The sequence below is a fragment of the Pseudomonas sp. H1_A03 genome (assembly GCF_054685145.1).
Genome location: NZ_CP162829.1, coordinates 574,705 through 630,059, shown reverse-complemented (window position 1 = coordinate 630,059; position 55,355 = coordinate 574,705). Strand labels below are relative to the sequence as shown.

59 protein-coding genes, 5 tRNA genes and 2 rRNA genes (2 of these 66 only partly in view) are annotated in these 55,355 nt (G+C 56.2%); 59 read left to right on the top strand and 7 right to left on the bottom strand.

Features of this window, described 5'->3' with window-relative positions; translation table 11 throughout:
* From AB4O35_RS03000 to bfr, 52 genes are all read left to right on the top strand, one after another.
* Window positions 1-21: transfer RNA gene (locus AB4O35_RS03000), tRNA-Ala, on the top strand (it extends 55 nt beyond the left edge of the window).
* A gap of 249 nt (window positions 22-270) precedes the next feature.
* Window positions 271-3,162, top strand: a 23S ribosomal RNA gene (locus AB4O35_RS02995).
* A gap of 156 nt (window positions 3,163-3,318) precedes the next feature.
* A 5S ribosomal RNA gene (rrf, locus tag AB4O35_RS02990) occupies window positions 3,319-3,434 on the top strand.
* A 167-nt stretch (window positions 3,435-3,601) separates the two neighbouring features.
* Complete coding sequence (birA, locus tag AB4O35_RS02985) at window positions 3,602-4,561, top strand: bifunctional biotin--[acetyl-CoA-carboxylase] ligase/biotin operon repressor BirA (RefSeq protein ID WP_065872591.1); 960 nt, start codon at window positions 3,602-3,604, stop codon at window positions 4,559-4,561.
* A complete protein-coding gene (locus tag AB4O35_RS02980; RefSeq protein WP_065872590.1) occupies window positions 4,551-5,300 on the top strand; it encodes a pantothenate kinase in 750 nt (249 codons plus the stop codon). Before birA ends, AB4O35_RS02980 begins: the two co-directional genes overlap by 11 nt.
* 7 nt (window positions 5,301-5,307) lie before the next feature.
* Window positions 5,308-5,754, top strand: coding sequence for a hypothetical protein (locus tag AB4O35_RS02975; RefSeq protein ID WP_065872589.1), 447 nt, complete (start codon window positions 5,308-5,310; stop codon window positions 5,752-5,754).
* Between the two features lie 142 nt (window positions 5,755-5,896).
* Window positions 5,897-5,981, top strand: a tRNA-Tyr gene (locus tag AB4O35_RS02970).
* A 24-nt stretch (window positions 5,982-6,005) separates the two neighbouring features.
* Window positions 6,006-6,079: transfer RNA gene (locus tag AB4O35_RS02965), tRNA-Gly, on the top strand.
* 26 nt (window positions 6,080-6,105) lie between these two features.
* A tRNA-Thr gene (locus AB4O35_RS02960) sits at window positions 6,106-6,181 on the top strand.
* 159 nt (window positions 6,182-6,340) lie between these two features.
* Window positions 6,341-6,416 (top strand) — tRNA-Trp (locus tag AB4O35_RS02955).
* Between the two features lie 45 nt (window positions 6,417-6,461).
* The gene (gene secE, locus AB4O35_RS02950) at window positions 6,462-6,830 is read left to right on the top strand and encodes a preprotein translocase subunit SecE (RefSeq protein ID WP_003194658.1); all 369 of its coding nucleotides are present in this window, start codon (window positions 6,462-6,464) and stop codon (window positions 6,828-6,830) included.
* Window positions 6,831-6,839: 9 nt separating this feature from the next.
* A complete protein-coding gene (gene nusG / locus AB4O35_RS02945) occupies window positions 6,840-7,373 on the top strand; it encodes a transcription termination/antitermination protein NusG (RefSeq protein ID WP_003176436.1) in 534 nt (177 codons plus the stop codon).
* Window positions 7,374-7,489: 116 nt separating this feature from the next.
* Window positions 7,490-7,921, top strand: a complete 432-nt coding sequence (gene rplK / locus AB4O35_RS02940; protein ID WP_003210097.1) for a 50S ribosomal protein L11 — start codon at window positions 7,490-7,492, stop codon at window positions 7,919-7,921.
* The gene (gene rplA, locus AB4O35_RS02935) at window positions 7,921-8,616 is read left to right on the top strand and encodes a 50S ribosomal protein L1 (RefSeq protein ID WP_003232403.1); all 696 of its coding nucleotides are present in this window, start codon (window positions 7,921-7,923) and stop codon (window positions 8,614-8,616) included. Before rplK ends, rplA begins: the two co-directional genes overlap by 1 nt.
* 199 nt (window positions 8,617-8,815) lie before the next feature.
* The gene (gene rplJ, locus AB4O35_RS02930; protein ID WP_003210095.1) at window positions 8,816-9,316 is read left to right on the top strand and encodes a 50S ribosomal protein L10; all 501 of its coding nucleotides are present in this window, start codon (window positions 8,816-8,818) and stop codon (window positions 9,314-9,316) included.
* A gap of 78 nt (window positions 9,317-9,394) precedes the next feature.
* The gene (rplL, locus tag AB4O35_RS02925; protein ID WP_003176432.1) at window positions 9,395-9,760 is read left to right on the top strand and encodes a 50S ribosomal protein L7/L12; all 366 of its coding nucleotides are present in this window, start codon (window positions 9,395-9,397) and stop codon (window positions 9,758-9,760) included.
* Between the two features lie 219 nt (window positions 9,761-9,979).
* On the top strand, window positions 9,980-14,053 hold the full coding sequence (gene rpoB, locus AB4O35_RS02920) for a DNA-directed RNA polymerase subunit beta (protein ID WP_065872588.1): 4,074 nt from the start codon (window positions 9,980-9,982) through the stop codon (window positions 14,051-14,053).
* A 64-nt stretch (window positions 14,054-14,117) separates the two neighbouring features.
* The gene (gene rpoC / locus AB4O35_RS02915; RefSeq protein WP_049711295.1) at window positions 14,118-18,317 is read left to right on the top strand and encodes a DNA-directed RNA polymerase subunit beta'; all 4,200 of its coding nucleotides are present in this window, start codon (window positions 14,118-14,120) and stop codon (window positions 18,315-18,317) included.
* A 217-nt stretch (window positions 18,318-18,534) separates the two neighbouring features.
* Window positions 18,535-18,906, top strand: coding sequence for a 30S ribosomal protein S12 (gene rpsL, locus AB4O35_RS02910; RefSeq protein ID WP_002555494.1), 372 nt, complete (start codon window positions 18,535-18,537; stop codon window positions 18,904-18,906).
* Window positions 18,907-19,024: 118 nt separating this feature from the next.
* Window positions 19,025-19,495, top strand: coding sequence for a 30S ribosomal protein S7 (gene rpsG / locus AB4O35_RS02905; protein WP_002555493.1), 471 nt, complete (start codon window positions 19,025-19,027; stop codon window positions 19,493-19,495).
* Window positions 19,496-19,525: 30 nt separating this feature from the next.
* Complete coding sequence (gene fusA / locus AB4O35_RS02900; RefSeq protein WP_015886136.1) at window positions 19,526-21,631, top strand: elongation factor G; 2,106 nt, start codon at window positions 19,526-19,528, stop codon at window positions 21,629-21,631.
* A gap of 30 nt (window positions 21,632-21,661) precedes the next feature.
* Entirely contained in the window at window positions 21,662-22,855 is a 1,194-nt protein-coding gene (gene tuf / locus AB4O35_RS02895) for an elongation factor Tu (RefSeq protein WP_003176426.1), read from the top strand.
* 159 nt (window positions 22,856-23,014) lie between these two features.
* Complete coding sequence (rpsJ, locus tag AB4O35_RS02890) at window positions 23,015-23,326, top strand: 30S ribosomal protein S10 (protein WP_003186070.1); 312 nt, start codon at window positions 23,015-23,017, stop codon at window positions 23,324-23,326.
* A gap of 81 nt (window positions 23,327-23,407) precedes the next feature.
* Window positions 23,408-24,043, top strand: coding sequence for a 50S ribosomal protein L3 (rplC, locus tag AB4O35_RS02885; RefSeq protein ID WP_003194649.1), 636 nt, complete (start codon window positions 23,408-23,410; stop codon window positions 24,041-24,043).
* A 12-nt stretch (window positions 24,044-24,055) separates the two neighbouring features.
* The gene (gene rplD, locus AB4O35_RS02880) at window positions 24,056-24,658 is read left to right on the top strand and encodes a 50S ribosomal protein L4 (protein ID WP_049711296.1); all 603 of its coding nucleotides are present in this window, start codon (window positions 24,056-24,058) and stop codon (window positions 24,656-24,658) included.
* Window positions 24,655-24,954, top strand: coding sequence for a 50S ribosomal protein L23 (rplW, locus tag AB4O35_RS02875; RefSeq protein ID WP_002555488.1), 300 nt, complete (start codon window positions 24,655-24,657; stop codon window positions 24,952-24,954). The genes rplD and rplW overlap by 4 nt, the downstream gene beginning before the upstream one ends.
* Window positions 24,955-24,968: 14 nt before the next feature.
* Window positions 24,969-25,793 carry a 50S ribosomal protein L2 gene (gene rplB, locus AB4O35_RS02870; RefSeq protein WP_003176423.1) on the top strand — a complete coding sequence of 275 codons (825 nt, stop codon included), beginning with the start codon at window positions 24,969-24,971 and terminating at the stop codon, window positions 25,791-25,793.
* Window positions 25,794-25,809: 16 nt separating this feature from the next.
* Complete coding sequence (rpsS, locus tag AB4O35_RS02865) at window positions 25,810-26,085, top strand: 30S ribosomal protein S19 (RefSeq protein WP_003232420.1); 276 nt, start codon at window positions 25,810-25,812, stop codon at window positions 26,083-26,085.
* Window positions 26,086-26,096: 11 nt separating this feature from the next.
* Window positions 26,097-26,429, top strand: coding sequence for a 50S ribosomal protein L22 (gene rplV, locus AB4O35_RS02860; RefSeq protein WP_003103908.1), 333 nt, complete (start codon window positions 26,097-26,099; stop codon window positions 26,427-26,429).
* Window positions 26,430-26,442: 13 nt separating this feature from the next.
* Window positions 26,443-27,129 carry a 30S ribosomal protein S3 gene (gene rpsC, locus AB4O35_RS02855; protein WP_003176422.1) on the top strand — a complete coding sequence of 229 codons (687 nt, stop codon included), beginning with the start codon at window positions 26,443-26,445 and terminating at the stop codon, window positions 27,127-27,129.
* A gap of 12 nt (window positions 27,130-27,141) precedes the next feature.
* Entirely contained in the window at window positions 27,142-27,555 is a 414-nt protein-coding gene (rplP, locus tag AB4O35_RS02850) for a 50S ribosomal protein L16 (protein WP_003232424.1), read from the top strand.
* Window positions 27,555-27,746, top strand: a complete 192-nt coding sequence (gene rpmC / locus AB4O35_RS02845) for a 50S ribosomal protein L29 (RefSeq protein ID WP_002555481.1) — start codon at window positions 27,555-27,557, stop codon at window positions 27,744-27,746. The genes rplP and rpmC overlap by 1 nt, the downstream gene beginning before the upstream one ends.
* Window positions 27,747-27,748: 2 nt before the next feature.
* Window positions 27,749-28,015 (top strand): 30S ribosomal protein S17, encoded by a 267-nt coding sequence (rpsQ, locus tag AB4O35_RS02840; protein ID WP_003176419.1) that lies wholly within the window; start codon window positions 27,749-27,751, stop codon window positions 28,013-28,015.
* Between the two features lie 23 nt (window positions 28,016-28,038).
* Window positions 28,039-28,407: a 50S ribosomal protein L14 gene (gene rplN / locus AB4O35_RS02835; protein ID WP_002555479.1), complete on the top strand. Its 369-nt coding sequence runs from the start codon at window positions 28,039-28,041 to the stop codon at window positions 28,405-28,407.
* 11 nt (window positions 28,408-28,418) lie between these two features.
* Complete coding sequence (rplX, locus tag AB4O35_RS02830; RefSeq protein WP_003176416.1) at window positions 28,419-28,733, top strand: 50S ribosomal protein L24; 315 nt, start codon at window positions 28,419-28,421, stop codon at window positions 28,731-28,733.
* A gap of 20 nt (window positions 28,734-28,753) precedes the next feature.
* Complete coding sequence (gene rplE, locus AB4O35_RS02825) at window positions 28,754-29,293, top strand: 50S ribosomal protein L5 (RefSeq protein ID WP_003176415.1); 540 nt, start codon at window positions 28,754-28,756, stop codon at window positions 29,291-29,293.
* A 13-nt stretch (window positions 29,294-29,306) separates the two neighbouring features.
* Window positions 29,307-29,612, top strand: a complete 306-nt coding sequence (gene rpsN, locus AB4O35_RS02820) for a 30S ribosomal protein S14 (protein ID WP_003176414.1) — start codon at window positions 29,307-29,309, stop codon at window positions 29,610-29,612.
* A 208-nt stretch (window positions 29,613-29,820) separates the two neighbouring features.
* A complete protein-coding gene (rpsH, locus tag AB4O35_RS02815) occupies window positions 29,821-30,213 on the top strand; it encodes a 30S ribosomal protein S8 (RefSeq protein ID WP_010566853.1) in 393 nt (130 codons plus the stop codon).
* Window positions 30,214-30,225: 12 nt separating this feature from the next.
* Entirely contained in the window at window positions 30,226-30,759 is a 534-nt protein-coding gene (gene rplF, locus AB4O35_RS02810) for a 50S ribosomal protein L6 (protein ID WP_003176412.1), read from the top strand.
* 10 nt (window positions 30,760-30,769) lie between these two features.
* Window positions 30,770-31,120, top strand: coding sequence for a 50S ribosomal protein L18 (rplR, locus tag AB4O35_RS02805; protein WP_003176410.1), 351 nt, complete (start codon window positions 30,770-30,772; stop codon window positions 31,118-31,120).
* A gap of 3 nt (window positions 31,121-31,123) precedes the next feature.
* Entirely contained in the window at window positions 31,124-31,624 is a 501-nt protein-coding gene (rpsE, locus tag AB4O35_RS02800) for a 30S ribosomal protein S5 (RefSeq protein WP_003176409.1), read from the top strand.
* A gap of 2 nt (window positions 31,625-31,626) precedes the next feature.
* Window positions 31,627-31,803: a 50S ribosomal protein L30 gene (rpmD, locus tag AB4O35_RS02795; RefSeq protein WP_003176408.1), complete on the top strand. Its 177-nt coding sequence runs from the start codon at window positions 31,627-31,629 to the stop codon at window positions 31,801-31,803.
* 3 nt (window positions 31,804-31,806) lie between these two features.
* Window positions 31,807-32,244, top strand: a complete 438-nt coding sequence (gene rplO, locus AB4O35_RS02790) for a 50S ribosomal protein L15 (protein WP_065872587.1) — start codon at window positions 31,807-31,809, stop codon at window positions 32,242-32,244.
* Window positions 32,245-33,573, top strand: a complete 1,329-nt coding sequence (secY, locus tag AB4O35_RS02785; protein WP_003176406.1) for a preprotein translocase subunit SecY — start codon at window positions 32,245-32,247, stop codon at window positions 33,571-33,573.
* Window positions 33,574-33,601: 28 nt separating this feature from the next.
* Complete coding sequence (rpmJ, locus tag AB4O35_RS02780) at window positions 33,602-33,718, top strand: 50S ribosomal protein L36 (protein WP_002555468.1); 117 nt, start codon at window positions 33,602-33,604, stop codon at window positions 33,716-33,718.
* Between the two features lie 129 nt (window positions 33,719-33,847).
* Window positions 33,848-34,204 carry a 30S ribosomal protein S13 gene (rpsM, locus tag AB4O35_RS02775; protein ID WP_003210063.1) on the top strand — a complete coding sequence of 119 codons (357 nt, stop codon included), beginning with the start codon at window positions 33,848-33,850 and terminating at the stop codon, window positions 34,202-34,204.
* A 30-nt stretch (window positions 34,205-34,234) separates the two neighbouring features.
* Entirely contained in the window at window positions 34,235-34,624 is a 390-nt protein-coding gene (rpsK, locus tag AB4O35_RS02770; protein WP_002555466.1) for a 30S ribosomal protein S11, read from the top strand.
* An 18-nt stretch (window positions 34,625-34,642) separates the two neighbouring features.
* Entirely contained in the window at window positions 34,643-35,263 is a 621-nt protein-coding gene (rpsD, locus tag AB4O35_RS02765; protein WP_003210056.1) for a 30S ribosomal protein S4, read from the top strand.
* A gap of 22 nt (window positions 35,264-35,285) precedes the next feature.
* Window positions 35,286-36,287, top strand: a complete 1,002-nt coding sequence (locus AB4O35_RS02760) for a DNA-directed RNA polymerase subunit alpha (protein ID WP_003176403.1) — start codon at window positions 35,286-35,288, stop codon at window positions 36,285-36,287.
* 41 nt (window positions 36,288-36,328) lie between these two features.
* Window positions 36,329-36,715 carry a 50S ribosomal protein L17 gene (rplQ, locus tag AB4O35_RS02755; protein WP_017135967.1) on the top strand — a complete coding sequence of 129 codons (387 nt, stop codon included), beginning with the start codon at window positions 36,329-36,331 and terminating at the stop codon, window positions 36,713-36,715.
* Between the two features lie 235 nt (window positions 36,716-36,950).
* Window positions 36,951-38,399, top strand: a complete 1,449-nt coding sequence (locus AB4O35_RS02750) for a catalase (RefSeq protein ID WP_065872586.1) — start codon at window positions 36,951-36,953, stop codon at window positions 38,397-38,399.
* 155 nt (window positions 38,400-38,554) lie between these two features.
* Window positions 38,555-39,019 (top strand): bacterioferritin, encoded by a 465-nt coding sequence (gene bfr, locus AB4O35_RS02745; RefSeq protein WP_015886133.1) that lies wholly within the window; start codon window positions 38,555-38,557, stop codon window positions 39,017-39,019.
* A gap of 66 nt (window positions 39,020-39,085) precedes the next feature.
* Here the strand turns inward: bfr and uvrA are convergent, their stop codons facing one another.
* A complete protein-coding gene (uvrA, locus tag AB4O35_RS02740) occupies window positions 39,086-41,920 on the bottom strand; it encodes an excinuclease ABC subunit UvrA (RefSeq protein ID WP_065879558.1) in 2,835 nt (944 codons plus the stop codon).
* 178 nt (window positions 41,921-42,098) lie between these two features.
* Between uvrA and AB4O35_RS02735 the strand changes: the two genes are divergently transcribed.
* Both AB4O35_RS02735 and AB4O35_RS02730 read left to right on the top strand, forming a co-directional pair.
* On the top strand, window positions 42,099-43,493 hold the full coding sequence (locus AB4O35_RS02735; RefSeq protein WP_065879557.1) for an MFS transporter: 1,395 nt from the start codon (window positions 42,099-42,101) through the stop codon (window positions 43,491-43,493).
* Window positions 43,494-43,502: 9 nt separating this feature from the next.
* Window positions 43,503-44,030: a single-stranded DNA-binding protein gene (locus AB4O35_RS02730; RefSeq protein ID WP_010467282.1), complete on the top strand. Its 528-nt coding sequence runs from the start codon at window positions 43,503-43,505 to the stop codon at window positions 44,028-44,030.
* A 148-nt stretch (window positions 44,031-44,178) separates the two neighbouring features.
* Here AB4O35_RS02730 and AB4O35_RS02725 read toward each other — a convergent pair whose 3' ends face one another.
* Complete coding sequence (locus AB4O35_RS02725) at window positions 44,179-45,087, bottom strand: LysR family transcriptional regulator (RefSeq protein WP_065879556.1); 909 nt, start codon at window positions 45,085-45,087, stop codon at window positions 44,179-44,181.
* A gap of 100 nt (window positions 45,088-45,187) precedes the next feature.
* Here AB4O35_RS02725 and tam point away from each other — a divergent pair, with 100 nt between their 5' ends.
* Window positions 45,188-45,949: a trans-aconitate 2-methyltransferase gene (tam, locus tag AB4O35_RS02720; RefSeq protein ID WP_065872592.1), complete on the top strand. Its 762-nt coding sequence runs from the start codon at window positions 45,188-45,190 to the stop codon at window positions 45,947-45,949.
* A gap of 21 nt (window positions 45,950-45,970) precedes the next feature.
* Here tam and AB4O35_RS02715 read toward each other — a convergent pair whose 3' ends face one another.
* On the bottom strand, window positions 45,971-46,534 hold the full coding sequence (locus tag AB4O35_RS02715) for a cysteine hydrolase family protein (RefSeq protein WP_065879555.1): 564 nt from the start codon (window positions 46,532-46,534) through the stop codon (window positions 45,971-45,973).
* Window positions 46,535-46,630: 96 nt separating this feature from the next.
* On the opposite strand from AB4O35_RS02715, the gene AB4O35_RS02710 reads away from it, so the two are divergent.
* From AB4O35_RS02710 to AB4O35_RS02700, 3 genes are all read left to right on the top strand, one after another.
* Window positions 46,631-47,590, top strand: coding sequence for a GlxA family transcriptional regulator (locus AB4O35_RS02710; RefSeq protein WP_065879554.1), 960 nt, complete (start codon window positions 46,631-46,633; stop codon window positions 47,588-47,590).
* 171 nt (window positions 47,591-47,761) lie between these two features.
* Complete coding sequence (locus AB4O35_RS02705; protein ID WP_065879553.1) at window positions 47,762-48,871, top strand: DUF3182 family protein; 1,110 nt, start codon at window positions 47,762-47,764, stop codon at window positions 48,869-48,871.
* Complete coding sequence (locus AB4O35_RS02700) at window positions 48,861-49,616, top strand: alpha/beta hydrolase family protein (RefSeq protein WP_065872581.1); 756 nt, start codon at window positions 48,861-48,863, stop codon at window positions 49,614-49,616. The genes AB4O35_RS02705 and AB4O35_RS02700 overlap by 11 nt, the downstream gene beginning before the upstream one ends.
* A 127-nt stretch (window positions 49,617-49,743) precedes the next feature.
* Here the strand turns inward: AB4O35_RS02700 and AB4O35_RS02695 are convergent, their stop codons facing one another.
* The 4 genes from AB4O35_RS02695 to AB4O35_RS02680 are packed head-to-tail and all read right to left on the bottom strand — an operon-like array spanning window position 49,744 to window position 53,648.
* Window positions 49,744-50,700, bottom strand: a complete 957-nt coding sequence (locus AB4O35_RS02695; RefSeq protein ID WP_065879552.1) for a lysylphosphatidylglycerol synthase domain-containing protein — start codon at window positions 50,698-50,700, stop codon at window positions 49,744-49,746.
* Entirely contained in the window at window positions 50,690-51,952 is a 1,263-nt protein-coding gene (clsB, locus tag AB4O35_RS02690) for a cardiolipin synthase ClsB (RefSeq protein ID WP_065879551.1), read from the bottom strand. The genes AB4O35_RS02695 and clsB overlap by 11 nt, the downstream gene beginning before the upstream one ends.
* Window positions 51,949-52,725 carry an endonuclease/exonuclease/phosphatase family protein gene (locus AB4O35_RS02685; RefSeq protein ID WP_065872578.1) on the bottom strand — a complete coding sequence of 259 codons (777 nt, stop codon included), beginning with the start codon at window positions 52,723-52,725 and terminating at the stop codon, window positions 51,949-51,951. Before AB4O35_RS02685 ends, clsB begins: the two co-directional genes overlap by 4 nt.
* Window positions 52,722-53,648 (bottom strand): DUF72 domain-containing protein, encoded by a 927-nt coding sequence (locus AB4O35_RS02680; RefSeq protein WP_065872577.1) that lies wholly within the window; start codon window positions 53,646-53,648, stop codon window positions 52,722-52,724. The genes AB4O35_RS02685 and AB4O35_RS02680 overlap by 4 nt, the downstream gene beginning before the upstream one ends.
* A 177-nt stretch (window positions 53,649-53,825) precedes the next feature.
* On the opposite strand from AB4O35_RS02680, the gene AB4O35_RS02675 reads away from it, so the two are divergent.
* On the top strand, window positions 53,826-55,355 hold the 5' portion of the coding sequence (locus AB4O35_RS02675; protein ID WP_460149515.1) for a mechanosensitive ion channel family protein. It continues 576 nt past the right edge of the window; the window shows 1,530 of its 2,106 coding nt (coding positions 1-1,530); its start codon is at window positions 53,826-53,828; the stop codon falls past the right edge of the window.

The following is a 55,355-nucleotide window of genomic DNA, read 5'->3' as shown; positions in this document are numbered from 1 at the left end:
CGATCCCGTTTGGCTCCACCACTACTGCTTCTACGTTATGAAAGCTTAGAAATGAGCATTCCATCGTTATGATGGTGAATGTTGATTTCTAGTCTTTGATTAGATCGTTCTTTAAAAATTTGGGTATGTGATAGAAAGATAGACTGAGCGTTACTTTCACTGGTAACGGATCAGGCTAAGGTAAAATTTGTGAGTTACTCAGTTTTGAGTATTATCGAATTTTCGGCGAATGTTGTCTTCACAGTATAACCAGATTGCTTGGGGTTATATGGTCAAGTGAAGAAGCGCATACGGTGGATGCCTTGGCAGTCAGAGGCGATGAAAGACGTGGTAGCCTGCGAAAAGCTTCGGGGAGTCGGCAAACAGACTTTGATCCGGAGATGTCTGAATGGGGGAACCCAGCCATCATAAGATGGTTACCTTACACTGAATACATAGGTGTATGGAGCGAACCAGGGGAACTGAAACATCTAAGTACCCTGAGGAAAAGAAATCAACCGAGATTCCCTTAGTAGTGGCGAGCGAACGGGGACTAGCCCTTAAGTGGCTTTGAGATTAGCGGAACGCTCTGGAAAGTGCGGCCATAGTGGGTGATAGCCCTGTACGCGAAAATCTCTTAGTCATGAAATCGAGTAGGACGGAGCACGAGAAACTTTGTCTGAATATGGGGGGACCATCCTCCAAGGCTAAATACTACTGACTGACCGATAGTGAACTAGTACCGTGAGGGAAAGGCGAAAAGAACCCCGGAGAGGGGAGTGAAATAGATCCTGAAACCGTATGCGTACAAGCAGTGGGAGCCCACTTTGTTGGGTGACTGCGTACCTTTTGTATAATGGGTCAGCGACTTATTTTCAGTGGCGAGCTTAACCGAATAGGGGAGGCGTAGCGAAAGCGAGTCTTAATAGGGCGTCTAGTCGCTGGGAATAGACCCGAAACCGGGCGATCTATCCATGGGCAGGTTGAAGGTTGGGTAACACTAACTGGAGGACCGAACCGACTACCGTTGAAAAGTTAGCGGATGACCTGTGGATCGGAGTGAAAGGCTAATCAAGCTCGGAGATAGCTGGTTCTCCTCGAAAGCTATTTAGGTAGCGCCTCATGTATCACTGTAGGGGGTAGAGCACTGTTTCGGCTAGGGGGTCATCCCGACTTACCAAACCGATGCAAACTCCGAATACCTACAAGTGCCGAGCATGGGAGACACACGGCGGGTGCTAACGTCCGTCGTGAAAAGGGAAACAACCCAGACCGTCAGCTAAGGTCCCAAAGTTATGGTTAAGTGGGAAACGATGTGGGAAGGCTTAGACAGCTAGGAGGTTGGCTTAGAAGCAGCCACCCTTTAAAGAAAGCGTAATAGCTCACTAGTCGAGTCGGCCTGCGCGGAAGATGTAACGGGGCTCAAACCATACACCGAAGCTACGGGTATCACGTAAGTGATGCGGTAGAGGAGCGTTCTGTAAGCCTGTGAAGGTGAGTTGAGAAGCTTGCTGGAGGTATCAGAAGTGCGAATGCTGACATGAGTAACGACAATGGGTGTGAAAAACACCCACGCCGAAAGACCAAGGTTTCCTGCGCAACGTTAATCGACGCAGGGTTAGTCGGTCCCTAAGGCGAGGCTGAAAAGCGTAGTCGATGGAAAACAGGTTAATATTCCTGTACTTCTGGTTATTGCGATGGAGGGACGGAGAAGGCTAGGCCAGCTTGGCGTTGGTTGTCCAAGTTTAAGGTGGTAGGCTGAGATCTTAGGTAAATCCGGGATCTTAAGGCCGAGAGCTGATGACGAGTTAACTTTTAGTTAACGAAGTGGTTGATGCCATGCTTCCAAGAAAAGCTTCTAAGCTTCAGGTAACCAGGAACCGTACCCCAAACCGACACAGGTGGTTGGGTAGAGAATACCAAGGCGCTTGAGAGAACTCGGGTGAAGGAACTAGGCAAAATGGCACCGTAACTTCGGGAGAAGGTGCGCCGGTGAGGGTGAAGGACTTGCTCCGTAAGCTCATGCCGGTCGAAGATACCAGGCCGCTGCGACTGTTTATTAAAAACACAGCACTCTGCAAACACGAAAGTGGACGTATAGGGTGTGACGCCTGCCCGGTGCCGGAAGGTTAATTGATGGGGTTAGCTAACGCGAAGCTCTTGATCGAAGCCCCGGTAAACGGCGGCCGTAACTATAACGGTCCTAAGGTAGCGAAATTCCTTGTCGGGTAAGTTCCGACCTGCACGAATGGCGTAACGATGGCGGCGCTGTCTCCACCCGAGACTCAGTGAAATTGAAATCGCTGTGAAGATGCAGTGTATCCGCGGCTAGACGGAAAGACCCCGTGAACCTTTACTATAGCTTTGCACTGGACTTTGAATTTGCTTGTGTAGGATAGGTGGGAGGCTTTGAAGCGTGGACGCCAGTCTGCGTGGAGCCAACCTTGAAATACCACCCTGGCAACTTTGAGGTTCTAACTCAGGTCCGTTATCCGGATCGAGGACAGTGTATGGTGGGTAGTTTGACTGGGGCGGTCTCCTCCTAAAGAGTAACGGAGGAGTACGAAGGTGCGCTCAGACCGGTCGGAAATCGGTCGTAGAGTATAAAGGCAAAAGCGCGCTTGACTGCGAGACAGACACGTCGAGCAGGTACGAAAGTAGGTCTTAGTGATCCGGTGGTTCTGTATGGAAGGGCCATCGCTCAACGGATAAAAGGTACTCCGGGGATAACAGGCTGATACCGCCCAAGAGTTCATATCGACGGCGGTGTTTGGCACCTCGATGTCGGCTCATCACATCCTGGGGCTGAAGCCGGTCCCAAGGGTATGGCTGTTCGCCATTTAAAGTGGTACGCGAGCTGGGTTTAGAACGTCGTGAGACAGTTCGGTCCCTATCTGCCGTGGACGTTTGAGATTTGAGAGGGGCTGCTCCTAGTACGAGAGGACCGGAGTGGACGAACCTCTGGTGTTCCGGTTGTCACGCCAGTGGCATTGCCGGGTAGCTATGTTCGGAATAGATAACCGCTGAAAGCATCTAAGCGGGAAACTAGCCTCAAGATGAGATCTCACTGGGACCTTGAGTCCCCTGAAGGGCCGTCGAAGACTACGACGTTGATAGGTTGGGTGTGTAAGCGCTGTGAGGCGTTGAGCTAACCAATACTAATTGCCCGTGAGGCTTGACCATATAACACCCAAGCAATTTGACTACTCTAACGAGCATCAGATTGCGGTGTGTGAAGACGATAGAACCGAAAGTTCGATCTCACGAAAACACCGAAAGCTGTCACATACCCAATTTGCTGAAGCGAGGCCATCTGGTCACGACTCAGTACCCGAATTTCTTGACGACCATAGAGCATTGGAACCACCTGATCCCATCCCGAACTCAGTAGTGAAACGATGCATCGCCGATGGTAGTGTGGGGTTTCCCCATGTGAGAGTAGGTCATCGTCAAGATTAAATTCCAGAACCCCTGTTTGCTAACGCGAACAGGGGTTTTGTTTTGGGCGGGTGAAAAGTGCAAAGAGCTCATCTCGGCGGCCTTCAGTGCTAACGCTCGGCCTTTCTATGCAATGACCGTGCGCATGGCTATCATGCGTGCCTCATTGTGAGGCGATACCTGCATGCTGACGTTGTTAAAGCTTCTGAAAGATGGCCGATTCCACTCCGGAGAAGCACTTGGCGCTGCCCTGGGCGTTAGTCGCAGTGCGGTCTGGAAGCAGCTCCAGCACCTCGAGGCTGAATTGAATCTGCCCATCCATAAGGTTCGTGGTAAGGGGTATCAATTGGCGTCGCCCCTGGTTTTCTTGAGTGCTGAGGACATTGCGCGGAATGCGCCTTCCTTGACGTGGCCCGTACATATCTCTGACTCCCTTGATTCCACGAATGCCGAAGCCTTGCGTCTTGTTGATGCTGGATGCGCGGCTCCGTTCTTGGTGCTTGCGGAGCAGCAGACGGCGGGAAGAGGCAGAAGGGGGCGAAAGTGGGTCAGCCCGTTTGCACAGAATGTGTATTACAGCCTCGTATTGCGCATCGAGGCTGGTTTGCGGCAGTTGGAGGGCCTAAGCCTGGTGGTGGGCCTGGCGGTCATGCAGGCCTTGCGCGAGTCAGGTGTGCAGGGGGCGGCACTGAAGTGGCCAAATGATGTCTTGGTAGGGCAGAAGAAGATTGCCGGGATTTTGCTGGAGTTGGTAGGAGACCCTGCTGATATCTGTCACGTTGTTCTCGGAATAGGTATAAACGTGAATATGCAGAGAGCTGACGAGGTCGATCAGCTATGGACTTCGGTGCAGCTCGAGACGGGCTCTCCTATCGATCGCAACGCTCTGGCGGCGCGATTGGGCCAGCAGTTGCAAAACTACCTTGATCGACACAGGGCACACGGTTTTGTCGCGCTTCAAGAAGAGTGGGAGCAAAATCACGCATGGCAGGGGCGGTCAGTATCCCTCATTGCCGGCGTTAACCAGGTTGACGGGATTGTATTGGGTGTAGATCGTCAGGGAGCATTGCGCCTGAGCGTTGATGGTGTTGAGAAAATATACAGTGGTGGTGAGTTAAGCCTGAGGCTGCGTGATGATTCTTGAGCTCGACTGTGGGAATAGCTTTATTAAATGGCGAGTGCTTGATTCGGATAGGGCGAGTACCTCGGCGGAGGGTGTTGTGGGTTCGGATCTGGCATTGATTGAAAGCCTGCTCGCGCTTCCTGGATTATTGCTGACACGCTGCCGATTGGTGAGCGTTCGTGCCTTGGAAGAAACAAGCAAACTAGTCGCGGCTCTGTATGAGACTTTCGGCGTTGCTGTTTCCTGCGCTGCTCCCGCACGAGAAATGGCCGGAGTGCGTAACGGCTACGAAGATTTCGAGCGTCTGGGTCTTGATCGCTGGTTAGCGATGCTTGGTGGATTCAAGCTGGCGCGCGGCGCTTGCCTGGTGCTCGATTTTGGCACCGCGGCAACAGCAGATTTTATTACGGCGGATGGTGAGCATCTGGGCGGCTTTATATGTCCCGGCATGCCTCTAATGCGCAGTCAGTTGCGGACTCACACGCGCAAGATTCGTTACGACGACGCGGCTGCTGAAAGGGCGCTGGAGTATCTCTCGCCAGGTCGTACGACTGTGGAGGCGGTAGAGCGCGGCTGTACGTTGATGTTGAGAGGGTTTGTCCTGACTCAGTTGGAACTGGCGCGAAGCTACTGGGGTGATGACTTCACTGTGTTCCTGACCGGCGGGGATGCTGATCTGGTATCGGATGCGGTGCCACAGGCCCGGCTCGTTCCTGATCTGGTTTTTGTCGGTTTGGCGATGGCGTGCCCTTTGTCCTGAGGTGATTATGCGTTGGCTGTTTTTGCTTTTACTTGTTCTCAACGCCTTCTACTACGTTTGGCATCAGCAAGAAGCACCGTTGCGCGCTAAAGATGTCACTCCTCTAAGTCTCTACAAGGGGGCGCAGCAGGATATTCGGCTATTGAGTGAATCCTCTGACACCGTAATGCGCAGGGAGCGAGCAAGAGCGCCTGAGGCACAAAATACGTGCCTGTACATCGGCGGATTTGCGGATCAACGCCAGGCGCAACTCGTTGAGCAGCGCCTCACAAGCCTGGATATAAAGGTCAAGGTCCAATTGCTGAATACTGCTGATGCTTCCGGCTACTGGCTCCGCGTTGCCCCTGAAAGCCGACGCCTGGCTGACGACCTGCCCTTTGAAAACCTTGCCAAGGAATTCAATGAGTTAAAACATAAAATAATGTTGTGCGAAGGCGTTGCAACTCTCGAATAGTTTGCATAGAATGGCGCCCGCTTCGCAGTGAAGACCTTTTAGGTCAGCAGTGCGAAGCGAAGGTCAACGCAGCTAACCTCATATTTTTAATGAGAAAATGCTTGACAGAAGGTCGGCGTGATGTAGAATGCCGGCTCGCTTAGGAGGGGTTCCCGAGCGGCCAAAGGGATCAGACTGTAAATCTGACGTCTACGACTTCGAAGGTTCGAATCCTTCCCCCTCCACCATTTTTAGCGTGAGCTGCAAGCTCCGCGGGTATAGTTTAGTGGTAGAACCTCAGCCTTCCAAGCTGATGATGCGGGTTCGATTCCCGCTACCCGCTCCAAGTTTGCAGGTTGTGCACGGTGTTTTGCTCTTGTAGCTCAGTTGGTAGAGCACACCCTTGGTAAGGGTGAGGTCAGCGGTTCAAATCCGCTCAAGAGCTCCATATAACAAGGCAGATATGAAAATATCTGCCTTTGTTTTAACAGTTAATCTCGGCTTGATGGTGTTGTGCCTGGTGTTGCCAGGTGATTTCAAGTCTCTAGAGGTTGGTTGTTGTAAAGTCTTTTTCAGGCCTGCATAATGGTCGGCCTGATTTTGTTTTAGGTCAGTAGCTCAATTGGCAGAGCGACGGTCTCCAAAACCGTAGGTTGGGGGTTCGATTCCCTCCTGACCTGCCAGATTCACGTGGTGTATCTGGCTTTCTTTTCACAGGATCTTCATAGATGACTCCTAAGGCTGAAGCTCAAAGCTCTCGTTTCGATCTGGTCAAGTGGCTCGCCGTAGTCGCCTTGGTGGTCGTAGGCGTTGTTGGCAATCAGTACTATTCTGCTTCGCCGATCCTGTACCGTGTGCTCGCTTTGCTTGCCCTTGCTGCTGTAGCTGCCTTTGTAGGCCTGCAGACTGCCAAAGGCAAGTCTTTCGCGGTCCTGGTAAAGGAAGCTCGCACCGAAATACGTAAAGTCGTTTGGCCGACTCGCCAAGAAACCACGCAGACTACGTTGATTGTTGTGGCTGTTGTTCTGGTTATGGCGTTGCTGTTGTGGGGGCTTGATTCCCTGCTCGGCTGGCTTGTTTCCTTGATTGTTGGCTAAGGGTGTCCCGTGGCTAAGCGTTGGTACGTTGTGCATGCTTACTCGGGTTACGAGAAGCATGTTATGCGCTCTTTGCTAGAGCGCGTAAAGCTGGCAGGCATGGAAGATGGCTTCGGCGAAATTCTGGTTCCCACTGAAGAAGTGGTTGAAATGCGGAATGGTCAGAAGCGCAAAAGCGAACGCAAGTTCTTCCCTGGCTACGTGCTGGTACAGATGGACATGAATGAAGGTACTTGGCACTTGGTCAAGGACACTCCTCGTGTCATGGGTTTCATCGGCGGTACCGCTGATAAGCCTGCTCCTATCACCGATAAAGAAGCAGAAGCAATTCTGCGTCGTGTTGCTGATGGTAGCGACAAGCCTAAGCCGAAGACGCTTTTCGAGCCGGGTGAGGTTGTTCGTGTCACAGATGGTCCGTTTGCTGATTTCAACGGTACTGTCGAAGAAGTTAACTACGAAAAGAGCCGGATCCAAGTGGCAGTGCTTATTTTCGGTCGTTCTACTCCGGTAGAGCTGGAGTTCAGCCAGGTCGAGAAGGTCTAGCTGAGCAAGCATCCCAACCCCACAGCCTAGGCTGTGGGGTTTTGTCGTCACTGGGATAAACGCGCAAGTAACCGGGGAGCCTTTAGAGGCGTTCGAACCCGTAATTGGAGTGCCTCATGGCCAAGAAGATTACCGCTTACATCAAGCTGCAAGTGAAGGCCGCTCAGGCCAACCCTAGCCCACCCGTCGGTCCAGCTCTGGGTCAGCACGGCGTGAACATCATGGAATTCTGCAAGGCCTTCAACGCCCGTACTCAGGGTATTGAGCCAGGTCTGCCGACTCCAGTGATCATCACTGTATACAGCGACCGTAGCTTCACTTTCGAAACCAAGTCGACCCCGGCTTCGGTTTTGTTGAAGAAAGCTGCTGGTCTGACTAGCGGTTCCGCTCGTCCGAACACCGTTAAGGTTGGCACCGTGACTCGTGCTCAGCTGGAAGAAATCGCGAAAACCAAAAACGCGGATCTGACTGCAGCTGATATGGATGCAGCCGTGCGTACCATCGCCGGTTCTGCTCGTAGCATGGGCCTTAACGTGGAGGGTGTGTAATGGCTAAGCTGACCAAGCGCCAAAAGGCTATCGCCGGCAAAATCGAAGCAGGCAAGGCCTACAACTTTGTAGACGCTGCTGCCCTGCTGACCGAGCTGTCGACTGTCAAGTTCAGCGAGTCCGTTGACGTTGCTGTAAACCTGGGTGTTGACCCACGTAAATCCGACCAGGTCGTTCGTAGCGCAACTGTGCTGCCACACGGTACTGGCAAGACTGTACGTGTAGCTGTCTTCACCCAAGGCCCGGCAGCTGAAGCTGCTCTGGCCGCCGGCGCCGATCGCGTTGGCATGGACGACCTCGCTGCCGAAATGAAAGGCGGCGACCTGAACTATGACGTAGTTATTGCTTCCCCGGATGCAATGCGCGTTGTAGGTCAGTTGGGTCAGATCCTGGGTCCACGTGGCCTGATGCCTAACCCGAAAGTCGGCACCGTAACCCCAGACGTAGCTACCGCGGTTAAAAACGCCAAGGCTGGTCAGGTTCGTTATCGCACCGACAAAAACGGCATCATTCACACCTCCGTTGGCAAAGTCGGCTTCGATGCCGTCAAGCTGAAGGAAAACGTTGAAGCCCTGATCGCTGATCTGAAGCGTATCAAGCCAGCTTCCTCGAAAGGTATCTACGTCAAGCGCGTTACCCTGAGCACCACTATGGGCCCAGGTCTGGTCATCGACCAAGGCTCGTTGGACGTATAAGACACAGGTTGGCGCGAGCGATTGCGCCAATTGAAAAAATTGGGGTCCCTGCCTGGCGGGGGCTATCCAAGACCGTAGGCGACGCAAGTCTTAAACCACAAGCCTACGCAGATGGTGCTCCCGGTTCCTTACCGAATCAGACACCAAAACGACATCCGGCTCCGGCCAGATGAAACGGTAACAAGCAGGAGTTAAACCCGTGGCAATTAATCTCGAAGACAAGAAGGCCATCGTCGCTGAAGTCAACGAGGCTGCCAAAGCTGCTCTGTCCGCTGTCGTGGCTGATGCCCGTGGTGTGACAGTAAGCGCTATGACCGGACTCCGTAAAGAGGCTCGTGAAGCTGGCGTATACGTACGTGTTGTACGTAACACCCTGCTCAAGCGCGCTGTTGCTGACACTGAATACAGTGTTCTCAACGACGTGTTCACAGGCCCGACCCTGATTGCTTTCTCCAAGGAACATCCTGGCGCTGCTGCCCGTTTGTTCAAAGAGTTCGCCAAGGGTCAGGACAAGTTCGAGATCAAGGCAGCTGCGTTCGAGGGCAAGTTCCTCGCAGCTAACCAAATCGACGTACTGGCAACACTGCCGACCCGTAACGAAGCTATTTCTCAGCTGATGAGCGTGATTCAAGGCGCTACCAGCAAGTTGGCTCGTACTCTGGCCGCAGTTCGCGAGCAAAAAGAAGCTGCCGCAGCCTAAGGCTGAGCAAATTCTCTCGCGTATTTTTGTTTATTTCGATGGCCGCGTAGGCCGTCCCCCAATTCAGGAAATACAGCAATGTCTATCTCCCAAGACGATATCCTCAACGCCGTAGCTGAAATGTCGGTTCTGCAGGTTGTTGAGCTGATCAAAGCTTTCGAAGAAAAATTCGGCGTTTCCGCTGCCGCTGCTTCCGCTGGCCCAGCTGTTGCTGCTGTTGCTGCTGAAGAGCAAACCGAATTCAACGTTATGCTGCTGGAAGCTGGCGAGAAGAAAGTAAACGTGATCAAGGCAGTACGTGAACTGACCGGTCTGGGCCTGAAAGAAGCCAAGGCTGTAGTTGACGGCGCTCCTGCCCAGGTTCTGGAAGCAGTGTCGAAAGACGCCGCTGACAAAGCCAAAGCTACTCTGGAAGAAGCAGGCGCTAAAGTCGAGCTGAAGTAAGCATCGACCTTGCGTCTCCAGCCCACGCGTCAAGCTGAAGGCTGATGGCTGGTGGCTCTTGCCACCGGCCTTTTTCCGTTCTTGGCTGTCGACTCGGTCGCCGCCATTAACGCGCTGTAGCCACCCGATGCGGTGGTGCAAACCATGGGGTTTGCAAGATTTTCTGGCTGCTCCCGTCGGGAGGGCCAAACAAGCAGGTGACCAAGCTGGGGAACGCTGATGGCTTACTCATATACTGAGAAAAAACGTATCCGCAAGGACTTTAGCAAGTTGCCGGACGTCATGGATGTCCCGTACCTTCTGGCTATCCAGCTGGATTCGTATCGTGAATTCTTGCAGGCGGGAGCGACCAAAGATCAGTTCCGCGACGTGGGCCTGCATGCGGCCTTCAAATCCGTTTTCCCGATCATCAGCTACTCCGGCAATGCTGCGCTGGAGTACGTCGGTTATCGCCTGGGCGAACCGGCATTTGATGTCAAAGAATGCGTGTTGCGCGGTGTTACGTACGCCGTACCTTTGCGGGTAAAAGTCCGCCTGATCATTTTCGACAAAGAATCGTCGAACAAAGCGATCAAGGACATCAAAGAGCAAGAAGTCTACATGGGCGAAATCCCACTGATGACTGAAAACGGTACCTTCGTTATCAACGGTACCGAGCGTGTAATCGTTTCCCAACTGCACCGTTCCCCGGGCGTGTTCTTTGACCACGACCGCGGCAAGACGCACAGCTCCGGTAAGCTCCTGTACTCCGCGCGGATCATTCCGTACCGTGGTTCGTGGTTGGACTTCGAGTTCGACCCGAAAGACTGCGTGTTTGTGCGTATCGACCGTCGTCGTAAGCTGCCGGCTTCGGTACTGCTGCGCGCGCTTGGCTATACCACTGAGCAAGTGCTGGACGCCTTCTACACCACCAACGTATTCAGCCTGAAGGATGAAACCCTCAAGCTGGAGCTGATCGCATCGCGTCTGCGTGGTGAAATTGCCGTTCTGGACATCCAGGATGAAAAGGGCAAGGTCATTGTTGAAGCCGGCCGCCGTATTACCGCGCGCCACATCAACCAGATCGAAAAAGCCGGTCTCAAAGAGTTGGAAGTGCCGCTGGACTACGTCCTGGGCCGCACTACCGCCAAGGTCATCGTTCACCCGGCGACAGGCGAAATCCTGGCTGAGTGCAACACCGAGCTGAACACCGAGATCCTGGCCAAAATCGCCAAGGCTCAGGTCGTTCGCATCGAGACCCTGTACACCAACGACATCGACTGCGGTCCGTTCATCTCCGACACCCTGAAGATCGACTCCACCAGCAACCAATTGGAAGCGTTGGTCGAGATCTATCGCATGATGCGTCCTGGCGAGCCGCCAACCAAAGACGCTGCCGAGACCCTGTTCAACAACCTGTTCTTCAGCCCTGAGCGCTATGACCTGTCTGCGGTCGGCCGGATGAAGTTCAACCGTCGTATCGGTCGTACCGAGATCGAAGGTTCGGGCGTGTTGTGCAAAGAAGACATCGTTGCGGTCCTGAAGACTCTGGTCGACATCCGTAACGGCAAAGGCATCGTCGATGACATCGACCACCTGGGTAACCGTCGTGTTCGCTGCGTAGGCGAAATGGCCGAGAACCAGTTCCGCGTTGGCCTGGTGCGTGTTGAGCGTGCGGTCAAAGAGCGTCTGTCGATGGCCGAAAGCGAAGGCTTGATGCCGCAAGACCTGATCAACGCCAAGCCAGTGGCTGCGGCGGTGAAAGAGTTCTTCGGTTCCAGCCAGCTCTCGCAGTTTATGGACCAGAACAACCCGCTTTCCGAGATCACCCACAAGCGCCGTGTCTCTGCACTGGGCCCGGGCGGTCTGACCCGTGAGCGTGCTGGCTTTGAAGTTCGTGACGTACACCCGACGCACTACGGTCGTGTTTGCCCGATCGAAACGCCGGAAGGTCCGAACATCGGTCTGATCAACTCCCTGGCTGCCTATGCGCGCACCAACCAGTACGGCTTCCTTGAGAGCCCGTACCGCGTGGTGAAAGACGCACTGGTCACCGACGAGATCGTGTTCCTGTCCGCCATCGAAGAAGCTGATCACGTGATCGCTCAGGCTTCGGCCACGATGAACGACAAGAAAATGCTGATCGACGAACTGGTCGCTGTTCGTCACTTGAACGAGTTCACCGTCAAGGCGCCGGAAGACGTCACCTTGATGGACGTATCGCCGAAGCAGGTAGTTTCGGTTGCCGCGTCGCTGATCCCGTTCCTGGAACACGATGACGCCAACCGTGCGTTGATGGGTTCCAACATGCAGCGTCAAGCTGTACCCACCCTGCGTGCTGACAAGCCGCTGGTAGGTACCGGCATGGAGCGTAACGTAGCTCGTGACTCCGGCGTTTGCGTCGTGGCTCGTCGTGGCGGCGTGATCGACTCCGTTGATGCCAGTCGTATCGTGGTTCGTGTTGCCGATGACGAAGTTGAAACTGGCGAAGCCGGCGTAGACATCTACAACCTGACCAAGTACACCCGCTCCAACCAGAACACCTGCATCAACCAGCGTCCGCTGGTGAGCAAGGGTGATCGGGTTCAGCGCAGTGACATCATGGCAGACGGTCCTTCCACCGATATGGGTGAGCTGGCACTGGGTCAGAACATGCGCATCGCGTTCATGGCCTGGAACGGTTACAACTTCGAAGACTCCATCTGCCTGTCCGAGCGTGTGGTTCAGGAAGATCGCTTCACCACGATCCACATTCAGGAACTGACCTGTGTGGCGCGTGACACCAAGCTTGGGCCAGAGGAAATCACTGCAGACATCCCGAACGTGGGTGAAGCTGCACTGAACAAGCTGGACGAAGCCGGTATCGTTTATGTAGGTGCTGAAGTAGGCGCAGGCGACATCCTGGTCGGTAAGGTCACTCCGAAAGGCGAGACCCAACTGACTCCGGAAGAGAAGCTGCTGCGTGCCATCTTCGGTGAAAAAGCCAGCGACGTTAAAGACACCTCCCTGCGCGTACCTACCGGTACCAAGGGCACCGTGATCGACGTACAGGTCTTCACCCGTGATGGCGTTGAGCGTGATGCTCGTGCACTGTCCATCGAGAAGACCCAGCTCGACGAGATCCGCAAGGACCTGAACGAAGAGTTCCGTATCGTTGAAGGCGCGACCTTCGAACGTCTGCGTTCCGCCCTGGTAGGCCACAAGGCTGAAGGCGGCGCAGGTCTGAAGAAAGGTCAGGACATCACCGACGAAATCCTCGACGGTCTCGAGCATGGCCAGTGGTTCAAACTGCGCATGGCTGAAGACGCTCTGAACGAGCAGCTCGAGAAAGCCCAGGCTTACATCGTTGATCGTCGCCGTCTGCTGGACGACAAGTTCGAAGACAAGAAGCGCAAACTGCAGCAGGGCGATGACCTGGCTCCAGGCGTGCTGAAAATCGTCAAGGTTTACCTGGCAATCCGTCGCCGCATCCAGCCGGGCGACAAGATGGCCGGTCGTCACGGTAACAAAGGTGTGGTCTCCGTGATCATGCCGGTTGAAGACATGCCGCACGATGCCAATGGCACCCCGGTCGACGTCGTCCTCAACCCGTTGGGCGTACCTTCGCGTATGAACGTTGGTCAGATCCTTGAAACCCACCTGGGCCTTGCGGCCAAAGGTCTGGGCGAGAAGATCAACCGTATGATCGAAGAGCAGCGCAAGGTCGCGGACCTGCGGAAGTTCCTGCACGAGATCTACAACGAGATTGGCGGTCGCAACGAAGAGCTGGACACCTTCACTGACCAGGAAATCCTGGATCTGGCGAAGAACCTGCGCGGCGGCGTTCCAATGGCTACCCCGGTGTTCGACGGTGCCAAGGAAAGCGAAATCAAGGCCATGCTTAAACTGGCAGACCTGCCAGAAAGCGGCCAGATGCAGCTGTTCGACGGCCGTACCGGCAACAAGTTTGAGCGCCCGGTTACTGTTGGCTACATGTACATGCTGAAGCTGAACCACTTGGTAGACGACAAGATGCACGCTCGTTCTACCGGTTCGTACAGCCTGGTTACCCAGCAGCCGCTGGGTGGTAAGGCTCAGTTCGGTGGTCAGCGTTTCGGGGAGATGGAGGTCTGGGCACTGGAAGCATACGGTGCTGCTTACACTCTGCAAGAAATGCTCACAGTGAAGTCGGACGATGTGAACGGTCGGACCAAGATGTACAAAAACATCGTGGACGGCGATCACCGTATGGAGCCGGGCATGCCCGAGTCTTTCAACGTGTTGATCAAAGAAATTCGTTCCCTCGGCATCGATATCGATCTGGAAACCGAATAACACGTGACGCGAATCGAGAGCGGGGCTGTTTAGCCCGCTCTCTGCTCCGCCAGGAGGAAAGGCCTTGAAAGACCTACTGAATTTGCTGAAAAACCAGGGTCAAGTCGAAGAGTTCGACGCCATCCGTATTGGATTGGCATCGCCTGAGATGATCCGTTCGTGGTCGTTCGGTGAAGTTAAAAAGCCGGAAACCATTAACTACCGTACGTTCAAACCTGAACGTGACGGCCTGTTCTGCGCCAAGATCTTTGGCCCGGTTAAGGATTACGAGTGCCTGTGCGGTAAGTACAAGCGCTTGAAGCACCGTGGTGTGATCTGCGAGAAGTGCGGCGTTGAAGTCGCACTGGCCAAGGTTCGTCGTGAGCGCATGGCTCACATCGAATTGGCTTCGCCGGTTGCCCACATCTGGTTCCTGAAATCGCTGCCGTCCCGTATCGGCTTGCTGATGGACATGACCCTGCGTGATATCGAACGCGTTCTCTACTTCGAGAGCTATGTCGTTATCGATCCAGGCATGACCACCCTTGAAAAAGGTCAGCTGCTGAACGACGAACAGTACTTCGAAGCGCTGGAAGAGTTCGGCGACGATTTCGATGCCCGCATGGGTGCCGAAGCTGTCCGTGAGCTGCTGCACGCTATCGACCTGGAACACGAGATTGGCCGTCTGCGTGAAGAGATTCCGCAAACCAACTCCGAAACCAAGATCAAGAAGCTGTCCAAGCGTCTGAAGTTGATGGAAGCCTTCCAGGGTTCCGGCAACTTGCCAGAGTGGATGGTGCTGACCGTTCTGCCGGTTCTGCCGCCAGACCTGCGTCCGCTGGTACCGTTGGACGGTGGTCGTTTCGCGACGTCCGACCTTAACGACCTGTACCGCCGCGTGATCAACCGTAACAACCGCTTGAAGCGCCTGCTCGATCTGTCCGCTCCGGACATCATCGTGCGCAACGAAAAGCGTATGTTGCAAGAAGCTGTCGATGCCTTGCTCGATAACGGTCGTCGTGGCCGCGCCATTACCGGTTCCAACAAGCGTCCTCTGAAATCCCTGGCTGACATGATCAAGGGTAAGCAAGGTCGTTTCCGTCAGAACTTGCTCGGTAAGCGCGTTGACTACTCCGGTCGTTCGGTAATTACCGTAGGCCCGACTCTGCGTCTGCACCAGTGCGGTCTGCCTAAGAAGATGGCACTTGAGCTGTTCAAACCATTCATCTTCGGCAAGCTGGAAATGCGCGGTCTCGCGACCACCATCAAAGCGGCCAAGAAAATGGTCGAGCGCGAACTGCCAGAGGTTTGGGACGTTCTCGCAGAAGTGATTCGCGAACACCCGGTTCTCCTCAACCGTGCACCGACCCTTCACCGTCTGGGTATCCAGGCGTTTGAACCGGTATTGATCGAAGGTAAGGCTATCCAGCTGCACCCTCTGGTCTGTGCTGCGTACAACGCCGACTTCGACGGCGACCAAATGGCCGTGCACGTACCGCTGACACTGGAAGCCCAGTTGGAAGCGCGTGCGTTGATGATGTCGACCAACAACATTCTGTCGCCAGCCAACGGTGAGCCAATCATCGTTCCGTCGCAGGACGTTGTATTGGGTCTGTACTACATGACCCGTGAAGCGATCAACGCCAAAGGCGAAGGTCGTGTGTTCGCTGACCTGCAAGAAGTTGACCGTGTGTTCCGTGCCGGCGAAGCCGCACTGCATGCCAAGGTTAAAGTGCGGATCAACGAAACCGTAAACGACCGTGACGGTGGCAGCGTGAGCGGCACTCGTATCGTCGACACCACTGTCGGCCGTGCGCTGTTGTATCAAGTTGTGCCAAAAGGTCTGTCGTACGACGTCGTCAACCTGCCGATGAAGAAAAAGGCGATCTCCAAGCTGATCAACCAGTGCTACCGCGTGGTTGGTTTGAAAGAGACCGTGATCTTCGCTGACCAGTTGATGTACACCGGTTTTGCGTATTCGACCATCTCCGGCGTTTCCATCGGTGTTAACGACTTCGTTATCCCTGATGAAAAAGCTCGCATCATCGCGGCTGCAACCGATGAAGTGAAAGAGATCGAAAGCCAGTACGCCTCGGGCCTGGTAACACAGGGCGAGAAGTACAACAAAGTGATCGACCTTTGGTCCAAGGCCAACGACGAAGTGTCGAAGGCGATGATGGCTAACCTCTCGAAAGAGAAGGTTATCGACCGTCATGGCGTAGAAGTCGATCAAGAGTCGTTCAACTCGATGTACATGATGGCCGACTCGGGCGCACGGGGTTCTGCTGCGCAGATCCGTCAGCTCGCCGGTATGCGTGGCCTGATGGCCAAGCCGGACGGTTCCATCATTGAAACGCCGATTACTGCGAACTTCCGTGAAGGTTTGAGCGTACTTCAGTACTTCATCTCGACTCACGGTGCTCGTAAAGGTCTGGCGGATACCGCGTTGAAAACCGCTAACTCCGGTTACCTGACTCGTCGTCTGGTAGACGTTGCGCAAGACTTGGTTGTGACTGAAGTTGACTGCGGTACCGAACACGGTCTGCTGATGACTCCGCACATCGAAGGCGGCGACGTTGTAGAACCGTTGGGTGAGCGCGTATTGGGCCGAGTCATTGCCCGTGACGTATTCAAGCCGGGTACCGAGGAAGTTATCGTTCCTGCTGGTACCCTGGTGGATGAAAAGTGGGTCGAGTTCATCGAACTCAACAGCATCGACGAAGTGATCGTTCGCTCGCCGATCAGCTGCGAAACCCGCTACGGCATCTGCGCCAAGTGCTACGGCCGTGACTTGGCTCGTGGTCACCAGGTGAATATCGGTGAAGCGGTCGGCGTTATCGCTGCCCAGTCCATCGGTGAGCCGGGTACCCAGCTGACCATGCGTACGTTCCACATCGGTGGTGCGGCAAGCCGGACCTCCGCAGCTGACAGCGTTCAGGTGAAGAATGGCGGTACTGTCCGTCTGCACAACCTGAAACACGTTGAGCGAGTGGATGGCTGCCTGGTTGCTGTGTCCCGTTCCGGTGAGCTGGCAATCGCTGATGACTACGGTCGTGAGCGTGAGCGTTACAAGCTGCCGTACGGTGCTGTGATTTCGGTTAAAGAAGGTGACAAGGTCGACGCTGGCGCAATCGTGGCCAAGTGGGATCCGCACACTCACCCAATCGTTACCGAAATGAAAGGTACCGTGACCTACGTGGGCATGGAAGAAGGCATCACGATCAAGCGTCAGACTGACGAATTGACCGGTATGACCAACATTGAAGTACTCGACGCGAAAGATCGTCCAGCTGCCGGTAAAGACATCCGTCCTGCCGTTAAGATGGTCGATGACAACGGCAAGGATCTGTTGCTGCCAGGCACTGACGTAATCGCTCAGTACTTCCTGCCAGCCAACGCCCTGGTCGGTGTAGCGGATGGTGCGAAGATCGCGATCGGTGATGTTATCGCGCGTATCCCGCAAGAAACTTCGAAAACCCGTGACATCACCGGTGGTCTGCCGCGTGTTGCCGACTTGTTCGAAGCTCGTCGTCCGAAAGAAGCGTCGATTCTGGCTGAAGTCAGCGGCACCATCGCGTTCGGTAAAGAAACCAAAGGCAAGCGCCGTCTGGTTATTACCCCGAACGACGGTAGCGATCCGTATGAAGAGCTGATTCCGAAGTGGCGTCACCTGAACGTCTTCGAAGGCGAACAGGTAAACCGCGGCGAAGTTATCTCCGACGGCCCGAGCGATCCACACGACATCCTGCGTCTGCTGGGTGTGAGTGCGCTGGCCAAGTACATCGTTAACGAGATCCAGGACGTTTATCGCCTGCAAGGCGTGAAGATCAACGATAAGCACATCGAGACCATCCTGCGTCAGATGCTGCGTAAAGTTGAAATCGCTGAATCCGGCGATTCCAGTTTCATCAAGGGCGACCAGATGGAACTGACTCACGTACTGGTAGAGAACGAGCGTCTGGCTGGCGACGAGAAATTCGTTTCCAAGTTCACTCGTGTGTTGCTGGGTATCACCAAGGCGTCGTTGTCCACTGAGTCGTTCATCTCGGCGGCCTCCTTCCAGGAGACCACTCGCGTACTGACCGAAGCAGCGGTAACCGGCAAGCGCGATTACCTGCGCGGCCTGAAAGAAAACGTGGTTGTGGGTCGTTTGATCCCGGCCGGTACCGGTTTGGCTTACCACAGCGAGCGCAAGCGCCGCCGTGATGCTGACAAGCCGCTGCGCGTGAGCGCCAGTGAAGTGGAAGCTGCACTGACCGAAGCGCTGAACTCTAGCGGTAACTGAGTTCTGCGATTAATAAGTCTGGGCCCTGGCAGCCCCCATTCGTCGGATCGAGGCAGTTTTGCCCCGGTTCGATGAGCGGGGATGTCGGGGCCTTGCCTTGACTGGGGACAAGATCCTCTTTAGACTCTTGTACCCCTAAATTTGGCGGGAATTCGTTCCTGCCATTTTGCTTTTCTTGCAAGACAATAGCGTCGCAAGACAACAGTGGAGCTAGTAGATGGCAACTATCAACCAGCTGGTACGTCAGCCGCGTAAGCGTATCGTCGAGAAATCCGACGTGCCTGCGCTGCAGAACTGCCCGCAACGTCGTGGCGTATGCACTCGCGTGTATACCACTACGCCGAAAAAACCTAACTCGGCACTGCGTAAAGTATGCCGTGTGCGCCTGACCAACGGTTTCGAGGTTTCCTCGTACATCGGTGGTGAAGGTCACAACCTGCAAGAGCACAGCGTGGTACTGATCCGCGGCGGTCGTGTAAAAGACTTGCCAGGTGTTCGTTACCACACCGTACGCGGCTCCTTGGATACTTCCGGCGTTAAAGGTCGTAACCAGGGTCGTTCGAAGTACGGTACCAAGAAGCCTAAGTAGTAGCGGCTTTTTGTAAAACTGAATCATCTTATTTTCTGAGTCGATAAGAGTAAGGTCGGAGCCGTCCCGAAAGGGCGCTAATTCCGAGCGAACCTGAAGACCGTTTGAGGGCTTATCCATGCCAAGAAGACGCGTAGCAGCCAAGCGCGAAGTGCTTGACGATCCAAAATACGGAAGCCAAATTCTGGCCAAGTTCATGAACCACGTGATGGAAAGCGGCAAGAAAGCCGTTGCCGAGCGTATCGTTTATGGCGCGCTGGAAAAGGTTAAAGAACGCAAGAACAGCGACCCCCTGGAAATCTTCGAGAAAGCTCTCGACGCCATCGCTCCGCTGGTCGAAGTGAAGTCGCGCCGTGTAGGCGGTGCTACTTACCAGGTTCCGGTTGAAGTTCGTCCGTCCCGTCGTAACGCTCTGGCAATGCGCTGGTTGGTAGACTTCGCCCGTAAGCGCGGCGAGAAGTCTATGGCCCTGCGTTTGGCTGGCGAACTGTTGGACGCTGCTGAAGGTAAAGGTGCTGCTGTTAAGAAGCGTGAAGACGTGCACCGTATGGCTGAAGCTAACAAAGCTTTCTCGCACTACCGCTTCTAATCTTAGCTTCACTAATTTTGCGAGGGCTTTATGGCTCGTACTACTCCGATTAGCCGTTACCGTAACATCGGTATCGTTGCTCACGTGGATGCTGGTAAAACCACCACCACCGAGCGCGTACTGTTTTACACCGGCAAAAGTCACAAGATGGGCGAGGTGCATGACGGCGCCGCGACCACAGACTGGATGGTTCAGGAGCAGGAGCGTGGTATTACCATTACTTCTGCTGCTATTACCGCCTTCTGGAAAGGTTCCGAGAAGCAGTACAAAGATGAGCACCGCTTCAACGTAATCGATACCCCGGGCCACGTAGACTTCACCATTGAAGTTGAACGTTCCCTGCGCGTACTCGACGGCGCTGTCGTTGTGTTCTGCGGTACCTCGGGCGTTGAGCCTCAGTCGGAAACCGTATGGCGTCAAGCCAACAAATACGGCGTTCCACGTCTTGTTTACGTAAACAAGATGGACCGTGCTGGTGCGAACTTCCTGCGCGTGATCGGTCAGATCAAGCAGCGTCTGGGTCACACCCCGGTGCCAATCCAGTTGGCTATCGGTTCCGAAGACAATTTCCAAGGCCAGATCGATCTGCTGACCATGGAAGCTGTTTACTGGAACGACGCTGACAAAGGTATGGTTCCTGTTCGCAAGCCTATCCCTGCTGAACTGCAGGAACTGGCTGACGAATGGCGCAACAACATGGTTGAAGCTGCGGCCGAAGCCAACGAAGAGCTGATGAACAAGTACCTCGAAGGTGAAGAACTCACCAACGTGGAAATCAAGGCCGCTCTCCGTCAGCGTACTATCGCTGGTGAGATCGTCTTGGCTGTTTGCGGTTCCTCGTTCAAGAACAAGGGTGTTCCCCTGGTTCTCGATGCTGTGATCGACTACCTGCCGGCACCAGTTGATATTCCTGCCATCAAGGGTACTGACCCGGATGACGAGACTATCGAGCTGGAGCGTCATGCAGACGACGCAGAACCGTTCTCCGCTCTGGCATTTAAAATTGCCACTGACCCATTCGTGGGTACCTTGACCTTCGTCCGCGTTTACTCGGGCGTGTTGAACTCCGGCGACGGCGTGATCAACTCGGTTAAAGGCAAGAAAGAGCGCGTGGGTCGTATGGTGCAAATGCACGCAAACGCCCGCGAAGAGATCAAGGAAGTACGCGCTGGTGACATCGCGGCCTTGATCGGCATGAAGGACGTCACCACCGGTGAAACCTTGTGCAACGCTGACAAGCCAATCATCCTGGTTCGCATGGACTTCCCGGAGCCGGTTATTTCGGTAGCCGTAGAGCCTAAGACCAAGGATGACCAGGAAAAAATGGGTATCGCTCTGGGCAAGCTTGCTCAGGAAGATCCATCTTTCCGCGTCAAGACTGATGAAGAGACTGGTCAAACGATCATCTCCGGCATGGGCGAGCTTCACCTGGACATCCTGGTTGACCGGATGCGCCGTGAGTTCAACGTCGAAGCCAACATCGGTAAGCCTCAGGTTTCCTATCGTGAGCGCATCACGAAGAACTGTGAAATCGAAGGCAAGTTCGTTCGTCAGTCCGGCGGTCGTGGTCAGTTCGGTCACTGCTGGATCCGTTTTGCTCCTGCTGACGAAGGTCAGGAAGGTCTGCAATTCGTGAACGAAGTAGTAGGTGGTGTTGTTCCTAAGGAATACATCCCTGCTATCCAGAAGGGTATCGAAGAGCAGATGAAGAACGGTGTTGTTGCCGGCTATCCGCTGATCGGCCTGAAAGCAACCGTTTTTGACGGTTCTTACCACGACGTCGACTCCAACGAGATGGCGTTTAAGGTGGCTGCTTCCATGGCAACCAAGCAACTGGCCCAGAAGGGCGGTGGTGAGTTGCTTGAGCCAATCATGGCGGTAGAAGTTGTTACACCTGAAGACTATATGGGTGATGTCATGGGCGACCTTAACCGTCGTCGCGGCATGATCTTGGGTATGGAAGACACGGTTTCCGGCAAAGTGATTCGCGCCGAGGTTCCGTTGGGTGAGATGTTCGGTTATGCGACCGACGTTCGCTCCATGTCTCAGGGTCGCGCAAGCTACTCTATGGAATTCAAAAAATACAACACAGCTCCGGCGCACATCGCTGAAACTGTATCCAAAAAACAAGGCTGATTCAGTCCTTTAGGCAAGGAGTTAATTGTCGTGGCTAAAGAAAAATTTGATCGTTCCCTACCGCACGTCAACGTTGGCACCATCGGTCACGTTGACCACGGTAAAACCACTCTGACTGCTGCTCTGACTCGCGTTTGCTCCGAAGTTTTCGGTTCTGCAATCGTTGATTTCGATAAAATCGACAGCGCACCAGAAGAGAAAGCTCGTGGTATCACCATCAACACCGCGCACGTTGAATACAACTCGCTGATCCGTCACTACGCTCACGTTGACTGCCCAGGTCACGCTGACTATGTGAAGAACATGATCACCGGTGCTGCTCAAATGGACGGCGCTATCCTGGTTTGCTCGGCCGCTGATGGTCCGATGCCACAGACCCGTGAGCACATCCTGCTGTCCCGCCAGGTAGGCGTTCCGTACATCGTGGTTTACCTGAACAAGGCTGACCTGGTAGACGACGCTGAGCTGCTGGAACTGGTTGAGATGGAAGTGCGCGATCTGCTGAGCACTTACGACTTCCCAGGTGACGACACTCCGATCATCATCGGTTCTGCTCGTATGGCTCTGGAAGGCAAAGACGATAACGAAATGGGCACCACGTCCGTTCGTAAACTGGTTGAGACTCTGGACAGCTACATCCCAGATCCAGTCCGTGTTATCGACAAGCCGTTCCTGATGCCAATCGAAGACGTATTCTCGATCTCTGGTCGCGGTACTGTTGTGACTGGTCGTATCGAGCGCGGTATCGTTAAGGTTCAAGATCCACTGGAAATCGTTGGTCTGCGTGACACTACCGTCACCACCTGCACCGGTGTTGAAATGTTCCGTAAACTGCTCGACGAAGGTCGTGCTGGCGAGAACTGCGGCGTTCTGCTGCGTGGTACCAAGCGTGACGACGTTGAGCGTGGCCAGGTTCTGGTTAAGCCAGGTTCGGTTAAGCCGCACACCAAGTTCGAAGCTGAAGTGTACGTGCTGAGCAAAGAAGAAGGCGGTCGTCACACTCCGTTCTTCAAAGGCTACCGTCCACAGTTCTACTTCCGTACTACTGACGTGACTGGTAACTGCGAACTGCCGGAAGGCGTTGAGATGGTAATGCCGGGCGACAACATCAAAATGGTTGTTACCCTGATCAAAACTATCGCAATGGAAGACGGTCTGCGTTTCGCTATTCGCGAAGGCGGCCGTACCGTTGGTGCTGGCGTTGTAGCTAAAATCATCGAGTAATTATCTCTTCTGAGATAGCTTCGATGTTTTGAGAAGGCCCCCGCTTAGCGGGGGCCTTTTTTATTGGGTTGACACCCATCTGGGGCGTCTATAGAATTGCGCCTCCTTTTAACGGGCGTATTGCGCTCGCTGGGAATAGCAGCCGGAGTCTGAAATCCAATGCAAAATCAGCAAATCCGTATCAGGTTGAAGGCTTTTGACCATCGCCTGATCGACCAATCCACCCAGGAAATCGTGGAAACCGCGAAACGTACTGGTGCTCAAGTGCGTGGTCCAATTCCACTGCCTACCCGTAAAGAGCGGTTCACCGTTCTGGTCTCCCCGCACGTCAACAAAGACGCGCGTGACCAGTACGAGATCCGTACTCATAAGCGCGTACTGGACATCGTCCAGCCAACGGATAAAACCGTTGATGCACTTATGAAGCTCGATCTGGCGGCCGGTGTGGAAGTACAGATCAGCCTCGGCTAAGACTTGGGTCTTAGTCGTGTAACGCTCTGAAATGGGCGGCCATAGCGGGTGAAAGCCCCGTACACTCATGAGGTTTACAACATGACTATTGGTGTAGTCGGTCGTAAATGCGGTATGACCCGTATTTTCACCGAAGAAGGTGTCTCCATTCCGGTTACGGTCATTGAGATCGAGCCGAATCGCGTCACCCAGTTCAAAACTGAAGAGACCGATGGCTATCGTGCAGTGCAAGTCACTGTCGGCGAGCGTCGTGCTTCGCGTGTGACTGCTGCTCAAGCAGGTCACTTCGCTAAAGCAAACGTTGCAGCTGGTCGCACTGTTATGGAGTTCCGTCTTGAAGACGGCGACTACCAGGCTGGCGATCTGATCAACGCTGAAATCTTCGCCGCTGGTCAACTGGTTGATGTAACCGGTCAGTCCAAAGGTAAAGGCTTCCAGGGTACGATCAAGCGTTGGAATTTCCGTGGCCAAGACAACACTCACGGTAACTCCGTCTCCCACCGCGTCCCGGGCTCTATTGGCCAGTGCCAGACTCCTGGTCGTGTATTCAAGGGCAAAAAAATGTCCGGTCATATGGGCGCTGAGCGCGTGACCGTGCAGTCCCTCGAAGTAGTGCGCGTCGACGCTGAACGCAATCTGTTGTTGGTCAAGGGTGCTGTTCCTGGCGCTACTGGCGGCAACCTGGTTGTACGTCCAGCGGCCAAGGCTCGCGGTTAAGGGGAAGCTGACATGCAATTAAATGTAAATGACGCTCAAGCGATCGAAGTTTCCGAACTGACATTTGGCGGCGAATTCAACGAGACGCTCGTTCACCAAGCAGTCGTGGCCTACATGGCCGGCGGCCGTCAAGGTAGCAAGCAGCAAAAGACCCGTTCCGACGTTCGTGGTGGCGGTAAGCGCCCTTGGCGTCAGAAAGGTACTGGCCGTGCTCGTGCCGGTACTATCCGTAGCCCAATCTGGCGTGGCGGTGGTACCACTTTCGCAGCTCGTCCACAGGATCACTCGCAGAAGCTCAACAAGAAGATGTATCGCGCAGCACTGCGCTCCATCCTTGCTGAACTCGTGCGTACCGATCGTCTGGTTGTGGTTCAGGACTTCGCTGTTGAAAGTCCAAAAACTAAAGACCTGCTGGGCAAACTGAACGACATGAGCCTGACCGACGTTTTGATCGTGTCTGAAGCTGTTGATCAGAACCTGTACCTGGCTGCTCGCAACCTGCCACACGTTGATGTACGTGACGTGCAAGGTTCCGATCCAGTTAGTCTGATCGCATACGACAAGGTGTTGATCACCGTGTCGGCCGTGAAGAAATTCGAGGAGCTGCTGGGATGAACCAGGAACGCGTATTTAAAGTTCTGCTTGGCCCGCACGTTTCCGAAAAGGCTACGGTTCTGGCTGACAAGAAAGGCCAGTTCGTTTTCAAGGTTGCAACTGACGCAACCAAGCTGGAAATCAAGAAGGCCGTCGAAAGCCTGTTCAGCGTGAAAGTAGAGCGTGTTACTACCCTGAATGTTCTGGGTAAGAGCAAGCGCACTGCTCGCGGTCTGGGCAAGCGTAATGACTGGAAGAAGGCAGTTATCTCCCTTCAGCCAGGCCAAGATCTCGATTTCAGCAGCAGTGCTGAGTAAGGAAGGGGTGCATCATGGCAATCGTTAAATGCAAACCGACTTCCCCTGGCCGCCGTTTTGTGGTCAAGGTGGTCAACCAGGAGCTGCATAAAGGCGCTCCTCACGCACCGCTGCTCGAGAAAAAATCGAAGACTGGTGGTCGTAACAACAATGGTCGTATTACCACCCGTCACATCGGTGGTGGCCATAAGCAGCATTATCGTCTGGTCGATTTCCGTCGCAACGACAAAGATGGCATCTCCGCCACTGTCGAGCGTATTGAATACGATCCAAACCGTACTGCTCACATCGCTCTGCTGCTGTACGCAGATGGCGAGCGTCGCTACATCATCGCCCCTAAAGGCGTGAGCGCTGGCGACCAGCTGATCGCAGGTGCCTTGGCGCCGATCAAGCCGGGCAACGCTCTGCAACTGCGCAACATTCCAGTTGGTAGCACCGTACACGGCATCGAATTGAAGCCAGGTAAAGGCGCGCAAATCGCTCGTTCCGCTGGTGCTTCGGCTCAGCTGATCGCTCGTGAAGGTGTCTACGTGACCCTGCGTCTGCGTTCTGGTGAGATGCGTAAAGTGCTGGCTGAATGCCGCGCGACCTTGGGTGAGGTCTCGAACTCCGAGCACAGCCTTCGTTCGCTGGGTAAAGCTGGTGCCAAACGCTGGCGTGGCGTTCGCCCAACCGTTCGTGGTGTTGCCATGAACCCGGTTGACCACCCACACGGTGGTGGTGAAGGTCGTACCTCTGGTGGTCGTCATCCGGTATCGCCATGGGGCTTCCCGACTAAGGGCGCGAAGACTCGTGGTAATAAGCGTACCGACAAAATGATAGTCCGTCGTCGCAAGTAAATAGAGGGATACGACAGTGCCACGTTCTCTGAAAAAAGGTCCTTTTATTGATCTTCACCTACTGAAGAAGATCGAAGTGGCGGCGGAAAAGAACGATCGCAAACCAGTTAAGACCTGGTCGCGTCGTTCGATGATCCTGCCACAAATGGTCGGTTTGACCATCGCTGTACACAACGGTCGCTTGCACGTCCCAGTTCTCGTGAACGAAGACATGGTCGGCCACAAACTAGGCGAGTTTGCCGGTACCCGCACTTATCGTGGGCACGTGGCAGACAAGAAAGCCAAGCGTTAAGGGGTTAGGAAATGGAAGTAGCCGCTAAGTTGTCGGGCGCTCGAATCTCCGCCCAGAAAGCCCGCTTGGTCGCCGACCAGATCCGCGGGAAGAAGGTGGGCGAAGCGCTCAACCTGTTGGCTTTCAGCAGTAAGAAAGCCGCCGAGATCATGAAGAAAGTGCTGGAGTCGGCCGTAGCCAACGCCGAGCATAACGAAGGCGCAGACGTTGATGACCTGAAGGTCAGCACCGTTTTCGTCAACGAAGGGCGTTCGCTGAAGCGCATCATGCCACGTGCCAAAGGCCGTGCTGATCGCATCGTCAAGCGGTCTTGCCATATCACTGTCAAGGTTGCTGACAAGTAACGGAGTCGAAGAGATGGGTCAGAAAGTACATCCCATTGGCATTCGCCTGGGAATCGTCAAGGAGCACACCTCCGTCTGGTACGCAGACGGTCGGACTTATGCGGACTATTTGTTCGCTGATCTGAAGGTGCGTGAGTATCTCCAAGACAAACTAAAAAGCGCGTCCGTAAGCCGTATCGATATCCATCGTCCGGCGCAAACTGCACGTATCACCATCCACACCGCTCGTCCAGGTATCGTTATCGGGAAGAAAGGTGAAGATGTTGAGAAACTGCGTCAGGACCTGACCAAGCAAATGGGTGTGCCTGTGCACATCAATATCGAAGAGATCCGCAAGCCGGAGCTCGACGGTATGCTGGTTGCGCAGAGCGTAGCTCAGCAGCTGGAGCGTCGCGTAATGTTCCGTCGCGCTATGAAGCGCGCTGTACAGAACGCCATGCGCATTGGTGCCAAAGGCATCAAAATCCAAGTGAGCGGTCGTCTCGGCGGTGCTGAAATCGCACGTACTGAATGGTATCGCGAAGGTCGTGTGCCACTGCACACCCTGCGTGCCGACATCGACTATGCCAACTACGAAGCTCACACCACTTACGGTGTGATCGGTGTAAAGGTTTGGATCTTCAAAGGCGAAGTAATTGGTGGTCGCCAAGAAGAACTGAAACCACAAGCACCAGCGCCTCGTAAAAAAGCTGCTAAGTAAGGGGTACGCCAAATGTTGCAACCTAAGCGTACGAAGTTCCGCAAGCAGATGACAGGCCACAACCGTGGTCTGGCTCAGCGCGGTAGCAAAGTCAGCTTCGGCGAGTTCGCGCTGAAGTCTGTAGCTCGTGGTCGTCTCACCGCTCGTCAGATCGAGTCAGCGCGTCGTGCTCTGACCCGTCACGTTAAACGTGGCGGCAAGATCTGGATCCGTGTATTCCCGGACAAGCCTATCTCCAAAAAGCCCCTCGAAGTTCGTATGGGTAAAGGTAAGGGTAACGTGGAGTACTGGGTTGCCCAGATTCAGCCAGGCAAAGTCCTGTATGAAATCGAGGGTGTTACTGAAGAGCTGGCGCGTGAGGCTTTTGCCCTGGCTGCTGCAAAGCTGCCGCTCGCCACCGCCTTTGTTAAACGGACGGTGATGTGATGAAAGCGAATGAACTTCGTGAAAAATCCGCACAGCAGCTGAACGAGCAATTGCTCGGCTTGCTGCGCGACCAGTTCAATCTGCGTATGCAGAAAGCAACTGGCCAGTTGGGGCAGTCTCATCTGCTCTCGCAAGTTAAGCGTGACATCGCTCGCGTGAAGACTGTGCTCAACCAGCAGGCAGGTAAGTGATCATGGCTGAAGCCGAAAAGACTGTCCGTACGCTGACTGGCCGTGTTGTCAGCGACAAGATGGACAAAACCATCACCGTACTGATCGAGCGTCGCGTTAAGCACCCGATCTACGGTAAATATGTTAAGCGTTCGACTAAGCTGCACGCGCACGACGAAACCAACCAGTGCCACATCGGCGACAAAGTCACTATTCGTGAAACTCGTCCGCTGGCCAAGACCAAGTCTTGGGCATTGGTTGATGTTCTCGAACGCGCTGTGGAAGTCTAAGGACTAGGGGTCGGAGAAATTATATGATTCAGACTCAATCCATGCTCGATGTGGCCGATAACAGCGGCGCTCGCCGTGTTATGTGCATCAAGGTGCTGGGTGGCTCCCATCGTCGTTACGCTGGTATCGGTGACATCATCAAAGTTACCGTGAAGGAAGCAATTCCTCGCGGTAAGGTGAAGAAAGGCCAAGTGATGACTGCTGTTGTAGTCCGCACTCGTCACGGCGTACGTCGTGCTGATGGCTCCATTATCCGCTTTGATGGCAACGCTGCTGTTCTTCTGAACAACAAGCAAGAGCCGATCGGCACCCGTATCTTTGGGCCAGTGACCCGTGAACTTCGTACTGAGAAGTTCATGAAGATCGTCTCGCTCGCCCCAGAAGTGCTGTAAGGAGATCCGACATGCAAAAGATTCGTCGTGACGACGAGATCATCGTGATCGCCGGCAAAGACAAAGGTAAGCGCGGTAAGGTGCTTAAGGTTCTCGCTAATAACCGTCTGGTTATCGGTGGTCTGAACCTGGTTAAGCGTCATACCAAGCCTAACCCGATGTCGGGCGTACAAGGCGGTATCGTCGAAAAAGAAGCTCCACTGGACGCTTCTAACGTCGCCATTTTCAACGGCGAAACCAACAAGGCTGACCGCGTTGGTTTCAAAGTAGAAGATGGCAAGAAAATTCGTGTCTTCAAGTCGACCCAAAAAGCGGTTGATGCTTGAACACTGCTAGGTAGAAGACCATGGCACGACTAAAAGAGATTTACTGGAAAGAAATCGCACCGAAACTTAAGGAAGAACTTAAGCTTTCGAACGTGATGGAAGTTCCACGCGTTACCAAAATTACCCTGAACATGGGTCTGGGCGAAGCGGTCGGCGACAAAAAAGTCATCGAACACGCCGTTGCTGACCTAGAAAAGATCACCGGTCAAAAAGTCGTTGTGACTTACGCTCGGAAATCCATCGCTGGCTTTAAAGTCCGTGAAGGTTGGCCGATCGGCGTCAAAGTGACTCTGCGCCGTGAGCGTATGTACGAATTCCTGGATCGTCTGCTGTCGATCTCCCTGCCTCGGGTTCGCGACTTCCGCGGCCTGAATGCCAAGTCCTTCGATGGTCGTGGTAACTACAGCATGGGCGTGAAAGAGCAGATCATCTTCCCGGAAATCGACTACGACAAGATCGATGCTCTCCGCGGTCTGGACATCACCCTGACCACCACTGCCAAGAACGATGATGAAGGTCGCGCCCTGTTGCGTGCTTTCAAATTCCCGTTCCGCAACTGATTGGAGTAGGACCATGGCCAAGATGAGCATGAAAAACCGCGAGCTGAAGCGTCAGCTCACGGTTGCCAAGTACGCCAAGAAGCGTGCAGCACTGAAAGCAATCATCGTTGATCTGAACGCAAGTCCAGAAGCGCGTTGGGAAGCTACAGTTGCTCTGCAGAAGCAGCCACGTGACGCAAGCGCTTCGCGCATGCGTAACCGCTGCCGCCTGACCGGTCGTCCACACGGCGTTTACCGCAAGTTCGGCCTCGGCCGTAACAAACTGCGTGAAGCGGCAATGCGTGGTGACGTACCAGGTCTGGTTAAAGCCAGCTGGTAAGTACTTTCAGCGTCCAGGTGGTCGGTATCGCAAGATACTGACCGCCGGTGACCTTGAATCTGGAACAAGCCCCTTTTGGGGCTTGTTTCATTTCTGGAGTGTGTTTAAAATACGCGGCTCGCCTGAGCCCGTGTTTTTTATGCTCGGAGATTCTCGGCGACATATGTAGCCGCAAGGCTAATTTTTTTGTATTAGGAGCGTCTAGCCCATGAGTATGCAGGACCCGTTAGCGGACATGCTAACTCGTATCCGTAATGCCCAGATGGCTGAAAAGTCCGTCGTAAGCATGCCATCTTCCAAGTTGAAGGTAGCTGTTGCCAAAGTCCTGAAAGACGAAGGCTACATTGCGGGTTATCAGATCAGCAGCGAAACCAAGCCACTGCTGTCCATCGAGCTGAAGTACTTCGAAGGCCGTTCGGTCATCGAGGAAGTGAAGCGCGTTAGCCGTCCAGGCCTGCGTCAGTACAAGTCCGCCGAAGATCTGCCGAAAGTTCGTGGCGGTCTGGGTGTGTCTATCGTCTCCACCAACAAAGGTGTGATGACGGATCGTGCTGCGCGCGCTGCCGGTGTCGGCGGCGAAGTTCTTTGCACTGTGTTCTAAGGGGGGATAAGCATGTCACGCGTCGCTAAGAACCCCGTTAAGCTGCCAGCCGGTGTCGAAGTAAAATTCGCAGGCCAACAGCTTTCGGTGAAGGGTGCCAAGGGTACTCTTGAACTGAACATCCATTCGTCCGTTGAGATCGTTGAAGAAGCTGGTGAGCTGCGTTTCGCTGCTCGCAATGGCGATCAACAAACTCGCGCAATGGCCGGTACCACGCGTGCGTTGGTAAACAACATGGTCCAAGGCGTAAGCCAAGGCTTCGAGCGTAAGCTCCAGCTGGTCGGTGTTGGTTACAAAGCGCAAGCAAAAGGCACGGTTTTGAACCTGGCCCTTGGCTTCTCGCACCCAGTGGATTACGAACTGCCGGAAGGCATCACCGCTGAGACCCCTAGCCAAACCGATATCCTGATCAAGGGCATCGATAAGCAGCTGGTAGGTCAGGTGGCCGCTGAGATCCGCGACTTCCGTCCACCAGAGCCGTACAAAGGCAAAGGTGTGCGCTACGCGGACGAAGTCGTCCGTCGTAAAGAAGCCAAGAAGAAGTAGGGCATAGCAAATGACCGACAAAAAAGTTACTCGACTGCGTCGCGCTCGCAAAGCACGCCTGAAAATGCACGAACTCGAAGTCGTGCGTCTCTGCGTGTATCGCTCGTCGCAGCACATCTACGCCCAGGTCATCTCGGCCGACGGCAACCAGGTCCTGGCAAGCGCCTCGACTTTGGATAAAGAACTGCGTGATGGTGCCACTGGCAACATCGACGCGGCCACTAAGGTTGGCCAGCTGGTCGCTACGCGTGCTAAGGCCGCTGGCGTCTCGCAAGTGGCTTTCGACCGCTCTGGCTTCAAGTACCACGGTCGCGTGAAAGCGCTGGCTGATGCTGCTCGTGAAGCTGGGCTGGAGTTCTAAGTTATGTCAAATAACGACCAAAAGCGCGACGAAGGCTACATTGAGAAGCTGGTTCAAGTTAACCGCGTAGCCAAAACCGTTAAAGGCGGCCGTATCTTCACTTTCACCGCGTTGACCGTGGTTGGTGATGGTAAAGGGCGTGTTGGCTTCGGCCGTGGCAAGTCACGTGAAGTGCCTGCCGCGATCCAGAAGGCAATGGAAGCTGCTCGTCGCAACATGATCCAAGTTGATCTGAACGGCACCACTCTGCAGTACGCAATGAAGTCCGCTCATGGCGCTTCGAAGGTGTACATGCAGCCTGCCTCTGAAGGTACCGGTATCATCGCTGGCGGCGCTATGCGTGCTGTCCTCGAAGTTGCTGGCGTTCAGAACGTTCTGGCCAAGTGCTACGGCTCGACTAACCCGGTAAACGTGGTTCACGCCACTTTCAAAGGTTTGAAAGCTATGCAATCTCCTGAGTCCATCGCTGCGAAGCGTGGTCTGACTGTCAAGGAGATCTTCTGATCATGGCTACCGTTAAAGTAACGCTGATCAAAAGCATGACCGGCCGCATCCCTAACCACAAACTGTGCGTTAAAGGTTTGGGTCTGCGTCGCATCGGTCACACTGTAGAAGTCCAGGATACTCCCGAGAATCGCGGGATGATCAACAAGGCTTACTACATGCTGCGTGTAGAGGGTTAATCGATGAAACTCAATGATCTGAGTCCAGCGCCGGGTTCCCGTCGCGAAAAGCATCGTCCGGGCCGTGGTATCGGTAGCGGTTTGGGTAAGACTGGTGGCCGTGGCCACAAAGGTCAAACCTCCCGCTCCGGTGGCACCATCGCTCCAGGCTTTGAAGGCGGTCAACAGCCGCTGCATCGTCGCCTGCCTAAGTTCGGTTTCGTATCCCTGAAAGCCATGGACCGCGCAGAAGTGCGTTTGTCCGAGCTGGCCAAAGTGGAAGGCGACATCGTTACTGTGCAGGCCCTGAAAGATGCCAACGTGATCAACGTCAACGTACAGCGTGTGAAAATCATGCTGTCCGGTGAAGTGACTCGCGCTGTCACTATCGGCAAGGGAATCGGCGCCACCAAAGGTGCGCGTTCGGCTATCGAAGCAGCTGGCGGCAAGTTCGAGGAATAAATGGCTAAGCAAGGTGCTCTCTCAGCGCTCGGCAAAGGCGGTATGTCTGAACTCTGGGCTCGTCTGCGTTTTCTGTTCCTGGCGATTATCGTCTACCGAATAGGCGCACACATCCCGGTTCCAGGTATCAACCCGGACCGACTCGCAGACCTGTTTCGACAGAATGAGGGGACCATTCTTAGCTTGTTCAACATGTTTTCCGGCGGCGCGCTGGAACGGATGAGCATCTTTGCACTGGGGATCATGCCGTATATTTCGGCATCGATCATCATGCAACTGATGACCGCCGTCAGCCCGCAGCTGGAGCAGTTGAAGAAGGAAGGTGAAGCTGGCCGTCGCAAGATTAGCCAGTACACCCGCTACGGCACTGTCATCCTCGCCTTGGTTCAAGCTATCGGCATGTCCGTTGGCCTGGCCGGGCAGGGTGTTGCGTTCACTGGTGACTTTGGCTTCCATTTCGTCGCGGTATCCACGTTTGTGGCTGGTGCGATGTTCATGATGTGGCTGGGTGAGCAGATTACTGAGCGTGGTGTTGGTAACGGTATCTCGATGTTGATTTTCGCAGGTATCGTCGCCGGTCTTCCGAGAGCAATTGGGCAGTCTTTCGAGTCTGCACGTCAGGGTGATATCAACATTTTCGCTTTGGTTGCCATCGGTTTGCTGGCAGTAGCGATTATCGGTTTTGTGGTGTTCATTGAGCGTGGCCAGCGTCGCATTGCTGTTCACTACGCCAAGCGTCAGCAGGGCCGTAAGGTTTTTGCTGCGCAGACCAGCCACTTGCCGCTGAAAGTGAATATGGCCGGTGTTATTCCGGCAATTTTCGCGAGCAGCATTTTGCTGTTTCCGGCTTCGTTGGGTACCTGGTTTGGTCAGTCTGAAAATATGGGCTGGCTGCAGGACCTCTCTCAGTCGATCGCTCCTGGTCAGCCGCTGAATATTCTGCTGTTTAGTGCAGGGATTATTTTCTTCTGCTTCTTCTATACGGCGTTGATGTTCAATCCGAAAGACGTAGCGGAAAACCTGAAGAAGTCCGGTGCCTTTATTCCGGGCATCCGTCCAGGTGAGCAGTCTGCACGCTACATTGATGGCGTTCTGACCCGTTTGACCCTGTTCGGTGCTCTATATATGACGGCCGTGTGCTTGCTTCCCCAGTTTCTGGTGGTTGCAGCAAACGTTCCGTTCTACCTTGGCGGGACCTCGTTGCTGATCGTGGTCGTGGTTGTGATGGACTTCATGTCCCAAGTACAATCGCACCTCGTTTCGCACCAGTACGAATCCCTGATGAAGAAAGCCAACCTGAAGGGCTACGGCAGCGGCATGTTGCGCTGAGTACCCCATAAGGTTCGAGGAGTTGGTGATGAAAGTTCGTGCATCGGTGAAAAAGCTGTGCCGTAACTGCAAGATTATTCGCCGCGAAGGTGTTGTTCGAGTAATTTGCAGCGCGGAACCGCGTCACAAACAGCGCCAAGGCTGAGTGTGATCCGCTTGAAGCCCGGCAGCTAGTGCGCTGCCGGGTTGATTATTTGTTATTACAGCGATATTATCTCGCGCCCTATTTCTTGGCTTCCGGGGCGTAGGTAGCTGTCAATTGGAGTCCCACTGAATGGCCCGTATTGCAGGCGTTAACATTCCAGATAACAAGCACACTGTTATCTCGCTGACCTACATCTATGGTGTTGGTCGCACTACTGCGCAGAAAATTTGCGCAGACACTGGGGTAAACCCAGCCGCAAAGATCAAAGATCTGAGCGACGAGCAGATTGAGCTGTTGCGTGGCGAAGTGGCGAAGTTCACCACTGAAGGTGACCTGCGTCGCGAAATCAACATGAAAATCAAGCGTTTGATGGACCTCGGTTGCTACCGTGGTCTGCGTCATCGTCGTGGTCTTCCAGTACGCGGTCAGCGTACCAAGACTAACGCGCGTACCCGTAAAGGTCCGCGTAAGCCGATCCGCAAGTAATCGCCCACGCGAATCGACAGGAAAATTATCATGGCTAAACCTGCTGCTCGTCCTCGTAAAAAAGTTAAAAAGACAGTGGTTGATGGCATTGCCCACATCCATGCTTCTTTTAACAACACAATCGTGACCATCACCGACCGTCAAGGTAACGCGCTTTCTTGGGCTACCTCCGGTGGTTCGGGTTTCCGCGGTTCCCGCAAGTCCACCCCGTTTGCTGCTCAAGTAGCTGCTGAACGTGCTGGTCAAGCTGCGCTGGAATACGGCCTGAAAAACCTTGACGTTAACGTCAAAGGTCCAGGTCCAGGTCGTGAGTCTGCTGTCCGTGCTTTGAACGGCTGTGGCTATAAGATCGCCAGCATCACCGACGTGACGCCAATCCCGCACAACGGGTGCCGTCCGCCGAAGAAGCGCCGCGTGTAATCCAGGAGATTGTAAAGAATGGCTCGTTACATTGGTCCAAAATGCAAACTCGCTCGTCGTGAAGGCACCGATCTCTTCTTGAAGAGCGGCGTGCGCGCGATCGAATCGAAGTGCAACATCGAAGCAGCACCTGGTATCCACGGCCAACGCCGCGGTCGCCAGTCCGATTACGGCACCCAACTGCGTGAAAAGCAGAAGGTCCGTCGTATCTACGGCGTTCTCGAGCGTCAATTCAGCGGCTACTACAAAGAAGCTGCTGGCAAGAAAGGTGCAACCGGTGAAAACCTGCTGCAACTGCTCGAATGCCGTCTGGACAACGTTGTATACCGTATGGGCTTTGGTTCGACTCGCGCCGAATCCCGTCAGCTGGTATCGCACAAATCCGTCAGCGTAAACGGCCAAACCGTTAACGTCCCGTCCTACCAGGTTCGTGCTGGTGACGTGGTCGCGATTCGCGAGAAAGCAAAAAACCAACTTCGCATTGTCCAAGCTCTCGATCTGTGTGCCCAACGTGGCCGCGTAGAATGGGTAGAAGTAGACACTGAGAAGAAGTCGGGCGTTTTCAAGAACGTTCCTGCTCGCAGTGATCTGTCCGCCGACATCAACGAAAGCCTGATTGTCGAGCTCTACTCCAAGTAAGGGCTAGAAAATAGGTGCATCCATGCAGATTTCGGTAAATGAGTTCCTGACACCCCGCCACATTGATGTGCAGGTTGTCAGTCCAACCCGCGCCAAGATCACGCTCGAGCCTCTCGAGCGTGGTTTTGGCCACACCCTGGGCAACGCGCTGCGCCGCATCCTGTTGTCCTCAATGCCCGGCTGTGCAGTAGTCGAGGCCGAGATTGACGGTGTGCTCCACGAGTACAGCGCCATCGAAGGTGTACAGGAAGACGTAATTGAAATCCTGTTGAACCTTAAAGGTCTGGCTATCAAGCTGCACGGCCGTGACGAAGTTACGCTGACCTTGTCGAAGAAGGGTTCGGGGGTGGTTACCGCTGCCGATATTCAGCTGGATCATGATGTCGAGATCGTTAATCCCGATCACGTAATCGCTAACCTGGCGTCTAACGGCGCCCTGAACATGAAGCTCACTGTAGCTCGTGGTCGTGGTTATGAACCGGCCGACTCGCGTCAGAGCGATGAAGATGAAAGCCGCAGCATTGGTCGCTTGCAGCTTGACTCTTCGTTCAGCCCGGTTCGCCGTATCGCATACGTGGTGGAAAACGCCCGTGTCGAGCAGCGTACTAACCTGGACAAGCTGGTTATTGATCTGGAAACCAACGGTACTCTGGATCCTGAAGAGGCTATCCGCCGCGCTGCAACCATTCTGCAACAGCAGTTGGCTGCGTTCGTCGACCTCAAAGGTGACAGCGAACCAGTGGTAATCGAGCAGGAAGACGAGATCGATCCGATCCTGCTTCGCCCGGTTGACGATCTGGAACTGACTGTACGTTCGGCTAACTGCCTTAAGGCGGAAAACATTTACTACATCGGTGACCTGATTCAGCGCACCGAAGTAGAACTGTTGAAGACTCCGAACCTGGGCAAGAAATCCTTGACTGAAATCAAGGACGTTCTGGCCTCCCGCGGTCTGTCCCTCGGCATGCGCCTCGACAACTGGCCGCCTGCAAGTCTTAAGAAGGACGACAAGGCGACTGCCTGATCGTCGTAATCACCGAACGTGAGTTTGGTAAGGAATGAACCATGCGTCATCGTAAAAGTGGTCGTCACCTGAGCCGTACCAGCTCGCACCGCAAGGCCATGTTTCAAAACATGGCGGTGTCGCTGTTCGAGCACGAGCTGATCAAAACTACACTGCCAAAAGCTAAAGAACTGCGTCGCGTTGCTGAGCCGCTGATCACTTTGGCTAAGACAGACAGCCTGGCTAACCGCCGTTTGGTTTTCGACCGTACTCGTTCGAAAGCTATCGTTGGTAAGCTCTTCAACGACCTGGGCAAGCGTTACGCTACCCGTGAGGGTGGCTACCTGCGCATCCTCAAGTGCGGCTTCCGTACTGGCGACAACGCGCCAATGGCGTACGTCGAGTTGGTTGATCGTGCTACTGCCGGCGAAGCTGTAAGCGCCGAGTAAGACGACAAGCTGTAACGAAGAACCGGGCCTAGTGCCCGGTTTTTTGTGCGCGTAATAAAAGCGTGATTTGTACAAGCGTCCACGGATTGTGCTTGGCAATATGCCTCTGGGGAGGTTGGTAGTTATTTTCTATCGATGCCGACAATTTAATGAATTTGTAGGCGTCATATCGATGATCAATACTCCCTCCAAGCCGACTAGCCGGCAGTTCCAAGTCCGACCTGAGGAAGATTGCATGAGCCAGAATAAAATCCTTACCACCGCCAGCGGCGCGCCCGTTGCGGACAATCAGAATTCCCGTTCCGCCGGTCCACGTGGCCCATTGCTGCTCGACGATTTCCACCTGATCGAGAAGCTCGCGCACTTCAACCGTGAAAACATTCCGGAGCGTCGCGTACACGCCAAGGGTTCGGGTGCCTTTGGCACTTTCACCGTCACCCAAGACATCACGCAATACACCAGCGCCAAGCTGTTTGAATCCGTCGGCAAGCAAACCCCAACCTTTTTGCGGTTCTCCACCGTAGGCGGAGAGCGTGGTTCGGCTGATACCGAGCGCGATCCACGTGGCTTCGCCTTGAAGTTCTACACCGAAGAAGGCAACTGGGACATCGTGGGTAACAACACCCCAGTGTTTTTCATTCGCGATCCTTTAAAGTTTCCGGACTTCATCCACACCCAGAAGCGCCTGCCGCAAAGCAATCTCAAAAGCGCTCAGATGATGTGGGACTTCTGGTCGCACTCTCCGGAGGCACTGCACCAGGTCACCATTCTGTTTTCGGACCGTGGCATCCCTGATGGCTATCGCCACATGCACGGCTTCGGCAGTCACACCTACAGCCTGATTAACGCCAATGGCGAGCGCCACTGGGTGAAGTGGCACTACAAGACTAAGCAAGGCATCAAGAACTTGGCGCCGGCTGAGGCCGCGCGCCTGGCCGGTACCGATCCGGATTACGCCCAGCGCGATCTGTTCGGCGCGATTGAGCGCGGTGATTTCCCGAAATGGCGGGTCTGCATCCAGATCATGACCGAGGCCCAGGCTAATGCTCACTACGAGAACCCCTTTGACGTGACCAAGACCTGGTCGCAGAAGGAGTTCCCGTTAATCGAAGTTGGCGAGCTCGAACTCAACCGCAATCCGCAGAACTACTTCGCTGAAGTGGAGCAGGCTGCGTTCGGCCCGAGCAACATGGTGCCGGGTGTAGGCCTGTCGCCAGACCGTATGCTGCAAGGTCGTGTGTTCGCATACGCAGATGCTCACCGTTACCGCGTCGGCACCAATCACCAGCAACTGCCGGTGAATGCCCCACGTAACCAGGTGAACAGCTACCAGCGTGATGGTTCGATGGCATTTGGCAGCAACGGTGGCGCGGGGCCCAACTACGAGCCGAACAGCTACGCAGATGCGCCGAAGCAAGCACCACAATACGCGGAGCCTGCGTTGGCATTGAGCGGTGCTGCTGACCGTTATGATCACCGGGAAGACACCGATTACTACAGCCACGCAGGTGCACTGTTCCGCCTGATGAACGATGAGCAGAAAGCGTTGCTCACCAACAACATCGCCGGTGCAATGGGTGGCGTTTCCAGTGATGTGGTTCAGCGCCAGCTGCAGCATTTCTACAAAGCAGATCCTGCTTATGGAGAAGCAATCGCAAAGGCACTGGGTGTATCGCTTAACTAACTCTAAACGATAAGCAGAACCGCCCTCATTTGGGCGGTTTTTGCGTTATTTCAGCTACTTTTCTCGGGAAATCTTCACTTTTCTGCCGTTGGTCCCGTGACCTCCGGGTCATCATGGTTCAAACTACAGACTTTCAAGCAGGGAGATGTAGGGCGATGCAAGGTCACCCCGACGTAATCGATTACCTCAACACGTTGCTGACGGGCGAACTGGCTGCTCGTGACCAATATTTCATCCACTCGCGCATGTACGAAGACTGGGGTTTTACCGAGCTCTACGAGCGTATCAACCACGAGATGGAAGAAGAGGCACAGCACGCCGACGCACTGATGCGCCGTATCCTAATGCTCGAAGGCACGCCACGTATGCGTCCCGATGATCTGGATGTGGGCACTACGGTACCTGACATGCTCGCTGCCGACCTGCGCCTCGAGTACAAGGTCCGTGCCGCGCTCTGCAAAGGCATCGAGCTCTGCGAGCAGCACAACGACTATGTCACCCGGGAAATCCTGCGGGTGCAGTTGAATGACACCGAAGAAGATCATACCTACTGGCTTGAAAAGCAGTTGGGCTTGATCAAGCTGGTCGGCTTGGAGAATTACCTGCAATCGCAGTTCTGATTCCCGGCTACAAAAAAGCCCCTGTCACCGCAAAGTGACAGGGGCTTTTCATTGGGCCCGAAAAACTCAGGCCCGGTCGCGCGCCAACAACGGCTTCAAGTAATAGCCGGTGTGTGACTGCGGCATTTCGGAGACCTGCTCCGGTGTGCCCACCGCGATGATCTGGCCACCCTTGGAACCACCTTCAGGCCCCAGGTCCACCAACCAGTCGGCGGTCTTGATCACATCCAGGTTGTGCTCGATCACCACCACGGTGTTGCCGTGGTCGCGCAGGCGGTGCAACACGTCCAACAGTTGCTGGATATCCGCAAAGTGCAGGCCGGTGGTCGGCTCATCGAGGATGTACAGGGTCTTGCCCGTGTCGCGCTTGGACAGCTCGCGGGACAGCTTCACCCGTTGCGCCTCACCACCGGACAGCGTAGTCGCCGATTGCCCCAGTTTGATATACGACAGGCCCACATCCATCAATGTCTGCAGCTTGCGCGCCAACGCCGGAACCGCGTCAAAGAATACCCGCGCTTCCTCGATGGTCATCTCCAGGGTTTCGTGGATGCTTTTGCCCTTGTATTTGATCTCCAGGGTCTCGCGGTTATAGCGCTTGCTCTTGCACACATCGCACGGCACGTAGATGTCCGGGAGGAAGTGCATCTCCACCTTGATCAAACCATCGCCCTGGCACGCTTCACAGCGACCGCCCTTGACGTTGAACGAGAACCGGCCCGGCCCGTAACCCCGCGAGCGGGACTCCGGGACGCCGGCAAACAGCTCACGAATGGGTGTGAACAACCCTGTGTAGGTCGCCGGGTTGGAGCGCGGCGTGCGGCCAATAGGGCTCTGGTCGATATCGACGACTTTGTCCAGCAGCTCCAGACCCTTGATGCTGTCGTGAGCAGCCGCTTCCAGCGTAGTCGCGCCGTTCAAGGCGGTGGCACTCAAGGGGAACAGCGTGTTGTTGATCAGTGTCGACTTGCCCGAGCCGGAAACACCGGTCACGCAGGTCAACAGGCCCAGCGGAATTTCCAGGTCGACATTGCGCAAGTTATTGCCACGCGCGCCCTTGAGGTGCAGCGCCTGCTTCTTGTTGCGCGGTGTGCGTTTAGCCGGCACGGCAATTTTCACACGGCCAGACAAGTACTTGCCGGTCAGCGAGTCCGGATGGGCCATGACCTCGGCAGGCGTACCTTCGGCAACAATATGCCCGCCATGCACACCCGCGCCCGGGCCGATATCAACCACATAGTCGGCCAGGCGAATCGCATCTTCATCGTGCTCGACCACGATCACCGTGTTGCCGATATCCCGAAGGTGTTTCAGCGTGCCCAGCAGACGATCGTTGTCGCGTTGGTGCAAGCCAATCGACGGCTCATCGAGGATGTACAGTACACCCACGAGGCCGGCACCAATCTGGCTGGCCAAGCGAATCCGCTGGGCTTCACCGCCAGACAACGTGTCGGCACTTCGGTCCAGAGACAGGTAGTCCAGGCCAACGTTGACCAGGAACTGCAACCGCTCGCGAATTTCCTTGAGAATCTTGTCGGCGATTTCCCCACGGCGCCCCGTCAACTTGAGCACACCAAAGTACTCGCAGGCATCACCGATTGGCAGGTTGGTCACCGCAGGCAACGTCTTCTCGCCCACCCACACATGCCGCGCCTCTCGACGCAGGCGTGTGCCACGGCAATCCGGGCAAGGCTGGGTGCTGAGGAATTTAGCCAGTTCTTCACGCACGCTCGCCGATTCGGTTTCGCGGTAGCGACGCTCGAGATTCGGCACAATGCCTTCGAACGGGTGGGAGCGCTTGACGATATCGCCCCGGTCATTCAGGTACTTGAAGTCGACGTTCTGCGAGCCGCTGCCGTGCAGGATGACTTTCTGCTGTTCGGCCGGCAGTTCGTTGAAAGGTACTTCGAGGCTGAACTTATAGTGCGACGCCAGCGACCCCAGCATCTGGAAGTAGTAGACGTTACGCCTGTCCCAGCCACGTATCGCGCCCTCCGCCAGCGTCAAGTCACCATTGACCAGACGCTTGATGTCGAAGAACTGCTTCACGCCCAGGCCATCACAGGTCGGGCACGCGCCGGCCGGGTTGTTGAAGGAGAACAGCTTGGGTTCCAGCTCACTGATGGCATGCCCGCAGATCGGGCAAGCAAAGCGCGCGGAAAAGATGATCTCTTCGCCCTGCTCGTCATCCATCGGGGCCACCAAGGCAATGCCGTCGGCCAGCTTCAACGCGGTTTCGAAGGATTCCGCAAGGCGCTGCTGCAGGTCTGCCCGCACCTTGAAGCGGTCGACTACCACATCAATCGAGTGCTTCTTCTGCTTGTCGAGCTTCGGCGCTTCGTCCAGCTCGTAGAGCTTGCCGTTGATTCGCGCCCGCACAAAGCCTTGCGCACGCAGTTCTTCGAAGACGGAAAGGTGTTCGCCCTTGCGCTCACGAATCACTGGTGCCAGCAGCATCAGCTTGGCGCCTTCCGGCTGGGCGAGCACCAGGTCGACCATCTGGCTGACGGTCTGGGCTTCCAGGGGAATATCGTGGTCCGGGCAGCGCGGAATACCCACGCGTGCGTACAGCAGACGCAGGTAGTCGTAGATTTCGGTAATGGTGCCCACGGTGGAGCGCGGGTTATGGGAAGTCGATTTTTGCTCGATGGAAATTGCCGGCGACAGGCCTTCAATGGTGTCGACGTCGGGCTTTTCCATCATCGACAGGAACTGGCGGGCATAGGCCGACAGCGATTCCACATAGCGACGCTGGCCTTCGGCATACAGCGTGTCAAACGCCAGCGACGATTTGCCGGACCCGGACAAGCCGGTGATGACAATCAGTTTGTCCCGTGGCAGGGTCAGGTCGATGTTCTTCAGGTTGTGGGTTCTAGCCCCACGAATCAGGATCTTGTCCAAGATGGCCTCGCACGGCGGGCGTAAATAATGCCGGAGTATACGGCTAAAGACTGGATGAATATACACTGTCAAAAGGCCGCTTGCAGCCTTAGATGAAAGCTGCGCGGCAAAGCGCCGCATATACCCTCTCAATCGATGGGACTGGTAGAATCGCCGCCGGTTCACACGAGGTTTTTCCATGCACGATCCCCACAGCGAACGCATGAGTAGCGGCGAGACCCGAGCGGCAAGCGGTCTGGCCCTGGTGTTCGCCTTCCGTATGCTGGGCATGTTTATGGTGTTGCCAGTGCTGGCGACCTATGGGATGGACCTCGCAGGCGCGACCCCGGCATTGATCGGCCTGGCCATTGGCGCGTATGGCCTGACCCAGGCGATTTTTCAGATTCCGTTCGGGATCATTTCTGACCGCATCGGCCGCCGTCCGGTGATCTATCTGGGTCTGATCGTGTTCGCTCTCGGCAGTGTGCTCGCGGCGCAATCGGATTCGATATGGGGCGTGATTGCCGGACGCATCCTGCAAGGGGCCGGTGCGATTTCCGCCGCGGTCATGGCGCTGCTGTCAGACCTGACCCGTGAACAACACCGCACCAAGGCCATGGCCATGATCGGCATGACCATCGGCCTGTCGTTCGCCGTGGCCATGGTCGTCGGCCCCCTGCTGACGCGCGCGTTCGGCCTGCACGGGCTGTTCCTGGCCACCGGCGGCATGGCGCTGTTCGGTATCGTGATCGTAGCCTTTATGGTGCCGCGCTCCACCGGCACGTTGCAGCACCGCGAGTCGGGCGTCGCGCGCAAGGCTTTATTGCCGACACTCAAGCATCCGGACCTGCTGCGCCTGGATTTAGGTATCTTCGTATTACACGCCATGCTCATGTGTAGCTTCGTCGCCTTGCCCCTGGCGCTGGTGGAAAAAGCCGGGTTGCCCAAGGAACAGCACTGGTGGGTCTACCTCACCGCGCTGTTGATTTCGTTCTTCGCCATGATCCCGTTCATCATTTATGGCGAGAAGAAACGCAAAATGAAACGAGTTCTCTTGGGCGCCGTCGCGACGTTGATGCTCACTGAGCTATTCTTCTGGCAGTTCGGCGACAGCCTGCGGGCGCTGGTAATCGGCACGGTGGTGTTTTTCACCGCGTTCAACCTGCTGGAGGCTTCGTTGCCTTCGCTGATCAGTAAGGTTTCACCGGCCGGCGGCAAAGGGACGGCCATGGGGGTGTATTCCACCAGCCAGTTCCTGGGTTCTGCACTGGGCGGCATCATGGGTGGCTGGATGTTCCAGCATGGCGGTTTGTCGGTTGTCTTCCTGGGATGCGCCGGGCTGGCTGCACTTTGGCTAGCCTTTGCTGTTACCATGCGCGAACCTCCCTACGTCACAAGTCTGCGTTTGCCGCTATCGCCCGAGGCGATCCGTGAAAGCGGTCTGGTAGAGCGCCTGAAGGCCGTCGTAGGGGTAACCGATGCAGTCGTGATTGCTGAAGAAGCAGCCATTTACATCAAATTGGACACCGAATTATTGGATCGCGCGACGCTCGAGCAACTGGTCAACCCAGTGCCGACAGCGCGCCCAGCTTAGGAGAACGTTATGGCCCGTGGGGTTAACAAAGTCATATTGGTCGGTACATGCGGCCAGGATCCCGAGGTTCGCTACTTGCCTAACGGTAACGCCGTGACCAACCTGAGTCTGGCGACCAGCGAACAGTGGACCGACAAGCAGACTGGCCAGAAGGTCGAAAAAACCGAATGGCACCGTGTGTCGATGTTCGGCAAGGTTGCAGAGATTGCTGGTGAGTACCTGCGCAAAGGTTCGCAGGTGTACATCGAAGGCAAGCTGCAAACCCGTGAGTGGGAAAAAGACGGCATCAAGCGTTACACCACTGAAATCGTGGTCGACATGCAAGGCACCATGCAACTGCTGGGCGGCCGTCCACAGCAGGGCGACCAGCAAGGCGGGGGCAATAACTACCAGCAGTCCGCTCCGGCCCCACGCCAGCAGGCTCCGCGTCCGCAGCAGTCGGCACCGCAACAGTCGCGCCAGGCGCCGCCTCCACAACAGGCTGCTCCGCAACCGGCCCCGGATTTCGACAGCTTTGATGACGATATCCCGTTCTAGGACTTACCTGAGACTTTATTGTAAAGTTTAGGCCTGAAGCCCCCGCACTGCGGGGGCTTTGCATTTCTACGTGAGGACTTCATCCTCAATGACGATCCCTGTATGAGCACGTTGACACGGATGAAATAACGCAGCGCTTAACCGGTGATCAGGCGTCCGCCTCGGCCGCTGTCACCACCATCTCTTTGAACCGGCGTAACACTGTGGATCCGTCATCAATCCGCGTTGCCAAATGCAGTGGCGCCACCAGGCTCTGACACTCCGTCAGTTCCCGATACACGATGCCGTCTCCGCGTAACCGTTGCATCGACGCCGGCACGATGGACACCCCAAGTCCCGCCGCTACCAGGCTGAGTGTCGCGGTCATGCGCGGGGCTTCCTGGACCACCTGAGGGCTGAACCCCGCTTCACGGCACGCCACCAGAATCGCGTCATACAGGCCCAACCCCACGCGGCGGCGATAGAGCACGAAGGACTCGCTCGCCAATGCCTTCAAGGGCAGGGGAGAGCCCGCATTGAGTGCCAGCGGATGATCAGTGGGCAGCGCCAGCAACATCGGCTCCACCAGGATCGGGTCGTCCTGCAGCGATTGAGTCCCGCTGAGGGGGGAGCGGATAAACGCCGCGTCCAGTTTTTCATGCGCCAACGCGTCCAGCAGTTCGCCGGTGCCAGCTTCTTCCAACACCACCGTGACGCCGACATAGGTTTCGCGAAACAACCGCAACACACTCGGCACAAAGGGATGCAGTGCAGCCGAGCTAGTGAACCCGATCGCCAGCCGTCCGCGCTCACCCCGTGCGGCAAGGCGCACTACGTCCGCAATGCCTTCAGCCTGCGCGAGTAGTTCACGGGCCTCGTCGAGTAAAGCGAGCCCGGCGGTAGTGGGTCGCACGCCTCGGGGCAAACGCTCCATCAGCACCACGCCCAACTCGGCTTCGAGGCTTTGCAGCATCCGTGTCAACGGCGGCTGCTGCATGCCCAGGCGTTCGGCAGCGCGGGTGATATAACCTTCTTCGGCGATGGCTACGAAGGCCTTGAGTTGGCGAAGCTCCAGCATAGGAATACTTTTCAGGTATGGGAGAGTGCCAATCCTGGCATTTGTTCTCATGGCTCACAAGATTTAGGCTGTGGCCAACCTCAAACAGAAGGAAGCCGTGATGACCTGGTCTGCCAAGCAATACACGATGTTTGAACAGCAACGCACCCGTCCCGTCCGCGACCTGGTCGCGGCCATTCCGAATACCGAGGTGCGTACGGCTGTCGACCTGGGCTGCGGTCCCGGCAATTCCACCGAGGTGCTGGCCGAGCGCTTCCCGCATGCGCACGTTACCGGCATGGACAGCTCCGACGACATGCTGGTCGATGCACGCCAACGGCTACCGGCGCTGAACTTCGAACTGGCGGACATCGGCGCCTGGAACCCCGCACAGACTTTCGATGTGATCCTGGCCAACGCGTCGCTGCAATGGCTGCCTGACCACGCCACGCTTTACCCGCACTTGGTCCACCAACTGACACCCGCTGGCACGCTGGCGGTGCAAACGCCGGACAACCTCGATGAGCCTGCCCACCGACTTGCCCGTGAAGTTGCCGCTGATGGCCCGTGGTCTGCCAGGATCGGCGCGGTCAAACACAATGAACGCCACACCGCGAGCTACTACTACGAGCTGCTGAGCAAACATTGCAGCACCGTCGATGTGTGGCGCACCACCTATCAGCACCCGCTGGCGGATTACGCTACGGTGGTGGAGTGGTTCAAGGCCTCGGCCCTAAGACCCTTCCTGGCGCCGTTGACCGATAGCGAGAAGGCTGCCTTCCTGCAGGAGTACCAGGCGCGGATTGCCCAGGCTTACCCAGCCCTGGCCGATGGCACCGTGCTGCTGCCTTTTCCGCGCCTGTTCATTATCGCTACCCGCTAACGTCGCCAAGACCCGTGGCGGTTATGCCGCCGCCGCTTGCGCCTTGAAATATTCATCTGCCGACACCACGCCCGCATAGCCGAATGCCAGCGACGCCATATACGCCCCATGCACCTGCGCAGCCGGGATCACCTGGCCATTGAACTCCAGGTCCCGGGTCGCACACGCGTCATGAATGACCGTGACCTTGTAGCCCAGGTCCGCCGCCGCCCGGACCACCGCATCGATGCACATATGGCTCATGCTGCCGACCACCACCAGTTCGGTGATGCTGCGTTGTTCCAGCAGTGCGCGCAGGTTGGTCTCGCGAAACGAATTCACAAAATGTTTAAGCACCACCGGCTCATTGCCTTCATTCATCACTTTGGGATGCAGATGCGCACCCTCGGAGCCCGGTGTGAAGAACGGCGCGTCCTCAGACGTGAACTCATGACGCACATGAATCACCGCATCGCCCGCCTGGCGAAACGCCTGCAACACATGCACGGCCTTGTCCGCTGCGGCTTCGACGCCGTCGAGTGGCCACTTGCCTTGAGGGAAGTAGTCGTTCTGGATATCGATTAGGATGAGCGCTTGCTTGGCCATGTGTGTTGCCTCGTGATGGGTTGATGGGCCCAGTATCTTAGCTGGCGCCTGCACTTGGGATTGGCTGCACCGACAATAAAAGGGGGAAAACTGACAATGGTCGTGGTTGAGCTGGGCGTGTTGATCTACCAGGGGGCGCAGATGGCGGCCGTGCACGGCCTGACTGACCTGTTCGGCGTCGCCAACCGCATCGCCGCCGAGCACCAGTGCGCACAGTTGCCGCTCTTGCGGATCAGCCATTGGCAGGTGGAGGCTACCGGTGAAACGGTGCGCGTATTCGATAGCCATCCCGGCCCTGATCAACCCATGATGGCCGTACTGGTGCCCCCGTCGATTGGTGAGTTCACCGAAGAACAAGCGCCGCCTGCGCTACTGGAATGGCTTCGCCGGCAACACGCCGCAGGTACCGTATTGGGCGGCGTCTGCATGGGTTCGATCATGCTGGCGCGCAGCGGATTGCTCGATGGGCGCAGCGCCACCACTCATTGGTCTTCCGCCAAATCCTTCGCCGCGCGTTACCCGGCCGTGCGCCTTGAAGCGGATAAACCCATCGTTGATGACGGCGACCTTATTACCACCGCTGGCTTGATGGCCTGGTCCGAACTCGGCCTGCGCCTGGTCGATCGCCTGATGGGCCCTAGCATTGCGGCGGATACCGCGCGTTTCCTGGTGATCGAGCACAGTGACAGCGCCAGCCAATGCGGCAGCAACTTTGCGCCGATTCTCGGCCACGGCGACTCCGCCATCCTCAAGGTTCAGCACTGGTTGCAGGCCACCGGTGCGGTGGATGTTTCCCTCACGGCGATGGCACTGGAGGCAGGCTTGGAGGAGCGCACATTCCTACGGCGCTTTCGCAACGCCACCGGGTTGAAACCCACCGAATACTGTCAGCATCTGCGCGTGGGCAAGGCTCGGCAAATGCTCGAGTTTACCAACGGCACCATTGATCACATCGCGTGGACCGTGGGCTATCAGGACCCCAGCGCTTTTCGCGCCATCTTCAAGAAGATCACCGGCCTGGCGCCCAGCGATTACCGCAAACGGTTTGGCGTCTGAATCGTGCAGAACGCCGCGACGCCGACGCGCTGTCGTGCAAAATGGAGCAGGCCAACTGCCACCGGTTTTTCGGCAACTGCTTGATTTCACAACCATCCGCCTCGAAAGCGCGTTGGCCTGATCCCTGCAACCTCTCTTGCACACACATGGCGGGAAGGCCAAGGGGGACGCATGACCCCGACTCAACGCAAGAAGCTGGTGGTCGCTCACTCCACACGTGAAAGCGCCCCTCTGCATGAGATCGAAACCAACCGCGCCCTGGCGCGCTGGCTGGCACAGATTCTCGGGCTAAAATTCGGTGGCAGCTACGACCCGGCTCTACATGCGGGACGATCACTTTACCTGCTGCCCACGCAAACCCTGGTCGGTGCAGCCCAGGCGCGTGCGCTCCATATCAAGGGGCCGGAGGATGTGTGGGGCGGTTACGTCGACCACGACTTCATCTGCACCAAAGCCATCAGCCATGGTCTGCTCGGGCCTGAAGCCAAAGCGCCCGAAGGTTGGTCAGCGCTATTCTGCGAACGTGTGCGAAACGTCGTGCTAGATGGTTTGAGCGTCTTCGCGCTGGAAGACGCCCGGCCGGCAGCCACGCGCCTGCTCTACAGCGGACCCATTCGCCTGAAACCGGTACACGCCTGCGCCGGCCGAGGTCAGGAAGTTATCCACAGTCTCGATGAGTTCGAAGCCGTGCTGGCTCGACCTGAGGCCGCGAAGCTCTTCAGCGATGGTGTGGTGTTGGAGCAAGACCTTCAGGACGTGATCACCCACAGCGTCGGCCAAAGCTTCATCGGCGATCACGTGCTCAGCTACTGCGGCGAGCAATACCTGACGAAAGACGGGCAGGGCGAAGACGTCTACGGCGGCTCCGACCTATTGGCGGTGCCGGGTGGCTACGAAGCTCTGTTGCAACTCGAACTGCCCGACGACGTACGCGAAGCCATCGAACAAGCACAGGTGTTCGACGCGGCCGCCGATGAAGCCTATCCCGGCTTCTACGCATCGCGGCGCAACTACGACATCGCCCAGGGCTTGGACAGCGACGGCCAACGCCGCAGCGGCGTGCTCGAACAATCCTGGCGCATGGGCGGAGCCAGCAGCGCGGAAGTCGCAGCGTTGCAGAGTTTTATCAACAACCCCGGCCTGCGTGCGATCCGTGTGTCCTCTGTGGAAACCTACGCGGACCAACCCTTGCCGGCTGATGCGATTGAGGTGTATCGCGGGCCGGCGGAAAACAGCGAGTTTCTTCTCAAGTACGTGACGGTTAAATCTTATGACGGCTAGAAGCGAAAGCATTGCGATCGACATCGATGACGAACAGATGAGCGGCACCTTCCTGAGTCCCAAATCCAAAGTACCCGGCGTGTTATTTGTGCACGGCTGGGGCGGTAGCCAGGAGCGTGATCTTGAACGCGCCAAAGGCATCGCCGGCTTGGGCTGCGTGTGCCTCACCTTCGACCTGCGCGGCCATGCCGGCACTGGGATTCCGCTGTCTCGCGTCACCCGCGAAGACAACCTGCGCGACCTGCTGGCGGCCTATGATCGATTGCTGTCCCACCCGGCCATCGACACCTCGGCGGTGGCGGTGGTGGGCACCAGTTACGGCGGCTACCTCGCGGCCATTCTCACCTCACTGCGCCCGGTGCGCTGGCTGGCGCTGCGCGTGCCGGCGCTGTACCGCGACCAGGAATGGCTCAAACCCAAGCGTGATCTGGATAAGGCCGACCTGATGGATTACCGCAGCACGCTGGTCCACTCCGAAACCAATCGCGCCTTGCACGCGTGTTCTGCGTTTACCGGTGATGTGCTGATCGTTGAGTCGGAAACCGATGCCCACGTGCCCCACGCCACCATCATGAGTTACCGCGCGGCGTGCCAGCAGACCCATTCCCTGACCCATCGCATCATCGATGGCGCCGATCACTCCCTCAGCGACCCGGTGTCCCAGCAGGCGTACACCTCGATCCTGGTGGACTGGATTACCGAAATGGTGGTGGGTGAGCGGTTGAGCATTATCCAGTCTCAATAATTGGATGCTCTTTAGACCGCCTTCGCGAGCAAGCCCGCTCCCACATTCGACAGCATTCCAAAGGATGTACACGATTAAATGTGGGAGCGGGCTTGCTCGCGAAGGCGGTCGACCAGTCACCACCGTCTTAAGCCGGTGTTTTCTTCACCCGCAACGCCTTGGCCTTGGCCTCTACGCCAAGGTACATCACCAGCGCGATCAGCAGCGGCAAGATGAAGTAGATCGCCCGATACGCGATCAACCCGGCGAGCAAACTGCCCCGCGACGCTTCATGCTGCAACAACGCAATGAACACCGCCTCCAGCACGCCCAGCCCTGCCGGAATATGGGTGAGCACCCCGGCAATCGCGCTGATCAGCAACACCCCTAACACCAGCGGATAATCCAGTTTGGCCGGCAGCAAAGTAAAAATCACCGCCGCCATCAGCGACCAGTTCAACGCGCCCAACATCAACTGCAAACACGCCATGCGCAGCGACGGCAGGTTGATCTCCATACCGCGTATCGTCCACGCACGCTTTTTCGAAAACTGGCAGGCCACCAGATAACCCAGGCTGGCCAGCACCAACAACGCGCCGATGCCTTGCAAGGCCGTGGTGCTGACCTTCCAGCCCGGTGGCATCGTGACCAGGCCGCTGCTGAAAACCACGCCGGCGATCGCCATATAGCCAAACCAATTGGTCGCCAGGCTCAGGCCGAGAATCTTGGCGATATTGCCGGTGCTCACCCCCAGCCGCGAATACAGCCGATAGCGCATGGCGATGCCGCCCACCCAGGCGCTCAAGTTGAGGTTGAAGGCATAGCTGATGATCCCCACCGGCAGGATCTGCTTCCACCCTAAAGGCTGGCGAATGTAGGTGCGGCCGATCAAGTCAAAGCTGGCGTAGACCAGAAAGCTGCATAACGTCAGTGCGCTGGCGATCACCAGCGTGCGCACCTTGAAGTCGCCCAGGGTCTGCACCACTTCGCTCCAATCGATGCGCCGCGCGAGCAGGGTGAACAGCACGATCAGCAGCAAGAAGAAGGCGATGGTCAGCGGCTTCTTCCAGCGCTTGAACCGCGAGCCTTTGGTTTCAGACGTCATGGCGCTGAGCCTCAAACGGTTTCAAACGCGGCTTGTGCGCGGGCAACCAGCCGGTGAGTGCAGGAAAGTGGCGCATTACATGGAACACCAGGAAACCCACGGTCAAACGCCAGAGCCACAGGCGCGGCTTGCGGTTTTCCGGCATGGTCTGGCAGTGGTTTTTGGCCAGGGCTTGCAGGCGTTCAAACAGCTGTTGATTGAACGCACGGTCACGAATCAACACGTTGGCTTCCAGGTTCAGCGACAGGCTCAATGGGTCCAGATTGCTCGACCCCACCGTGCTCCATTCGTCATCCACCAGTGCGACTTTGCCGTGCAGTGGGCGCTGGCAATACTCGTGAATCACCACGCCGTCCTTGAGCAAATAGTCGTAGAGCATGCGCGCCGCCAGCTTGGCCAGCAGTACATCGGGCTGGCCCTGCATGATCAATTGCACGTGCACGCCACGGCGCGCGGCATTGCGGATTTCCCGCAGCAGGCGGTAACCGGGGAAGAAGTAGGCGTTGGCGATCACCGCGCGTGTCTGGGCTTTGCTCAAGGCGTGGATATACGCTTCTTCGATGTCATCGCGATGCTGCGCGTTGTCGCGGTAAATCAGGCGCACCTGGCCGTCGCCTTTATCGGTCGACCAGATCTCCGGCCGCTGCTGGCGTCGTCGCCAACCGCGCCGCGTGCGTACTTGGCGGCCGCTTTGGGCCAAGGCGAAATGATGCAAGTCCGCTACCGCCGGGCCGATCACCTTCACCGCGTAATCTTGCTTGGCCTCGGGACCGTAATCGCCCAGGTGGTCGGCGGAGAAATTGATTCCGCCGATGAACGCCACCTCCGCGTCCACTACGACGATCTTGCGGTGCAGGCGGCGAAACCAATTGGTGCGAATGCCCAGGGTCTTTGGCGCGGGGTCGAACATCTGCACCGCAACGCCGGCCTCGGCCAGCTCGCCGAGAAACGACGGGTTCAGTTCGCCGCAGCCAAAGCCATCCAGGCTGACCACCACGTTGACCCCACGGCGCGCCGCCTCGATCAGGATGCCATGCAGCTCATTACCCACTTTGTCCTCGAAGAGAATGAAGGTCTCCAGCAGGATCTCGCGCCGGGCTTCACGCAGTGCGGTGAACACCTCAGGGAAGTACGCTTCGCCGTTCTCCAGCAATTGGACCTGGTTGCCACTCTGCCAGCCGTAATCCAGGTCACGTGCCTTGGTTTGGTCCGGCGGCTGGTCGGTGGAAATATGTTCTACAGCGACGTTCATAGCTCGATCTCCACCGACAGGGGGACATGGTCTGATAGATGGGACCAGGGCCGTGTCGTCAGTACTCGGGGGTTATGCACCTTCAAATTGCGCACATAAATCCGGTCCAGCGGCAGCAGAGGCAAGCGCGCCGGGAAGGTGCGCGCGGGTTTGCCCTGGGTTTCGATGAATACTTCCTTCAGGCCGCTCTGGCTCAGGTCGGCCTTTTGGCGCCAATCGTTGAAATCACCGGCAACCACCAGCGGCGCGTCGGCAGGAATTTCGCTGATGCGCTGTTCGATCAAGCGCAATTGCTGCTGGCGGTGCACTTCGCGCAGCCCCAAGTGAATGCAGATCGCATGCACCTCTTGGCCGGTGCCCGGCAGGCGCATCACGCAATGCAAAAGGCCACGGTTTTCATGGCCGCTTTGGGAAATGTCGAGGTTGTCGTAGCGCACGATCTGGAATTTCGACAGCAGCGCATTGCCATGGTCGCCGTGTGGGTAGACCGCATTGCGCCCGTAAGCGAACTGCGGCCAGATGCTGTCAGCGAGGAACTCGTACTGCGGCATGTTCGGCCAGTCGCTGAAGCGCTGGGGGTGGCGCTCATGGGTGCCGTGAATTTCTTGCAGGAACACCATGTCGGCGCCCACGCTGCGCACCGCTTCACGTAGCTCAGGCAGGATGAAGCGTCGATTCAAGGCAGTGAAACCCTTGTGGATATTGACCGTCAGCACGGTGAAGCGCGTGATGGCGACGTTGGGCGTCACGGGAATCAATTCCGGATGAGTCATGGCAGCACCCCCGATTCTGGTAGTTTACCGGGCTCAGTGGTCAATGCTTTATCCAGCTCGAAGCGTTGTAGCAATTGGCGCGCATCGAAGGGCGCGCGCACCTTGATGTCGTTGTCGAAGAAGCAGAACACGTCGCGCTGCTTGCGCGCGCGCGGCTTGCGTTTCGGGTCGATCAGATGGGCGTCTGAGGGTTGTTTGCCGTGACGCCAGCATTCGATCCGGTCGCCCCAGCGCTCAAGCGCTGCGTCGGTGTAGCCGCTGGCGTAGAGCTTTTTATCGCCGTGCAGCCGCAGGTAGAGGAAGTCAGCGGTCACGTCTTCCAGATACGGCCACTTGCCGGCGGTGTCGGCGACCACCAACGCCACGCCGTATTTGTCGAGCATCTGCACAAATTCCGGAACGGCAAAGCTCTTATGGCGAATCTCGACCGCGTGGCGCAGCGGTTTTTTGCCATGGGCGTTCATGCTGGCTTTGCCATTGACCCGCGATTCATGCTGGCGGGCGAGGGCGGCGGCTTGTCGGGTATCGGTGGGCAACTGCGCGAGAAAAGCCTCAAACAGCGGTGGGTCGAATGTGAAACTGGGTGGGAATTGCCAAAGAAACGGCCCCAGCTTCTCCTTGAGCTCCAGCACGCCGGAGGCAAAAAAGTTGGCCATGGGCTTGTGCACATCGTGTAACCGCAGGATATGCGTGATGTAGCGCGGTGCCTTGACGCTGAACACGAACTGCTCCGGCGTATCGGCGTACCACTCGGCATAGCGCTGCGGCGTTTGCAGCGCGTAGAACGAACCATTGATCTCGATGCTGTTGACCGCCCGTGACGCAAACTGCAACTCACGTTTCTGGGTCAGGCCCTCGGGGTAGAAATCCCCCCGCCAAGGCGTGTAGCGCCAGCCGGAAATGCCGATATGAATCGCGGACATGGTTGCTCCCGTGGTTAATGGGTCGAATGACCTCCATGGAGGGATGACTGTGGGATTTGCGAGAAAGTTTCCAGCGCCTTACGGACGGCACGCCCCAGCGCATTGCGTTCTAGACGGGAACGATCAGCGCCAAAACCCGTCAGTTCCTTACAGACCTACCTCAAGGAGCCCGGTGTTTTGCTGAATTCAAAGACTGCATTACTGCTCGGCGCGCTGCTGTTTTGCGGCAGCGGCGCAGTGCACGCCGCGGCGGCCGCGCCTGAAGCCGAAACGCCGGCCAAGCCGGAAATCCTGGTCGAGGGCGGCCTGCTCGGGGCCATCAGCTCCAGCATCGATGATGTGCAGGACAAGCTTGATCTCAACCAGAACCTCCTTGACGCCTGGCGCCTGCGCGCCGACCGTGCGGCCAATGAGGTGGGGCGCCTGGTCAACCGTCCCTCGGACCGCTCGCCATGGAGCGTGGCCGGGGACTTCCTGCTGTTGTCCGGCGTTTGGATCGGCGCCTTCGCGCTTTTGACCTTCCTGGGGCGCATGTTGGTCAGGCGTATCAGTCAACGTCCCTTTGTTGAACGGCGTGGACGCTTGCAAGGCGTACTCGGCTATCTGATGCCCTACACGATCCCGGCCGTGATCTGTCTACCGCTGACGCTTTACGTCAGTCATTTTTTGCCGACCTCCATCGGCCGGGCGCTGGCGTTGTGTTTTGCCTATGCGACCAGTAGCGGCATCTTCTCCACGTCCATCCTGCTGTGCGTGATCGTGATGTTTAACGTCGGGCATAAACGCCCGGCCGTGCAGATCATCCGCGATTACTGCCCAAAGCCACTGTTCATGATCGGGTTCCTCGCCGCCCTCAGCGATGCGCTGACCAGCCCGCAGATCGCCCGCCAGTTCGGCGGCAATATCACCAGCGGCATTGCGGTGTTTACCGGCCTGTTTGCGGCGGTGATTTTCGGCATGCTGGTGATTCGCCTGCGTCGCCCGGTCGCGCACCTGATTCGTAATCGGGCGCTGTCCCAGCGCCTTAAACACCCGGCGTTGCAACAATCGCTGCGGATATTTTCCGGGCTCTGGTATTGGCCGATCCTGCTGATGGTGCTGGTTTCGGCGATCAACCTGATCGGCGCCGGGGACGATAATCAGAAAGCCCTGCGCTGCGCGCTGCTCACCACCATTTTGCTGATCGGCACGGTGTTCCTGAGCACTGTGCTGCAACACCTGTTCAAGTCGCGCAGCCAAGTGGCGATCCAGCGCAGCAGTGCTTACAAGGAGCGTTTCCTCAGCTTGCTGCACGCGATCTTGCGTATCGCGATGGCGATCGGGTTTATTGAAGTCCTCGGGCGTATCTGGGGCGTCTCGCTGTTTGAATTCGCCGAGCGCAACTCGATCGGTCGAGCGATCAGCGATTCCCTCAGCAGCATTGGCTTGATCCTGCTGATGACCTGGCTGTTCTGGGTGGTCCTGGATACGGCGATTCAGGAAGCGCTGAAACCGCCGGTCAACAAACGCTCGAGCCGCCAGCCCAGCACCCGGGTGAAAACCATCCTGCCGCTGGTGCGCAACGCGGTGGAAATCATCCTGGTGGTGATTTGCGCAATCACCACCATGGCCAACCTCGGCATCAACGTCGCACCGCTGCTGGCCGGTGCCGGCGTGGTCGGCCTGGCTATCGGTTTTGGTTCCCAGCAGTTGGTGCAGGATGTGATC

What these genes read in the sequence shown, in the direction of transcription:
- birA (WP_065872591.1), top strand. Translation starts at nt 3,602, where the DNA reads ATGCTGACGTTGTTAAAGCTTCTGAAAGATGGCCGATTCCACTCCGGA.
- AB4O35_RS02980 (WP_065872590.1), top strand. Translation starts at nt 4,551, where the DNA reads ATGATTCTTGAGCTCGACTGTGGGAATAGCTTTATTAAATGGCGAGTG.
- AB4O35_RS02975 (WP_065872589.1), top strand. Translation starts at nt 5,308, where the DNA reads ATGCGTTGGCTGTTTTTGCTTTTACTTGTTCTCAACGCCTTCTACTAC.
- secE (WP_003194658.1), top strand. Translation starts at nt 6,462, where the DNA reads ATGACTCCTAAGGCTGAAGCTCAAAGCTCTCGTTTCGATCTGGTCAAG.
- rplK (WP_003210097.1), top strand. Translation starts at nt 7,490, where the DNA reads ATGGCCAAGAAGATTACCGCTTACATCAAGCTGCAAGTGAAGGCCGCT.
- rplA (WP_003232403.1), top strand. Translation starts at nt 7,921, where the DNA reads ATGGCTAAGCTGACCAAGCGCCAAAAGGCTATCGCCGGCAAAATCGAA.
- rplL (WP_003176432.1), top strand. Translation starts at nt 9,395, where the DNA reads ATGTCTATCTCCCAAGACGATATCCTCAACGCCGTAGCTGAAATGTCG.
- rpoB (WP_065872588.1), top strand. Translation starts at nt 9,980, where the DNA reads ATGGCTTACTCATATACTGAGAAAAAACGTATCCGCAAGGACTTTAGC.
- rpsL (WP_002555494.1), top strand. Translation starts at nt 18,535, where the DNA reads ATGGCAACTATCAACCAGCTGGTACGTCAGCCGCGTAAGCGTATCGTC.
- rpsG (WP_002555493.1), top strand. Translation starts at nt 19,025, where the DNA reads ATGCCAAGAAGACGCGTAGCAGCCAAGCGCGAAGTGCTTGACGATCCA.
- fusA (WP_015886136.1), top strand. Translation starts at nt 19,526, where the DNA reads ATGGCTCGTACTACTCCGATTAGCCGTTACCGTAACATCGGTATCGTT.
- rpsJ (WP_003186070.1), top strand. Translation starts at nt 23,015, where the DNA reads ATGCAAAATCAGCAAATCCGTATCAGGTTGAAGGCTTTTGACCATCGC.
- rplC (WP_003194649.1), top strand. Translation starts at nt 23,408, where the DNA reads ATGACTATTGGTGTAGTCGGTCGTAAATGCGGTATGACCCGTATTTTC.
- rplD (WP_049711296.1), top strand. Translation starts at nt 24,056, where the DNA reads ATGCAATTAAATGTAAATGACGCTCAAGCGATCGAAGTTTCCGAACTG.
- rplW (WP_002555488.1), top strand. Translation starts at nt 24,655, where the DNA reads ATGAACCAGGAACGCGTATTTAAAGTTCTGCTTGGCCCGCACGTTTCC.
- rplB (WP_003176423.1), top strand. Translation starts at nt 24,969, where the DNA reads ATGGCAATCGTTAAATGCAAACCGACTTCCCCTGGCCGCCGTTTTGTG.
- rplV (WP_003103908.1), top strand. Translation starts at nt 26,097, where the DNA reads ATGGAAGTAGCCGCTAAGTTGTCGGGCGCTCGAATCTCCGCCCAGAAA.
- rpsC (WP_003176422.1), top strand. Translation starts at nt 26,443, where the DNA reads ATGGGTCAGAAAGTACATCCCATTGGCATTCGCCTGGGAATCGTCAAG.
- rplP (WP_003232424.1), top strand. Translation starts at nt 27,142, where the DNA reads ATGTTGCAACCTAAGCGTACGAAGTTCCGCAAGCAGATGACAGGCCAC.
- rpmC (WP_002555481.1), top strand. Translation starts at nt 27,555, where the DNA reads ATGAAAGCGAATGAACTTCGTGAAAAATCCGCACAGCAGCTGAACGAG.
- rpsQ (WP_003176419.1), top strand. Translation starts at nt 27,749, where the DNA reads ATGGCTGAAGCCGAAAAGACTGTCCGTACGCTGACTGGCCGTGTTGTC.
- rplN (WP_002555479.1), top strand. Translation starts at nt 28,039, where the DNA reads ATGATTCAGACTCAATCCATGCTCGATGTGGCCGATAACAGCGGCGCT.
- rplX (WP_003176416.1), top strand. Translation starts at nt 28,419, where the DNA reads ATGCAAAAGATTCGTCGTGACGACGAGATCATCGTGATCGCCGGCAAA.
- rplE (WP_003176415.1), top strand. Translation starts at nt 28,754, where the DNA reads ATGGCACGACTAAAAGAGATTTACTGGAAAGAAATCGCACCGAAACTT.
- rpsN (WP_003176414.1), top strand. Translation starts at nt 29,307, where the DNA reads ATGGCCAAGATGAGCATGAAAAACCGCGAGCTGAAGCGTCAGCTCACG.
- rpsH (WP_010566853.1), top strand. Translation starts at nt 29,821, where the DNA reads ATGAGTATGCAGGACCCGTTAGCGGACATGCTAACTCGTATCCGTAAT.
- rplF (WP_003176412.1), top strand. Translation starts at nt 30,226, where the DNA reads ATGTCACGCGTCGCTAAGAACCCCGTTAAGCTGCCAGCCGGTGTCGAA.
- rplR (WP_003176410.1), top strand. Translation starts at nt 30,770, where the DNA reads ATGACCGACAAAAAAGTTACTCGACTGCGTCGCGCTCGCAAAGCACGC.
- rpsE (WP_003176409.1), top strand. Translation starts at nt 31,124, where the DNA reads ATGTCAAATAACGACCAAAAGCGCGACGAAGGCTACATTGAGAAGCTG.
- rpmD (WP_003176408.1), top strand. Translation starts at nt 31,627, where the DNA reads ATGGCTACCGTTAAAGTAACGCTGATCAAAAGCATGACCGGCCGCATC.
- rplO (WP_065872587.1), top strand. Translation starts at nt 31,807, where the DNA reads ATGAAACTCAATGATCTGAGTCCAGCGCCGGGTTCCCGTCGCGAAAAG.
- secY (WP_003176406.1), top strand. Translation starts at nt 32,245, where the DNA reads ATGGCTAAGCAAGGTGCTCTCTCAGCGCTCGGCAAAGGCGGTATGTCT.
- rpmJ (WP_002555468.1), top strand. Translation starts at nt 33,602, where the DNA reads ATGAAAGTTCGTGCATCGGTGAAAAAGCTGTGCCGTAACTGCAAGATT.
- rpsM (WP_003210063.1), top strand. Translation starts at nt 33,848, where the DNA reads ATGGCCCGTATTGCAGGCGTTAACATTCCAGATAACAAGCACACTGTT.
- rpsK (WP_002555466.1), top strand. Translation starts at nt 34,235, where the DNA reads ATGGCTAAACCTGCTGCTCGTCCTCGTAAAAAAGTTAAAAAGACAGTG.
- rpsD (WP_003210056.1), top strand. Translation starts at nt 34,643, where the DNA reads ATGGCTCGTTACATTGGTCCAAAATGCAAACTCGCTCGTCGTGAAGGC.
- AB4O35_RS02760 (WP_003176403.1), top strand. Translation starts at nt 35,286, where the DNA reads ATGCAGATTTCGGTAAATGAGTTCCTGACACCCCGCCACATTGATGTG.
- rplQ (WP_017135967.1), top strand. Translation starts at nt 36,329, where the DNA reads ATGCGTCATCGTAAAAGTGGTCGTCACCTGAGCCGTACCAGCTCGCAC.
- AB4O35_RS02750 (WP_065872586.1), top strand. Translation starts at nt 36,951, where the DNA reads ATGAGCCAGAATAAAATCCTTACCACCGCCAGCGGCGCGCCCGTTGCG.
- bfr (WP_015886133.1), top strand. Translation starts at nt 38,555, where the DNA reads ATGCAAGGTCACCCCGACGTAATCGATTACCTCAACACGTTGCTGACG.
- AB4O35_RS02735 (WP_065879557.1), top strand. Translation starts at nt 42,099, where the DNA reads ATGCACGATCCCCACAGCGAACGCATGAGTAGCGGCGAGACCCGAGCG.
- AB4O35_RS02730 (WP_010467282.1), top strand. Translation starts at nt 43,503, where the DNA reads ATGGCCCGTGGGGTTAACAAAGTCATATTGGTCGGTACATGCGGCCAG.
- AB4O35_RS02725 (WP_065879556.1), bottom strand. Translation starts at nt 45,087, where the DNA reads ATGCTGGAGCTTCGCCAACTCAAGGCCTTCGTAGCCATCGCCGAAGAA.
- tam (WP_065872592.1), top strand. Translation starts at nt 45,188, where the DNA reads ATGACCTGGTCTGCCAAGCAATACACGATGTTTGAACAGCAACGCACC.
- AB4O35_RS02715 (WP_065879555.1), bottom strand. Translation starts at nt 46,534, where the DNA reads ATGGCCAAGCAAGCGCTCATCCTAATCGATATCCAGAACGACTACTTC.
- AB4O35_RS02710 (WP_065879554.1), top strand. Translation starts at nt 46,631, where the DNA reads ATGGTCGTGGTTGAGCTGGGCGTGTTGATCTACCAGGGGGCGCAGATG.
- AB4O35_RS02705 (WP_065879553.1), top strand. Translation starts at nt 47,762, where the DNA reads ATGACCCCGACTCAACGCAAGAAGCTGGTGGTCGCTCACTCCACACGT.
- AB4O35_RS02700 (WP_065872581.1), top strand. Translation starts at nt 48,861, where the DNA reads ATGACGGCTAGAAGCGAAAGCATTGCGATCGACATCGATGACGAACAG.
- AB4O35_RS02695 (WP_065879552.1), bottom strand. Translation starts at nt 50,700, where the DNA reads ATGACGTCTGAAACCAAAGGCTCGCGGTTCAAGCGCTGGAAGAAGCCG.
- clsB (WP_065879551.1), bottom strand. Translation starts at nt 51,952, where the DNA reads ATGAACGTCGCTGTAGAACATATTTCCACCGACCAGCCGCCGGACCAA.
- AB4O35_RS02685 (WP_065872578.1), bottom strand. Translation starts at nt 52,725, where the DNA reads ATGACTCATCCGGAATTGATTCCCGTGACGCCCAACGTCGCCATCACG.
- AB4O35_RS02680 (WP_065872577.1), bottom strand. Translation starts at nt 53,648, where the DNA reads ATGTCCGCGATTCATATCGGCATTTCCGGCTGGCGCTACACGCCTTGG.